This is a genomic window from Erwinia aphidicola (genome assembly GCF_014773485.1).
Taxonomy (GTDB): Bacteria; Pseudomonadota; Gammaproteobacteria; order Enterobacterales; family Enterobacteriaceae; genus Erwinia; species Erwinia aphidicola.
This window is the reverse complement of record NZ_JACXBP010000009.1, coordinates 57672-115342: the sequence shown is the minus strand read 5'-3', so window position 1 is coordinate 115342 and position 57671 is coordinate 57672. Positions and strand designations below refer to the sequence as shown.

Here is a 57671-nt window from a genome sequence, read left to right as displayed (position 1 = left end):
TAGGTCGCGGCGAAGGCGGCCGGGATAATCGCAAAGTATTTCGCCACGTCGTTGGCGATACTGAAGGTGGTCAGCGAGCCGCGCGTCATCAGCATCTGTTTGCCGATGTGCACCACCTCCAGCAGCTTGGTCGGGTTAGAGTCGAGATCGACCATGTTGCCCGCCTCTTTCGCCGCCTGGGTACCCGAGTTCATCGCCACCGCCACGTCGGCCTGCGCCAGCGCCGGGGCATCGTTGGTGCCATCGCCGGTCATCGCGACCAGACGCCCTTCGGCCTGATACTGGCGGATCAGCGCCAGCTTAGCTTCCGGGGTCGCTTCCGAGAGGAAGTCATCCACCCCGGCTTCAGCGGCGATCGCGGCGGCGGTCAGCGGGTTGTCCCCAGTGATCATCACGGTTTTGATGCCCATTTTGCGCAGCTCGGCGAAGCGCTCTTTAATGCCGCCTTTCACGATGTCCTTCAGCTCGACCACGCCCAGCACGGTCGGCCCGTCGCACACCACCAGCGGCGTACCGCCCGCGCGCGCGACCTGCTCCACCAGGCCGTTCACTTCCGGCGGGAACTGGCCGCCGTTGCTGTCTATATGGCGGCGCACTGCGTCCACCGCCCCTTTGCGGATCGCCCGCTGCTGCACGTTGACGCCGCTCATGCGCGTCTGCGCCGAGAATGGAATAAAGGTGGCGTCCATGCTGGCGAGGTCGCGTTCGCGCAGGTTAAATTTCTGCTTCGCCAGCACCACGATGCTGCGCCCTTCCGGGGTTTCATCCGCCAGCGAGGCCAGCTGTGCCGCATCGGCCAGCCGTTCTTCACTGACTCCCGCCGCGGGCAGGAACTGCGTGGCCTGGCGGTTGCCGAGGGTGATGGTGCCGGTTTTGTCCAGCATCAGCACGTCGACATCGCCCGCCGCTTCCACCGCGCGCCCACTGGTGGCAATCACGTTGGCCCCCAGCATGCGGCTCATGCCCGCCACGCCAATCGCCGACAGCAGCCCGCCGATGGTGGTGGGGATCAGGCAGACCAGCAGCGCCACCAGTACCGTGACGCTCACCGCGCTGCCGCCCCAGGCGGAGAACGGATAGAGCGTGGCGGTCGCCAGCAGGAAGACGATAGTCAGCGCCACCAGCAGAATGGTCAGCGCGATCTCGTTGGGGGTTTTGCGCCGCGTAGCCCCTTCCACCATCGCGATCATGCGGTCGAGGAAGGTTTCGCCCGGGTTGGCGCTGCACTGGATAACCAGCCAGTCGGAGAGCACGCGCGTGCCGCCGGTCACCGAAGAGAAGTCGCCGCCGGACTCGCGGATCACCGGGGCAGACTCGCCGGTGATAGCGCTCTCATCCACCGATGCGCCCCCCTCCAGCACTTCGCCGTCGCAGGGGATAGTATCGCCCGCTTCCACCAGCAGCCAGTCGCCTTTGCGCAGGGATTCCGCTGCCACCGGCTGATGGCTGGCGCCATATTTCGCCTCCGCCAGCTTCTTGGCCATAATGGTTTTGGTCACGCCCTTCAGGCTGTTGGCCTGCGCCTTGCTGCGCCCTTCCGCCAGCGCTTCGGCGAAGTTGGCAAACAGCACGGTAAACCACAGCCAGACGGCAATCGCGCTGGTAAAACCGGTCTCGCCGGGGGTTTTGCCGCTGGCAATGGCGATCGCCAGCAGCGTGGTCACCACGCTGCCCAGCCACACCACAAACATCACCGGGTTGCGCCACTGGGTGCGCGGGTCGAGCTTTTTCAGCGCATCGACCAGTGCAGTGCGCAGCAGCGCGCCGTCAAACAGTGCCTGTTGATTACGACTCATGACTCATTCCGTCCTTACGACAATAACCAGGGGCGCGGCATGCCTCGCCCAATGGTCGCTAGCGGGTCGGGCATGCCCGACCCCCACGTTAACTCAGGTGTTCCGCCACCGGCCCTAAGGCCAGCGCCGGGATAAAGGTCAGCGCACCAACCAGCAGCACAGTGCCAATCAGCAGGGCAATAAACAGCACGCCGTGCGTTGGCAGCGTGCCCTGACCTGCGGGCTGAACCTTTTTCAGCGCGAGGGAACCCGCAATCGCCAGCACCGGAATGATGATGCCGAAGCGGCCAACCAGCATGCAGAACGCCAGCAGCAGGTTCCAGAACGGGGTGTTGGCACTCAGGCCCGCAAAGGCGCTGCCGTTGTTGTTCGCCGCTGACGACACCGCGTACAGCACCTCGGAGAAGCCGTGGGTGCCTGGGTTCGCCATGCCGCTGCGCCCGGCCTCGGTCATCATTGCCAGCGCGGTGCCGAGCAGCACCAGGCAAGGCGTGACGAGGATCGCCAGGGCGGTCATTTTCATCTCCCAGACGTCGATTTTTTTCCCGAGGTACTCCGGTGAGCGACCGATCATCAGCCCGGCGATAAACACCGCCAGCAGCACAAACAGCAGCATGCCGTACAGCCCGGCCCCGACGCCGCCGAATACCACCTCACCAATCTGCATCAGCCACATCGGTACCATGCCGCCAAGCGCGGTAAACGAGTCATGCATGGCGTTAACCGCCCCGCACGAGGCCGCGGTGGTGATCACTGCAAACAGGCTGGAGTTGAGAATGCCGAAGCGCGTCTCTTTACCTTCCATATTGATGGCGCTATCGGCGCCGAGCGTGAGGAAATGCGGGTTGCCATTTAGCTCGGCCCACATCACCACCACCACCGCCCCCAGGAACATCAGCGACATTGCCCACAGCAGCGTGTGCCCCTGACGGCGATCGCGCAACACGTCGCCAAAGGCAAAGCACAGCGCGGCTGGGATCAGGAAGATCGCCAGCATCTGCACAAAGTTGCTATACACGGTCGGGTTTTCAAACGGGTGCGCGGAGTTGGCGTTAAAGAAACCGCCGCCGTTGGTACCGATCATCTTGATCGCTTCCTGCGAGGCCACCGGCCCCATCGGCAGCGTCTGCTTGACCCCTTCCAGCGTGGTCAGGCTCAGGTAGCCGTCGGTGTTTTGCAGCACGCCCTGGCTGACGAGGAACAGCGCCATCAGCAGCGACAGCGGCAGCAGCACGTAGAGCGTGATGCGCGTGATATCGCGCCAGGCGTTACCGAGGTCGCCCACTGCGCGGTTAACGAAGCCGCGCATCAGCGCAAAGGCCACGGCGATCCCGGTGGCGGCAGAGAGGAAGTTCTGCACCGTCAGTCCAACCATCTGGCTGAAATAGCTCAGGGTGCTCTCCCCGGCGTACGCCTGCCAGTTGGTATTCGTGACAAAGCTAACGGCGGTATTCAGCGCCAGGTGCCAGCTGAGGTTGGGCAGCTGCTGCGGGTTAAGCGGCAGCGACGCCTGGTTCATCAGCAGGATAAACAGCAGCAGCAGGCCGCAGGCGTTGAACAGCAGGATAGCCACAAGGTAGCGCTGCCAGTTCATGCCCGCCGGGCGCACGCCGCTGACGCGCCATAGCACACGTTCAAACGCGCCAAGGCCCGCTAACGGGCGATCCTCCACCAGCCGCGCCAGCCCTTTGCCCAGCGGGCGGGCCAGCAGCATCAGCAGCGCCAGATAGCTGGCAATCAGTAAGAATGCAGGGGCAGCCATCAGAACGCCTCCGCATTGATCAGGGCATACACCAGGTACGCCAACAGCATAAAGACCAGCACAATTCCGCTTATTACGGCAACGCTCACAACACACCTCCAGAGGCGTTTCAGGTTGCAGCTATTGTTGCGAGCGGCGTGCAAAGTTGATGTAAAAATAGGGGGGCGAGGTGTAAAAAAAGTATAAAAATGCGCAGGATCAGTACGAATTTTAATCTGACTGCAACAGGGAGTTCAGGCGCAATGACAACACCAACGACACCACCAGGATTTGACACATGCCCACCATTCCTTTCCGCATTGATGATGAGACGAAACGGCTGGCGATGCAGGCCGCTGGACAAGCCAGCCAGGGGGGCGGGCATGCCCGACCTGCGGCTTATTCAAAATCTGGCAGAAACCGCTTAACGTCGACTTCCTGAAACTGGCAGCGCTGGAAGCGATCTTTCAGCGCATAGGGCACGGTACAGTCGAAAATGGTTTTGCAGGAGATCCCCTTCGCGCCGATCGACGGGCTGAATTCCGGCACCTGCGACGGGTCCAGCGGGTGGCAGCGCACGCCGGGGATAAACAGGGTATCGACATCGCCCTGATAGCGGGTCTGCATCGCCCACAGCACGTCATTGCTGTCGAAAATATCCACGTCCTCGTCCACCAGCATCACGTGCTTCAGCTCGGGGAAGGCGGAGAATGCCAGCAGCGCCGCCTGCCGCTGTCGCCCCTCATCCATCGGTCCGGCTTTTTTAAACTGCATCACCGCGAGGAATTTCCCGCCGCCGGATGAGTGGGCAAACACGTTCAGCAAACGCCCCGGCATCGCCCGCTCCACCATGCCGAGTATGCTCGCCTCGGTTGGGATACCCGCCATATTGACATGCTCTTCGCTGCAACCGAGGGTGTGCTGCAGGATGGGGTGGCGGCGATGGGTGACCGCTTTCACCTTGATCAGCGGCAGGGAGGCGTTTGCCGCGCCGGTATAGCCCGGGAACTCCGGCATCGCCTTACCCGTATTCGTGTTCTGGTCCTCGCGCACGCGCACAGTGGGGAGCAGCTCGCCCTCAATCACCACCTCGGCATGGGCAATCGCCCGCGCATCCACCGACACCGCCTGCGCCAGCTCTACCGCTTGCCCGCGCAGCGCGCCGGCCACGCACAACTCGTCGAAGCCGAGCGGTGTGGTTGGCGGTTCGAAACAGGCACCGATATAAATCGCCGGATCGACGCCGATGCTGATGGTGATTGGCAGGGCTTTCCCGGCGGCTTCGGCCTTCTGGCGAAACGCATCAATATGACGGCCGGGAACAAAATAGATCGACAGTTCATCGCGCCCCTGTATACACAGGCGGTGAATGGTGATGTCCGATTCGCCGGTTTGCGGGTCGCTGGCGTAGCACAACCCCATGGTAAAGTAGGGGCCGGCGTCCTCTTCAGTATTAGTGGGCGCAGGCAGCAGCGTGCGGATGTCAAAACCTTTATCGCTGGCGAGATGTATCACCTGCTGGCAGGGGATGTCGGTGGCTTTGGTCAGCACTGGCGGGATCGGGTTGTTCACCGAATTAATCAATAAATGCCCGAGCCGCGCAGGCTCGCAGCCGAGCAGTTGCCCGACGCGGCGGCGTGATGCCAGCACTCCGGTGACGACGCGAAAATCGTCAAAACCTCTGACTTTGTTAAATAACATTGCCGGCCCCGCGCGCGTCGGGCGCCGCGTGGTGCCGCCTGCCCCGACATAGCGATAGACGCCGGAAAGCTCGGCGTGCGGGTTCACTTCAGTATCGGTGCTGACCAGCTCACCCGGCGTCTGCGCCAGCAGCGCCAGCGCGGATCGCAGGTCATTAACGCTATTTGCCATTTTCCCCTCCTGGGCAGGCCGGGAGTCGCTGCCGAGAGACCAGCTTTTACTCCCCTGTGACTGAGAAACTCAGTCAACATACCCTTTCACTCCCGCTTTAGCCCTTCAGTAAATGCGGTGACCTGCGCCTTGGGTTTTGCACCACCGGTCACCAGCCACACCGCGACGATAATCACCAGCGCCCCGGCGATAAAGCCTTCCGAGAGGGTTTCACCGAGGAAAAGATAGCCCCACAGTACGCCAAACGGCGGGATCAGGAAGGTGACCGTCAGGGTGCGCAGCGGGCCAATATCGGCAATCAGGCGGAAGAACAGAATATAAGCCCAGGCGGTACACACCAGCCCGAGCGCCAGCACGCACAGCCAGACGCCAGGGTGGTTCCACTGCACTGGCGGCTGGGTCGCCACCGAGCCGATAAACACCGGCAGCATAAACAGCGTTGCACCGATCTGGCTGCCGAGCGCCACCAGTTTGGCATCCATTCCGCCGCGGTCGCCAATCCACTTTTTCGTCAGGAACCCGGCCATCGCATAGCAGGCGGTAGCCACCAGGCAGGCGGCAATGCCCATGAGCACCAGATGCGACAGCGCCAGGCTGCCGGTGGTCGTCAGCAGCACAATCCCCACCAGCCCGATTAACACGCCCAGCACTTTGCGCACGGTAAAAGTTTCAGAGAACAGCAGCCCACCAATCAGCACGCCCATCAGTGGCGTGGTGGCATTCAGGATCGCCGAGTAACCCGCCGGCAGCCACTTGGCCGCCAGGCAGTACATGACAAAGGGCACCGCTGAATTGATCACTCCCAGCAGCATCGCCGGCAGCGCTTTACCGCTAAAATTTATCCTGACGCGCAGTACCAGCAGCAGGGCCAGCAGGCCAAGGCAGCCGAACAGCACGCGCAGAAATGCGGTATTCAGCGAGCCGAAAACCGGCGTGGCCACACGCATAAATAAAAAGCTGGCGCCCCAAATGGCCGCCAGCAGTAAGAGTCGCCCAATATCCTGTTGCTTCACCCTGCTCTCCTGCCCGTATAGTTAAGCATCATTTATAGGCGGACCCGCCGGTCGAAACAAGCCGTTATCGGTCATTGAAATCGCTTATACCCTAAATAATTCGAGGTGCAGGAAGAATGACGGGTAGACATTTATTTGCGAGCTGCGTCGTGGTATCAAGATAACAGGCGCTGCAGGGGTTCTCATCCGCCGCCCCCGGTGTTTAAATCCGCTAATCATCATCGACCGGAGGTTTTTAATGCTGTCCTCACACACCCTTAGCCTTGCCATTCATCGTAACTGGGTCGATCTCTATGAAACGATCTGGAAACCCGAATTCTTCCCGAAGTGGGCATCCGGCCTTAGCCAGGGTCCGCTGGAGCAGGAAGGCAGCGTCTGGAAAGGCCGTGGACCACAGGGCCCGGTCAAGGTGCGCTTCACCGATCACAACCCGTTTTGCATCATGGACCACTACATCGACAGCGGTTACAGCAAGGAAATTTTTGTGCCGATGCGTATCGTCGCCAATGAAGAAGGGGCGCAGGTACTGATTACCCTGTTCCGCCAGCCGCTGCTGTCGGACGAAAAGTTTGCCCAGGAACTGGAATGGGTGAAAAACGATCTCCAGGCGCTGCATAATCTGCTGACCCGCTGATGTTCAGGCAGGGATGCGCGCTCAACGGATAAGGAGCTTCTGATGGAAAAAGTGATCTTTGATACCGATATTGGCGTCGATGACGCCTTTGCGCTGGCGTATGCGGCGCAAAGCGTAGATATCCTCGGCATTACCACCGTTTTTGGCAATGTTCCCGTCGCGCAGGCGGTCAGCAATGCCCGGCTGTTCAGCCAGAAAATCAACCTCGACGTGCCAATCTATCGCGGCTGCTCGCGCCCGCTGGCGCATCAACCCACCGAGCCAGCCTGGGCCGTACACGGTAACGACGGCCTCGGCGGGGTGTTTGATAACCCGTGGAGCGGAGCGGCGGAAAATGCCATTGAATTTATTATCCGCAGCGTGCGCGCGCATCCTGACGCGCTGACGATTGTCGCCATCGGTCCGCTGACCAATATCGCCACGGCGATTAACCAGGCACCGGATATTATCCCGCAGATTAAACAGCTGGTGATGATGGGCGGCGCGTTTGGCAGCCACGGCCACGCCGGCAACGTCACGCCGTTTGCGGAATTTAATATCTGGAAGGACCCGCACGCCGCCGATCAGGTGCTGTGCAGCGGTATTCCGGTAGTGATGCTGCCGCTGGATGTGACGCTGGAGGTGCAGCTCAGCAGCGATGAGATCCGCTCCCTCAACCATCCGGTACTCAGCGCAATCTCGCAGGGCTATATGGAGTACGCCCTGCAAAAAGAGGGCATCGCGGGCATGGCGCTGCACGATACCCTGACCATCGCTTACCTTAATCACCCGGAGTGGTTTGGCGTGACCGAATCCCCGGTGCGCGTGGTCACCGACCGCGTTTCCCGGGGCCAGACGCTGCGCCAGCTGCAAAGCCCGGCGTCCATGGACGATCCCTTTGCTGGCTGCCCGCGCCAGAAGCTGTGCCTGACGGTAGCAGCAGAGAAAGTGAAAGCACATTTCCTCACTACGCTGCGGCGTTAATTCAGGTTCCGATTGGGCTGGCCAAATGTCACAAACTGTCTAGTGTGTCAGGCCAGCTTTTTAAGCGTAAAACAGCGTCAATTGTTGAACAATAATTTTGAACAACTTCTGCAAAACCCTCCGCTATCAGATTTCCTTCAGCAGGCGTAACATTGTTTTCAACGGGGCACACTGCCCCAGCCAATCAAACTTAATGAAGGAATTATCCGATGAAATCTATCAAAACTTTTGCTGCTGTTATCGTACTCTCTACCGTCTCTTTCGCCAGCTTCGCGCAGAGCGTGAGCGCTACCGGTTCAACGCTGGACAGCGCTGAAGCAAAAATTGCCGCACAGGCAGAGCAGGCTGGTGCTTCTTCATACAAAATCACCGGTGCTAACTCTAACAACGGTGTTTACATGACCGCTGAACTGATTAAGTAATTCTGCACCACCGGCAATGCCCGAACTCTGGCTCCCAGGGGGCGGGCATGCCCGTTTTCCCCCTGCTTCCCCACTTCACCTCACACCATCACCGGCACAAAATAATCAATGTGGGCCTGCTTGCCCGCCGCAGCGGCAAAACTTTGCGCATCAATGCGTTCAATGTCGTAGCCGTCACGGCGCACCGCACCGGCGGTCGGCAGGGCATGTTCATAAATCAGCTTAATAAAATCCGCGTAGTGACGCACATCGCCACGAAAGGTGAAGTGCAGGTAAGGCTGCCTGACGATCTCAAGCATAAGCGGAGCGGCCGCTGAGGGCGCGTCATCCTCCAGGCAGGTCAGATACTGCAAGGTGCCACAATCCTCTTCGCGCGGGCCGCCCTTAACCACGTTAATCATGCCGTACAGCGTGCCGGAGTTTGCGGCCCTGCCCGCCAGCCGCGCCTGCCAGAACCGCTCACGCGCTGACCAGCCAAAGTCACCGATGGTCGCCAGCGTAAAGGCATACTCGTTTAGCGCGCCCGTCAGCTGCAACCCATACAGCTCCACCTGCTCTCCCTGCGGTATGGATTGCGCGCTAAGGTTGATTGGCGGGCACAGCCCCTTGCACGACCAGTGCAGCGCATCGCGATACTGCGCGGGCGTGACGTTGAAGTGGCGCTTAAAGGTTTTGTGATAGACATTGTGGCTGGAGAAGCCGTGTTCGCTGCCCACTGAATCGATCTGCCGGTCAAACAGCCGCAGCATAAAGGCGCTGGAGGTCAGCCGCCGCTGACGACAGTAGGACGCCAGCTTCTGCCCGGTCACTTCTTTAAAAATGCGCTGCAAATGCCATTTCGAGTAGCCCGACTTTTCCACAAAATCATTTATCGTCAGCGGCGTATGGATATTCCCTTCCAGCCAGTGCAGCAGTTGATGAACAACTTCCTGTTTGAAGGTCGATTTCACGATGGTTCACTCTCTCGGGTCAGGGCCAGTAAATGGTTTTTCAGGATCTGCGCATCGCGCACGGCGCTGTGCACTTCCAGCGAGCCGGACAGCCAGGCGCCGTCCGTCGCCAGCCGCGCCACCTCATGCAGCGGATGACTGTCGGTCAGCTGGTGCTGCTGCAGACGCCCCGCCAGCCACTCATTCCAGCGCTGGCACAGGGCGGGGGATGCCATCATCGACAGTGAGAGGGGAATGTGAATATTCTCTCCGCGCTGGGACATCTCCTCAAACGCCGTGGTGATATACGCCCGCGTAAAGCGGCCGCCAGGATGGGGGTCGGCAGCTATCAGCGCGTCTATCTCCTGCTCGCGCTCGGCCATAAAGGCATCAAACACCGCATCCAGCAGCGCCTGCTTGTGGGGAAAATGGTGAAAAAATCCGCCTTTTGTCACGCCAGCGGCGTCAGAGACGGCCTGAACGGTCACGCCGGTCAGACCCTGGCGGGCGGCCAGCTCGGCCGCACACTGAATAAGCGCGGCACGCACCTGCTCTGGCTGCTTTTTACGATGCCAGCCGCGCTGACAGGTGGGCGTTTCGCCAGCTGAGCTGCCGGGTTGGTGTGATTTCATCAACATTCTCTTTACAAAAGATACCGGGCGGTATGTTTGCACAAGATAGCATAAAATTTGTGCTTTACGCACCCTGCCCTCACGGCAAAATGAAACGTTCAGACCTTTGTGCTGATTGAGTACGATAACGGCGCGGTGGGATCGCTGTGGTGCTCGGCGCTGAACGGTGGATCGATGCACGGGCAGAAGATCCGGTGATCGCGCTCTGACAGAACGTCACCTTTTCTCAGCATGAAGTCGTGATGAATTTTTTGTGGTGCGCGGAGGCAGCAGTGGAGGTGATAAGCCCCGGTCAATCCGTGACCGAAGTTATCGAGGGTTTTCGATTGCTGCCGGGCTCAGAGTACTGCGCCTGGCGGTACGTGTTTGAAGGTATCGACATAGATGCGAAACACGTATTTAAAGAATTTTTTCATGGGGTCCGCTTGTAACTTTTGTTGAATTACGCAAAAAAATTATACAACCAGCGCGTTTTTCAGGCAATGAATTTTGAAGCAGATCACACTTTCGACTTTTAGTATGTCAGGAAAAAGTTAAACCTTCCCTAAACGAGCCGCTGCGCTTAGCGATTTCTCCGCTGATTAGCGGAGCAGTTTACTGCCCGCCTGCGCAATATTTTCCAATATTTACCTCTCAGCGCGGGTGATAATCTGCTTCTTTTTCATGCTGGATCGGACGCCAATGCCCTTCTCTAACGGTTTTTTACTCAGTCTTTCTCTCTGCCTCGACATTGGCATCGCCAATATCGCGATGATCACACTGGCGATGCAGCGCGGTTTTTTTCACGGCCTGTGGCTGGGGATCGGCACCTGCATTGGCGATCTGATCTACGCGATCCTCGCAATGGCCGGAATGGCGGTGCTGTTGCAGTTCACCCCGGTGCGCTGGGTGCTGTGGATTGGCGGTTCGCTGATCCTGCTGTGGTTTGCCTGGAAGATGGTGCAGAGCGCGCTCAAGCCTGCTACCTCACTTAGCGTCGGTGATATTGGCGAAGCGCTGAGCATCCGCCAGAACTTTTTTCGCGGCATCTTCCTGGCGATGTCATCACCAACGGCGATCCTGTGGTTTGCCGCCGTGGGCGGCGCGCTGATTTCGCGCATGGGCAGCGGCAGCACGGCGGATTCCGGCTGGTTTTTAGGCGGCTTCTTTCTGGCGGGCGTCAGCTGGTCAGTGATGCTGTGCGCGGTCGGCAGCATTGGCGGGCGCATGCTCGGGGCGAAAATGCTGCGCTGGTCGTATATCGCTTCGGCAGCGATCTTCTGCTACTTCGCGGGATATGTGATTGTTTCCGGCTATCACGAGTTTATCGGCGGATAAGGCGCAGGTATTGATGCGGCGTGATGCCCATCATTTTACGGAAGCTGTTAATAAAGTGGCTCTGATCGTAGAAGCCCAGCCGGTGCGCCACCTCCAGCGTGCCGTGCTGATGGCGCAGCAGATTGCGCGCCGCCAGCAAGCGCAGCTGCATATGGTACTGCAGCGGCGCAATGCCCATCTGCTGACGAAACTGACGCACGAAGTGGAATTTGCTCAGCCCGGCAGCGGCGGCCAGCTGGTCCAGCGTCAGTTTGCTGGTCAGGTTATCGCGCATACACTCCAGCGCCTGGCCCAGCGACTCCGGGGCCGATGACAGTGCTTCATCCCGGCTATATTTCAGCAGCTGGCTGGTCAGCCACAGCAGGTTTTGCTGCTGCACCTCCTGCTCCTGCGGCGACTGCGCAAAGCCACAGATTGCGGCAAACAGCTGGGGATCGCGCAGCACCCCTTCCCGCAGGATCGGCGGCGCACGATCGGCGAGATCGGCAAACACCTGCTGCGGCAGGTGCACGCTGAAAAACTCGACCGGACGATCGCCAAACTGCGAGGCCTGTAAAGTTTCGGGGTTATAGAGGGTGATTTCCCCGGCGTGGACCGACAGGGTTTGCTGATGCAGGCTGAGCTGTTCAACGCCGCTGAGATTGGCACTGATTACATACTCTTCGTGCGTGTGCAGCGGGAAAGCCGCATTGCGGGCGGTGAGGTGCGCGCACTCAATCTGATTGTGGCTGTTCCAGTTAACGACCGATAACGCCATATCCGCTCCGCTGCGCGCTGAAAGGGCGGAGGATTAACTCATCAGCCCAAGGTGTTCAACCAGAATACTCGAACCGATACCAATCAGCACCACGCCGCCGAAAATTTCTGCCCATTTGCCCATCACCGGGCCAAGGAAGCGGCCGAGAAGGATACCCGCGGTCGCCATAATCATGGTCGAGGCGCCAATCGCCAGCGCGGTAGTGACGATATTGACCTGCAGGAACGCCAGGCCAACCCCCACCGCCATCGCATCAAGACTGGTGGCGACTGCGGTACAGACCAGCAGCCAGAAACCGTGACGGGTTGGCGCTTCTTCCGGCTCCTGTTCTTTTTTACGCAAGCCTTCAACGATCATACGGCTGCCTAAAATAAACAGCAGGCCGAATGCGACCCAGTGATCCCACGCCATCACGTATTGACTGGCGGCAAGGCCAATAGCCCAGCCAATCAGCGGCGTCAGCGCTTCAATCACGCCGAAAATCAGACCGGTGCGCAGTGCTTCTTTCAGGGTCGGACGATGCAGGCTGGCACCTTTGCCAATTGCCGCTGCGAAAGCGTCCATCGACATGCCGAAAGCGAGAATCAGGGTGGCGTATAGGTTCATTGTATTTATCCCGGTCTGAAGCGACGGGTGCGTTCCAAATCGTTAAAACATCAGCTTATGTCGGAAAAATAACCACAAGCCAGCTCAAGTGAAACGCATCCTAGCACGCAAATGGTCAGAAAAAAAGACAGTAAAATCAGGGATTTGAGTATAGCCTCGGCTATACTTTTTAACAGCGGCTATTTTAGACAGGAATTTTAAAGCGGAAACTGTAAAAGAATTACCGTCTTACAAAAAGAGTAGGGATATACACCCCTGAAGGCGTTGGGGGATATTTCGCCCGTTTAAGACGCCAGTATCCCCTCAAATATATGGCCTAAAGAGTTGGCGCTGAATCAAGGCGGCAAATAAGCCCATCCCGATGAGCTTACCTAAGTAAGTGATTCGGGTAAGTGCATGCAGCCAACGCAGAGACAGCGTCAAGGTTGACGGGCATTACCAGACGCGGTAAACGCGCCCCGTCTCATTGCCATCGACGCTGCGGCGATAGGCTAACGCCACGCGGCTGGCCGGGGCACTTTCAAATCCGGGGAAGAACGGACCGTAGCTCTCCAGCGATTCGGTTAATACCGTCGGGCTGACGGCGTTGATGCGCAGGCCGTTTAGCTCATTGGCCGCTGCCAGCACGAAGCCTTCCAGCGCCGCATTGACCGCGGTGGCATTGACGCCGGTACGGATCGGCTGCTGCGCCAGGATGCCGCTGGTCAGGGTAAAGGAGCCGCCCGGGTTAACGAACGCTTTGCCGATCAGCACCAGGCGCACCTGGCCCATCAGCTTATCCTGCAGCCCGCTGTCGAACTGCGCGCTGGTCATTTCGCCCAGCGGACCGAAGTGCACGCCGCCGGTGGCGGAAATCACCGCATCGACCTTCCCCGTCCTGGCAAACAGCGCTTTCACACTCTCTTCACGGGTCAGGTCGACCTGGAAATCGCCCTGGGTTTTTCCCACGCGGATCACCTGATGGTCACGGCTCAGTTCGTTCACGATGCTCTGGCCGACGGTACCGGATGCGCCAATCACTAAAATTTTCATCTGTTCTCTCCTCATAGGTGCGGTTGAGGGATTGTCGCGCAGTGCAGAGCCGGGATAAATGCGCGATACTTTCGGGAACTCCTAACCCAGGGTTTGTAATCATGGATAAATTACGCAGTATTGAAGCCTTTATCTGCGCGGTCGACAGCGGCAACTTCAGCGAGGCAGCGCGGCGGCTGGATATCACCGCCGTGATGGTCGGCAAGCATGTGCGCCAGCTGGAGAGCGCGCTCGATACCCGCCTGCTGCAGCGCAATACCCGGCGCCAGAACCTGACGGAAGCGGGCGAGAGCTACTACCGGCAGTGCAAACAGGCGCTGCTGCAGCTGCGAGTGGCGGAAGAGAGCGTGGAGAATATGAAGCGCACGCCGTCCGGGCTGCTGCGCATCAGCGCGCCGCTCAACCTTGGGGCCAGTGCGGTGGCTGCAGTGGTCGCCCGCTACCAGGCGCGTTACCCGCAGGTGAAGATCGAGCTGGATCTCAACGACAACTTCGTCGATCTGATCGCCGAAGGGTTTGATTTCGCCCTGCGCGTGGGCAGCCTGAAAAATGCCGAACCGCTGGTTGCCCAGAAGCTCGGGGATTATCAGATGGTGGTGTGCGCCGCGCCGGAATATCTGGCGCAGCACGGTACGCCGCAAACGCCAGAGGCGCTTTATCAGCACCGCTGCCTGTGCAATATGGCGTGGAATAAGGGCAATGCCTGGCGGCTGGGTGAGGTGCAGTGGCCGACCGACGGCAGCTTTATCTGTAACGATGGCCAGGCGCTGCGCCAGGCAGCGCTGGCCGGGGCCGGATTGATTCTGCAGCCGCATATTCTGCTGGCGGAAGATATTGCAGCGGGCCGGCTGGTGCCGCTGCTGCGCGAGTGGCAGCAGAGCAGCCGCCCAATCCATCTGCTGTGGCGCCAGGATCTCAGCCCGTCAGAGAAGCGCAGCAGCTTTGTCAGCTGGATGCGCGAACAGCTGCCGCTGGCGCTGGCCGTTTAAAGGTTGAACCGCGGGCATCGATGGCTGAAAATAGCCGCAACTCGCTGACACGGAACCGTGATGAAAAATCCATTTTTAACCTTTTTGATGCCGATGAGTACGCTGATGCTCGGCTTTCTTTCGGCGCTGCTGCTGCCTGCACCGGCATTTGGCCTGACGCTGACGCGTAAACTGGTGGAGATGTTCCATCTGGCGGATATCAGCCAGCTGTATACGCTGGTGTACTGCCTGTGGTTTTTACTGCTGGGCGCGCTGGAGTATTATGTGATTCGTTTTATTTATCTGCGGTTTATCCGCCCTTAACGTCAAGGGTCGGGCATGCCCGCCCCCGACGCTTAGGTTCACTGGATTGCTGTAGGGGCGGACCTTATTTTCGGTCCGCCCGCTCGGGCGACTCAGCCGCTAAAAATCATCGCCAACCCGCTGGAAAAAATCAGCAGGCCGACAAAAAACAGCACGATAGCGGTGACTGCATTGTCTTTTTTCACCATTATTTCCCCCTCAGAACCACTGGCCGAAACGGCGGATATACAGGCGCTTCATGCCCTGCGTCAGCAGGCAGTAGCCGAGCAGCGTGGCCAGCAGCCATGGGAAGTAGTTCCACGGTAATGGCACCAGCCCAACGGCGTGACCCAGCGGTGAGAACGGGATCATGATGCCGAGAATCATCACCAGCCCGGTGGCCAGCATCACCGGCAGCGCAGCGCGGCTCTGGATAAACGGGATCTTCTGGGTGCGCAACATATGCACCACCAGCGTCTGCGACAGCAGCCCTTCAACAAACCAGCCGGACTGGAACAGCGCCTGCATTTCAACGCTGTTTGCCGCAAACACATACCACATCAGGCAGAAAGTCGAGATATCGAAGATCGACGACGTCGGTCCCATCCACAGCATAAAGCGCCCGATGTTCTTCGCATCCCACTTACGCGGCTTGCGCAGGAACTCTTTGTCCATTTTGTCCCACGGCAGCGCCAGCTGTGACAGGTCGTACATCAGGTTCTGCAGCAGCAGATGGATTGCCAGCATCGGCAGGAACGGAATAAACGCGCTGGCAACCAGCACCGAGAACACGTTGCCGAAGTTAGAGCTGGCGGTCATGTTCAGATACTTGATGATATTACCGAAGGTCTCGCGCCCCTTAATCACCCCCTGTTCCAGCACCATCAGGCTTTTTTCCAGCAGGATGATATCCGCTGACTCTTTGGCGATATCGGTGGCGCTGTCAACGGAGATCCCGATGTCCGCCGCACGCAGCGCGGGCGCATCGTTGATGCCGTCACCGAGGAAGCCGACGGTGTGGCCATTGCTCTGCAAAGCCTGCAGAACGCGGGTTTTCTGCTGCGGGCTGAGGCGGCAGAACAGCGTTCTCTGCTCCACCAGCCGCGCCAGCTCGGCATCGCTGATGCGTGAGATTTCACTGCCGCACAGCGGGTCGCCCGGCTCCAGCCCGACTTCCCGGCAGATCTTACTGGTGATAATCGCGTTATCTCCGGTCAGAATCTTCACCGTGACGCCATTTTCATGCAGCGCAGCAATCGCCGCGGCCGCACTCTCTTTCGGCGGGTCGAGGAACGTCAGCAGGCCAGTGATGACCAGATCACGTTCATCGGCCGCGCACAGCGGCTGAGTTAGTGCATGCTCACTTACATTGCGCGACGCGACCAGCAGCACGCGGAAGCCCTGCTGGTTATACTCTTCCGCCAGCAGCTGCACCTTAAGACGCGCGGCATCATCCAGCGGACGCACTTCCCCCGCATCCAGCCAGAAAGAGGAGACTGCCAGCATCTCATCCACTGCACCTTTGCAGATCAGCAGCTGCTTTTGCTCGTCGGCCACCAGCACCGACAGGCGGCGGCGTTCGAAATCAAACGGCAGCTCGTCGATTTTGCGATAGCGCCACAGCCCGCTAACCGACTGATTTCCCTGACTGAAGCCGAGAATCGCCTTATCCATCAGATTTTTAACACCGGTCTGATGGCGGCTGTTAAGCCACGCCTGTTGCAGCACGCGCTCATCGCGCTGCCCCTGCAGGTTAAGGTGCTGAGCCAGAATAATCCGGTCCTGAGTCAGGGTGCCGGTTTTATCGCTGCATAGCACGTCCATCGCCCCAAAGTTCTGGATAGCATTCAGTCGCTTAACCACCACTTTACGTTTTGACAGCGCAATCGCCCCCTTCGCCAGGTTTGAACTGACGATCATCGGCAGCATTTCCGGCGTCAGGCCGACCGCCACCGCCAGTGCAAACAGCAGCGCATCGCTCCAGTCGCCTTTGGTGTAGCCGTTAATCAGCAGAACAATTGGCACCATTACCAGCATAAAGCGGATCAGCAGCCAGCTGACACTGTTGACGCCTCTGTCGAAGGAGGTTTGTGGGCGCTCACCTACTAATGACTTCGCCAGCGAACCAAACCAGGTCTGGCTGCCGGTCGCAACCACCACCGCCGTGGCGCTGCCGCTGGCGACGTTGGTGCCCATCAGGCAGATCCCCGGCTGGCTCAGCAGCTCCTGCTCGTCAATCTCTGCCGCCTGATTGGCCGCCAGCGACTGGCTGTGGGTGTCGTACTTTTCAATCGGGAGGGCTTCGCCGCTCAGCGCCGCCTGGCTGACGAACAGATCGCGGGAGGCCAGCAGCCGCACATCAGCGGGGATCATATCCCCGGCGGAGAGCATCACGATATCGCCCGGTACTACCTGCTGTAGCGGCACTTCCATGCTGACCGCTTCGCTGTCGGCGTGGCTGCGGCGCAGCACCGTGGCGGTGGTGCTGACCAGCGATTTCAGCGCTTCCGCCGCTTTGTTGGTGCGGTACTCCTGCCAGAAACGCAGCAGCCCGCTCAGGCTGACCATGATCAGCATGATGATCACGCCGGTCAGGTCAGTCTCTTCCCCTTTACGCGCGGGTAGCAGGTAGTCGGTAAAGAAGCTGATGGCAGCCAGCACCATCAGAACCCAGATAAATGGGTTGTTAAACGCCTGCAGCAGCTGCACCAGCGCCGCCGGAGCCTTATCGCTGGCAACCTGGTTCGGGCCATAATGTTGCAGACGGGCTTCTGCATCTTCCTGGGTCAGTCCCTGACGCTGGGTATTAAGACGAGCCAGGGTGTTATCCAGGCTCTGGGTGGCCGCGCTGGCAATAGCCAGGTCACGCGCCATTTTCAGGTTGGCTTTATGCATTTTCATAGGCCAGCTCCCTTGAATGAGGTGTTTTTTACGCGCAGGAAACCGCTCCTGCGAACGAGGATTTTTTTCATTATTCAGAGGGGGCGGAGCTGACAGGTGGGAGGGAACGAGCCTTAGTTGCCGTTATGCCTCCTCAGTTGCCACCGCCGCCTTTCTCGGGATGGAGGTTCTTTCATCGTGATGCTCCTTTAGTTAAGCCGTGATGGCCGGGGCGATTTGCCAGTGCACCGCACTGACGCTCTTTTCCAGGCTGATGCGGCAGACGATATTTTCGATTTCCCGCTGTGCGGCGGGGAATGCCATCACTTCGGCGCTCACTTCCAGGTGCCCGGGCCGGGCAATATCTGCGCTGTACAGCGACTGCAGGCGCAGCGCCATGCCGTTCAGTGCCTGGAGGATCAGCGTGCGCACCATAATTTCATCTTCGCTGCCGCAGACAATCTGAATGCGGTAGCGCTGTTCGGTTTCGTTATCCACCGCGCGCGGCTGCTTATTGATGCGCTGGGCCGCCTCGCGCAGCAGGATATTGGCGCACAGCAGCACCAGCGTGGCGGCCACCGCGTTGGTGAACTGACCGAGCCCGCACAGTACGCCGACCGCAGCGGAGCACCACAGCGTGGCGGCGGTATTAAGGCCGGAGATATTCACGCCCTGGCGCATAATCACCCCGGCACCGAGAAAGCCGATGCCGGAGACAATCTGTGCGGCAATACGCCCCGGGCTGTCCGGGGAAGTGCTGATTGAACTCAGAATAAAAATTGCTGCACCGGTCGCCACCAGCGCATTGGTGCGCAGGCCGGCCATGCGCTGACGCCACTGGCGTTCAGCACCGATAATCGCGCCCAGCGTTACCGCCAGGGCCAGATGCAGGATAAAAGGGGTCCATGTCATTTTCTCGTCCTCATTATCGTCTCACGACGGGAGTTGAGGTGCGCGCAGGCGCACCGGTTACGGGCTAATCAGCGCGTGAAACCGGGAGGAAACAGATGATGACGTTGTGGCGTAATCAGTAAACGGCGCATAAGCAATCCCTGTCCGGCAGTAAGCCTGGACGATGTTCAGTATCAGATTACGGGATGCAACAGCTCTGGGGAGAGGTGGAACATGGCCCGCCGGTAAACGGCAGGCGCACAATAGGAGTGGGCCTGCCTTTATAACGTGTCAGTTACAGGGTGACTGTCCAATTGTGTGCTCCTGAGAAGAAAGTGGGCGAATTCTAAACCGCACAAGCAAAGTTGTAAACCTTGATAACTGTTTCCTGTCTAAACCTTTTATCAACAAGCGATGAATCTTCCCGGGCGGCCTGGCGAAATATCCCGTCATATCAGGCTACATCCTGATAATAAAATGGCGAAATAGCGGAATATGGGAAAACTCAGCCTGAAAACCAGTTGAAAATCGCGACCTCTGGCGATAATTCGCGCAAAAGACAGCATTTATCGCTGGGGGCTAACTTTTATTTAGCCTTTTTGCAGTGATTCCCGCCAGAAATAGTCGATTTCACCCTGCCATCTACGTGCAATTATCGCGTATTGAAAATTATCCACTTTTTGCCCGCCAGGCCCGGCGCGGCGGGGTTTTTTCACCATTGAATGCACCTTATGCTGTGCGTAAGATTCTGTGTTCACTTCTACTTATAAGAAACAATTATGCCAGCCTCAATCGCACCCGCTATCGCCACCGATCCCGACACCACGCCCGTAAACTCACGCGGAAAAGTAGTGATTGCGTCGCTGGTCGGTACGGCTATCGAATTCTTCGATTTCTATATTTATGCCACTGCGGCAGTGATCGTCTTCCCGCATATCTTCTTCCCACAGGGCGATGCCACCGTGGCGACGCTACAGTCGCTGGCCACCTTTGCTATTGCCTTTGTTGCCCGCCCGATTGGCTCGGCGCTGTTTGGCCACTTTGGTGACCGCGTCGGGCGCAAAGTGACGCTGGTCGCATCCCTGCTGACCATGGGTATCTCCACCGTGGTGATCGGCCTGCTGCCGGGCTACGAGACGATTGGCGTCTTTGCCCCGCTGCTGCTGGCGCTGGCGCGCTTTGGTCAGGGTCTCGGACTTGGTGGTGAATGGGGCGGCGCGGCGCTGCTGGCGACGGAAAATGCCCCGGCGAAAAAGCGTGCGCTGTATGGCTCGTTCCCCCAGCTCGGTGCACCGATTGGCTTCTTCTTCGCCAACGGTACTTTCCTGCTGCTCTCCTGGCTGCTGACCGACGAGCAGTTTATGACCTGGGGCTGGCGCGTGCCGTTTATCCTTTCTGCGGTGCTGGTGCTGATTGGCCTGTATGTGCGCGTCTCGCTGCATGAGTCGCCGGTATTTGCCAAAGCGCAAAAAGAGAAGAAGCAGGTAAAAGTCCCGATCGGCACCCTGCTGACCAAACATCTGGGCACCACGGTGATCGGCACGTTTATCATGCTGGCAACCTATACGCTGTTCTACATTATGACAGTATACTCAATGACCTACGGCACCACGCCAGCGCCGAACGGGCTGGGGATCCCACGGAATTCCTTCCTGTGGATGCTGATGGTGGCGGTGATTGGCTTTGGCGTGATGGTGCCGATTGCCGGGATGCTGGCGGACCGCTTTGGCCGTCGCAAAACCATGATCGTGATTACGCTGCTGATTATCGCCTTCTCGCTGATCTTCCCGTCGATGCTGGGTTCTGGTAACCAGGCGCTGATTATGGCCTTCCTGCTGTGCGGGCTGAGCATTATGGGGCTGACCTTCGGCCCGATGGGCGCGCTGCTGCCGGAGCTGTTCCCGACCGAAGTGCGATATACCGGGGCGTCGTTCTCTTACAATCTGTCGTCGATTCTCGGGGCGTCAGTCGCGCCTTATATTGCCACCTGGCTGGCGCACACTTACGGCCTGTTTTACGTCGGCATTTACCTGGCCGCCATGGCCTGCCTGACGCTGATTGCGCTGATCCTGTGCAAAGAGACGCGCCACGAATCGCTGTTTGATTGATCCTGCCCCACGCACGGGTCGACCGGAAAAAATGGTCGACCCCTACAAAACTGTAAATACGGGTCGACCGGAAAAATGGTCGACCCGTACAAAATCATCAGACTGCTGTCGGGGCTGACCCTCTTTTGCGGTCAGCCCGCTTCCCGGGTTATTTCCCTTTCATCTGCTGCAACACGCGCGTGCACTGATTATCATCGTTATCGCTCGGTGAGATCAGCGCCAGCAGCGCGGCGGCCGGCGCCACCACGGCACCCAGCGCCACGGCGGCGGCACCACGGGCGATCAGCGGGCCAGCTTTTACCCCGGCATCCGGGTTTTTAAAGGTGCCGCGCACGTACAGCGGCGAGCGCAGGGTAATAATCCTGATGCCCTTGCTGTCCGGGTTGATCGACAGATCCAGCCGCTCGTTGGCGAAGTTAGTGGTACCGGTAATATTGATAATCGCGTTTTCGGTATCAAAGATAAACAGCCGTGAGGACGCCAGGCCGTTATTCACCTGCAGGTTAGCGGCGGCGCAGTTGATTTTCACCTCATCGTCGCCAAATAGCTTGCCGACCACGTAGTTCCCGACGTTCAGGCCGACAATCTCCATCAGGCTGCGGCTGATCAGGCCATCGTTCATCAGCAGCTTGAGCTCGCCGTTGCTGGTTGCCAGCAGGTCGGCCACCGAGTTACCCCGCCCGCTCAGCGTAGCGTCACCGTTCATCTGGCCGAGGGCGCTCTGCATCGCCTCGACGTCCGGGAACAGCTGGCGCAGCTTCAGATTGCGCGCGTGCAGATCGATGCGCCCGCGCATCGGCGATTTATCCCCTTCCAGATGCAGCGTGGCATTGAGATTACCACCCGCCATGCCGAAGCGCAGCGGGTCGAGCAGCAGGTCACCGTTTTTCAGAGTGAGATGAGTGGAAAGATCGCTGATCGGCAGCGAACTGCTGTGTTCTATGCGCTTGCCGCTGAACTTCACGTCGGCATCCATCACGTCCCAGCTTTTGGTATCAAACTTGTCGTGCGGCAGTACGCGGTCGGCAGGCTGGCTGGTAGCCTCGCCGCGCTTCGCCTTGGCCTGTTCGGTTTTCTCGCTGCCCTTGCCTGATTTGACGCCAATCAGCGGACCAAGGTCAGCCATGCGCAGCTGGCGGGATTCCAGCGCCCCTGCCAGTTTCGGGCGCGGTTTGCCCTGGGTGTAAGTGAGCGAGCCGTGAATATCGCTGTCGCCGATATGACCGTTAAAGTTCTGATAGCGGAACACCGGGCCGCCCTTCTGCTGGAAGCGCGCCGTCAGATGGCCGTCGGTCTCATACGGTGGCGTATCGGGCAGCAGAATGCCGGTCAGCCCATACAGGTTGGCCAGCGTATCGCCGGAGAAGCGCAGGCGGATATCCACGCCGCCGAGATTCATCGGATCCTGAATGGTGCCCGCGACGCGCACGCGGGTAGTGCCGTTACGCAGGTCGGCCTGGATCGGGAACGGCGTGGTCTGGCTGCGCAGCGACAGCATGCCGCCAATCTTGCCGTCTCCATTCAGCTTCTCGTTGTTATAGGTGCCGCTGGCGTGCCAGCCAAAGACGAAATCGGCGGCGCCCTGCTGCTTATCATCGCCGCCTGCCAGCTGCGCATACGGCACCGGTTTGCCCAGTGGGTCCAACGTCACCTGCACATCAGCTTTGTTGATCGCATCGCGATAGCCAATCTGCCCCTGGTCAAACGCGATATTATCGAGGCGGAAGGACCACGCTGACGGCGCGGCATCATCCTGCTTCTGGTCACTGCCAGCGAGGTTAAAGGTCCAGTTGTTTTTCTTATCGGCGGTCTGCACCAGCTTCGCTACCGGCTGCTGCAGCTTGATCCACGGCAGGTAAACCTGCTTGCCGAGCAGGGCCAGCGGGGAGATAGTGGCATCCACGCGCTGCAGATGCACCATCGTCACATCGGGGATTTCCGGCGGGTTGCCCAGCATAATATCCTGAGCATGAATGTGCGGCCACGGCACCCAGGAGCGCCAGCCCGGCTCGCTGCGGTTACGCTCCCACGCCACGCCAAGGTCGCCGCGAATGGCGAATGGGCGGTTGATCTCCGCCGACACTTTCTGGTTGATGGTCGGCTTCAGGCGATTCCAGTCAAAGGTGGCTATCACCACCACAATCACCACCACCAGCAACAACAAAATTCCGGCTATCCAGCTAATTATTTTCCCCGTACGCGACATTCGTCGTCTCCTTGTCGGCTTCCGTCTCCTGTAAAGATAGTCCAGACGACGGCAGAAGGCATCAGACAAGGTTTAGCGGCAGGCTCTCCAGCTGGTCAAACGGCAGCGGGCGGGCGAAGAAATAGCCTTGTGCGGCGCTGGCCGGGGAGTTACGCACCTGCTCCCACTCCTCTTCGGTCTCCACCCCTTCAACAATCACCCCTTTGCAGTAGCGATTGATCAGCGCCAGCAGCATGCCGAACAGGTTGCGCCCCTCTTCGCTCGCGCGCAGCAGGATAAACAGCTCGCGAGCCAGCTTAATGTAGTCGTACTTCAGCTCGGTCAGCGCCGAGAAGTTCGCCATGCCGCAGCCGAAATCGTCCAGCCACAGCGGGCCAAGCTCCGGCATCTGCGCGAAGATCGCATCCTGCGGCAGCACGTGGTGCTCGACCAGCTCAAAGCGCACCCACGGACAGCGCGCAATCAGCTGGCGAATCGTGCGGTTGTGCTGGATCTCCAGCAGCGTCGGGCCGTCGATATTGACCGAGGCCACAATCCTGGCGCTGACAAACTTATCTTCCCATTGCGCCAGCAGGTCGAGCTGCTCGGCGACGATTTGCAGGCGCTGGCTGATTTCCAGCGTGGCAAAATAAAGCTCCGGCGACACTCTCTGGCTCGGCGCGGTGGGGTGAAACACCGCAGTGAGCAACTCAATTGCCATCAGGCTGCCGTCAACCCGGTAAATCGGTTGGAAGTTATAGGAACGCTGACACTGCTGCCAGTACCCCGGTTCTTTAAGCTGCTCTTGAACAACAATTGCGTTTGGTAGCCGGTGACTGAGGCTATTCAGCACCATTATTGTGACCCTTTATCTGTGAGACCGCCTTCATATGGCATCCCGTGTTGCAAGTATCGGCCACGGCCCTGAGAACTTTATCGGCATTACGGTCACGCCTCAGCGTTAAGTGTCACCGATATTCTGCCGCTTCAATCGCCAAAACAGGTACCTTTTGGGGCGTTTTATCAGCAGTTGGTCACGGCTAAACCGCCATCACAATAAAAATAAAACGACGTTTTAAATCATTGACTGTTGCCCCGCGCCCGGCGAGACTGTGAGCAGATTTTTTATCGGGCGAAGACTATGACGCAGCAGAAACTGGCCGTGATCGGCGAATGTATGATTGAACTCTCCCAGCAGGGCCGCGAGATGAGCCGGGGTTTTGGCGGGGATACGCTTAATACGGCGGTGTATGTTGCCCGCCAGGTGGCCCGGCAGGCGCTGCGGGTGGATTACGTCACCGCACTCGGCACCGACAGCTTCAGCCGCGAGATGATCGCCGCCTGGCAGGCGGAAGCGCTGCACACCGGGCTTATCCAGCAGATGGACAACAAGCTACCGGGCCTGTACGTGATTGAAACCGATGCCCGCGGCGAGCGCACCTTTTACTACTGGCGCAATGACGCCGCCGCCCGCTACTGGCTGGACGGCGAACGGGCAGACGCCATCTGCCAGCAGCTGGCGCATTACGACTACCTCTACCTCAGCGGCATTAGCCTGGCTATCCTCAGCCCGTCAGCGCGCGAAAAACTGTTCGTGCTGCTCGCCGATTGCCGCGCCAACGGCGGGAAAATCATCTTCGACAATAACTATCGTCCGCGCCTGTGGCCGAGCCGGGAAGAGGCGCAGGCCGCCTACCGGGCGATGCTGACCGTTACCGATATTGCCTTCCTGACGCTGGATGATGAAACCCTGCTGTGGGGCGATGCGCCAGCATCCGCCGTGATTGCACGCACGCAGCAGGCCGGCGTGAGCGAAGTGGTGATCAAACGTGGAGCCGATGCCTGCCTGGTGGCCGTGGATGATGAGCCGCTGCTGGAGGTGCCGGCGGTGCGCCTGCCGCCGCAGGCGGTGGTGGATACCACGGCCGCCGGTGACTCCTTCAGCGCCGGCTATCTGGCGCTGCGCCTGACCGGCGGCAGCGCTGCCGATGCGGCCAAACGCGGTCACCTGACCGCCAGCACCGTGATCCAGCATCGCGGCGCCATCATTCCGCGCGCGGCGATGCCGGAATAATATTGTCAGGCGGCACACTCTGCCGCCTGACTTATTTACGCTGATTAACTCAAATTAATACTCCTTACAAACTCCTCTTCAACGCCTATTATTTACAACATTTATTTATGGCTAAATAAACAGTTTGAGTTTAGAGAAATCTTGCAAAAAAACTAATGTAAGCGCGCGCTGAACCCAGGCGCGCTGCTGCCTGAGCGCCTGTAGCCCTGAAAATTGAGCATATTCTGAAACTGCCTGAAACGTGCGCGAAATAGTGGACGAAAGCGACTGCAATCGGCAATGCTTCTGCTAATTAGGCCGTGACGGATATCCCGTTTATTTCTATTACGGCATCTACACTCTTATTTAAATGATAACAATAATCAGGAGCGCCCATGAAAGCTGAAATATTTAATCTCTGGCCCAACGGCGATGCGCCGGGGGCCAGCGACTCACGGGCGGAGCCAAAAATTATCGATCTGGCCACACAGTATGAACCATTTGATCGCGCCGCCAGCGGCGTGCGCTGCCCGGAGCTGGCAATCTGGTATCCCGAACAGTCGAACGGTGTAACCCTGCTGGTGGCGCCCGGCGGTGGCTATGAGCGCATTATGATCGACAAAGAGGGCAGCGCGCTGGCGATGTTCTTTAATGCGATGGGCTACACGCTGGCAGTGATGACCTATCGCCTGCCCGCGGACGGCCACCATGAAGGTGCCGATGCGCCGCTGGCCGATGCCCAGCGCGCCGTGCGCGTGCTGCGTGAGCGCGCGCTGCGCGGGCGCAACGGCGAGCGGATCGTGATGATGGGCTTCTCCGCCGGGGGCCACGTTGCCGCCAGCGCGGGGACGCGCTTTAACGAGAAGCTCTACCCGGTGCAGGATGCCGCCGATGCGCGCTCGCCGCGCCCGGATGCGCTGGTACTGATCTATCCGGTGATCAGCATGCGCGATGGCCTGGCGCACCGCGGCTCACGCCAGCAGCTGCTGGGGGAAAATCCGGGGCAGCAGGAGATTGATGCATACTCGATGGAGACGCGGGTCAGCGACAGGACGCCGCAAACGCTGCTGATCCACGCAGTGGATGATGAGTCGGTGCCGGTGAATAACAGCATGGTGATGTTCAGCGCGCTGCGCGAGCACAAGGTGCCGTGCGAGCTGCATTTCTATGAGAAAGGCGGCCACGGCTTCGGCATCCGCAACGTCGCCGACCTGCCGCTCGCCAGCTGGCCCATGCTGGTCAACGAATGGCTGCGCGCCCGTATCTGGTGATACAAACGGCAGAGCAACAGGTGCGGGTCGACCCGTGGCGGTGATTCGCAATAACGGGCTGACCGAAAAAGAGGGTCAGCCCCTACAAATACGAGGTTGCCCCTGCCGATACAACGCATGGCTGGGCGCCCGGATTGGATAATACAGACGGCAGAGTAACAGGCAGGTAGGGGTCGACCCTTTTTTTCGGTCGACCCATGGCGGTGATTCACAATAACGGGCTGACCGAAAAAGAGGGTCAGCCCCACAGGGTATTGGCCCGCGATGATTACTGCGGTGGCGTGGTGCTGTCGCCGGACGGAGCGGCTGCGGCATCGGATGCTGCAGCGGGCGCAGGCTCTGGCGTCATAATCTTCTGCCAGCTCTCCTGCAGCGCCTTGACGTTAGTTTCCGGCTCGCCCGGCGGCTGCATCAGCACCATCGTCATATCCTGCGTCAGCTGCTGGCGCAGCTCCTGGTTCAGCATATCCAGCGTCAGACCTGACAGGAACTGCTGACGCAGCTTCTGATACTGCTCCGGCGCGATATCCACCACCGCATTCTGCTGAGAACGCAGACGCTGGCTCATCAGGACATCGGTATCGGTGCGCGCGTAGGTGGCGAACAGCTTGTTCAGCTCGCTGTTCTTCTGCCCAATCAGCGCATCAAACTCCTGCTGAGACAGACCCTTATCACGAATGTTGACCATCTCTTTGGCAATCAGCGTCAGGTTACTGTTCAGCGAGGCATTGTCGGCATCCAGGTTGATGGCGCACTGCGCACGCTGGTACAGCACGCGGCAGTCAAAGCCCACCTGCATGCCCTGGGTTTTGTTATCGCTCAGCACCTTCTGCACATGCCAGAACAGCGCCTCACGCGCCAGATCGCTCTGCCAGTAACGCAGCAGGTTTTGCGACTCGCGGATCGGCTGCCATGGCGTATCCCACACCAGCGACAGGCGGTCCTGGCTGAGGGTGCTGTTTGCCAGGTTAATCGGCTGCGGCAGCAGCGGGGAGAGCGTTGGCATCGCGGAAGGCTGTTCGCGCTTGCCTTCCAGCGGCGAAAACACTTTGTTGATCTGTTCAGACAGGCTGCGGCTGTCGACGTTGCCGACGACAAACAGCGTCATGGCATCCGGGGTGTACCACTGCTTATAGAAGGCATTGAGCGCGGCGAGATCCACCGGCACTTTTACCGGGGAAGCGGGGTCGTGGGCCAGCATGGAGGAGCCTTTCAGCCGGTAGCGCCACCAGGTATCCTGCGGATTGCCCGGCCAGGTGGCAATCGGATCATCCGCATTATTGGCGGTATTGACCACTTCTTCATTAATGGTCATTTTACCCGCCGTTGCCGCCAGCCAGGTCAGCGCTTCTTTCACTAATTCCGGGCGGTTGTTCGGCAGGCTGAGGTTGTAGAGCGTGTAGTCGTAGGAGGTGATGGCCGGCGGCATCGGGTGCTGCGGGTCCATACTCTGCTGCCACAGCGAGCGCTGCTGCGCGGGATCGAGCGCGGCATTATGCACCAGCGCAAGGCGCGGCAGTAAATGGCTGTAGCCAGCCTGCTGGGCGCTCTCCACCAGCGAGCCGGTGTTAACCATCAGGCGAATCTCAACGCGATCGCTTGGGCGCTGAGGGGTTGTGAGTAGCTGCCAGCTGAAACCGTTATCCAGCTTGCCCTGCTGCCAGGCAGGATCGGGTTGGAGAGTTTCGGCCTGCACAGTCAGGCTGGCCGCAGCCAGCAATATTCCACCAACTAATAAACGAATTCTGGTGCCCTGCATGTGAACCCCTACTCAATCACAAACCAAAAAATTATCACTGGCGATCTACTACCTGCTGTTAGCGCGCGTACGCACGTTCAGGAAGCGACTGTTCTTAATATAAATTGCGAATGGAACAGTTTGTTAGACCACACATCGGCGGGGATGTCACACCGCAGAATGAAAAATCATAAAAATAGCTTGGGGGTTATTATGCAAATGCCCGTCGTGAGGGCAAGTCACGACGGGCATTTGGGGCAATATTTAATGAATTAAGCACTTATGCCGTGAAATCAGGCCGTTTTTTCAGCTTTTTTTCCCGCGTTCAACGTCTCTTTCATCTGCGTCTCATCCAGCTGGCCAACCCATTTCGCCACAAACACCGTCGCCACACCGTTACCGATCAGGTTAGTCAGCGCACGCGCTTCGGACATAAAGCGGTCGATACCGAGGATCAGCGCCAGCCCGGCCACCGGCAGGTGCCCGACCGCGGACAGCGTAGCCGCCAGGACGATAAAGCCACTCCCCGTCACGCCCGCGGCGCCTTTAGAGGAGAGCAGCAGCACCACCAGCAGGGTGATCTGATGCCAGATATCCATATGGCTGTTGGTCGCCTGGGCGATAAACACCGCCGCCATGGTCAGATAAATCGAGGTGCCATCAAGGTTGAATGAGTAGCCGGTAGGAATAACCAGCCCCACCACCGATTTTTTACAGCCGAGCTTTTCCATCTTATCCAGCATGCGCGGCAGCGCAGATTCGGAAGAGGAAGTCCCCAGCACAATCAGCAGCTCTTCTTTGATGTAGGCGATAAATTTGAAGATGTTAAAGCCGACCATGCGGGCAATCAGCCCCAGCACCACCACCACAAACAGCGCGCAGGTAATATAGAAGCAGATAATCAGCTGGCCGAGCTGCACCAGCGAGCCAACGCCATATTTACCGATGGTGAAAGCCATGGCACCAAATGCCCCGATTGGCGCCAGGCGCATGATCATGTTGATGATACCGAAAATCACCTTGGAGAAACTGTCGATAAAGTTAAACACCAGCGTGCCTTTATCGCCCAGGCGGTGCAGCGCGAAGCCGAACATGATGGCGAACAGCAGCACCTGCAGGATGTTGCCGCTGGCGAAGGCGCCAATCACGCTGCTGGGAATAACATCCAGCAGGAAGGCGATCACGCCCTGCTGCTCTGCCTGCTGGGCATACATCGCCACCGCTTTGGCATCCAGCGTCGCCGGGTCAACGTTCATCCCCACGCCCGGCTGCAGCACGTTAACCACCACCAGACCGATAATCAGGGCAATGGTGCTGACGATTTCAAAGTAGAGCAGCGCGACCGCACCGGTACGGCCGACCGCTTTCATGCTCTCCATTCCGGCGATGCCGGTCACCACGGTACAGAAGATCACCGGGGCAATAATCATTTTGATCAGCTTGACGAAGGCATCGCCCAGCGGCTTCATCTGCGCGCCCAGCTCAGGATAGAAATGGCCCAGAAGCACGCCAATGGCGATGGCAGTCAGCACCTGGAAATAGAGACTTTTGAACAGGGATTTTTTCATAAGGTATCCGTTAACGGCTGAATTGCTGTTGTTATAATCAGTGACAGCGCGAAAGTAACATCCAGTTAACAGGATTAATATAGCCCGACCAGGCCCGGCGGCTTCCATAACCTGGTTTTATGAGCTGAATCACTTCAGCCCCGACTTGTATAACTAAAGAAAGTGAAATAGCGCCTAATCAATTCAATATGACGCTTTTAGCAACTAACTGGCGTTTTCATCGCTGGAGTCCAGGTTATGACGAACCCATTCACGCTGCTTTTTCTTGTTCTGCGGTGTCTTCTGACCCATGGGCAAAAACATCAGGTCGTGATAGATCAACGCTTCTATAACTGCCCGTTCATATCTTTGCTGGACGACGATCATGCCCTGAAATGTCACGATCACCAACGGATCGACTTCACCCGTTTTGAGTAAGCGAGCATGGTACAGGCCCGTATAGTCGGGGGATGAGCCAGCGACAGAATTACTGTCTTTAGCCAGAGGGTAGTGAGCGGAATAGCCGTGCGAGGATGGGTCGTAGATTTCAATATAGCCCTGCTGCTCCCAGATATCCTGGAGATCGAGCAAAGCATCTTCATAATATTGTTGGTCTTCTGCGTCATAACCGAACTTCGCACTGGTCGACGCAAATTTTACCGCAATCTCGAGACGTGCAAAATAAAAGCGCTTAGGATGATGTTTGCCCAATGCGATATCCTTCCTGGATAAAATCTTTACGGCGCATCTCACGAAGCTGCTCGCGGCGCTCTTCCCTTGTTCCTGTCAGCTGAACAGATCCAGCTTTTTGTGCATCAGACAGAGCTTGAATAATCTCTTTCTGAGTCAGATTTTTTGCAGGCATATCACCTCCTGATGCAAGTTGCTGAATAATTGTACACCAGCCATCCTCGCGTTGTCATTGGCGTTGCATCTTTTATATGCAAAATCAGTGAGTGAAATAGCAGGATTTTACAGGTACTGCTGTTGGAACTGCGCCAGCGGCAGCGCTTCGGAGTAGAGGTAACCCTGGCCGATATGGATGCCGCGTGCCAGCAGCCAGTCGCGCTGCGCTTCGGTTTCCACACCTTCGGCCACCACGTCGAGCGTGATGATCTCGGCAATAGCAGCGACGATGCGCACCATGGTGTCATCTTCGGGCAGCGCTACCACAAAGCTGCGGTCCATCTTCAGCTTGGCGATTGGCAGGGCTTTGAACTGGTTCAGCCAGTTGAGATTGGCGTAGCCCATGCCGAAATCGTCGAGCGCTACCGACACGCCCACCTGGCGCAGCTGCTGCAACAGGCTGAGCGCCTGCTGCGGCTCACCAATCTGCGCGGTTTCGGTGATCTCCAGCACCAGGCTGCCAGGGCAGATCTGATGCTGGGTGATCAGGTTCTGTAGATGGCTGACCATTGACGGGTCGCTGAGCTGCACGGCGGAGAGATTCACGCTCAGCGGTAGCGTAATGCCCTGCTGCTGCCAGCCCGCCAGCACCCGGCAGGATTCTTCAAACACCCAGCGGCCCAGCGCGGTAATCACCCCTTTTTCCTCCGCGCACGGGATCAAATCGTCCGGCAGCGACCAGCTGCCGTCGGCCTGGCGCATGCGCAGCAGCGCTTCGGCCCCCACCAGCTGACCATTGCGCATATCGATCTGCGGCTGCAGCCACAGGGCAAACTGCTGCTGCTGCAGCGCGCACACAATATCCTGCTCGCACACCGTGCGCGGCTTTGCCGCGCTGCTCTGGTCAGCAGGGCGCTCGGCATACAGCGCCGCCTGCGCCAGCTGGTTGCGATTGTAGTTGCGGATAAGCATGCCTATTTCATCGTTACGATGGTATTTTGGCAGCGGCAGCTGATGGCCGATACTCTGCTGCGGGCTAAGGTCCTGCAGCTCGGCAGCGATGGTGCGCAGCGGCCTGACCATCAGGCGGTTGATACACCAGCTGATCGACACCGAGAGGATCAGCGCCAGCAGCAGATAGGTGGTCACCATGGTGGAAACCGCGCTGAGGATAAACTGATATACGCGCCATGAATCGGCCTGCAGCACCAGCAGCGCCAGCGGTTTCGGGTTGGCCGGCTCTACCGAATAGAGCGGCACGGTGATCTGCACCGGCAGTTCAAACAGCCGGGCGATAAACTGCGGCACCGGCTTTTCGGGTTCAAAATCGGTATGCAGCGCCTGCAAGCCGTTGGGCAGCACCACTTCCGCCCGCGCCAGAATACCGGCCGGGCGCAGCGAGTTGAGGATAAATTCAGCCTGAGGAATGTCCGCCTTCAGCACCGCCTGCGACAGCGGCTGACGCACGGTATGCGCCACGTTCTCCATCTGCTGGGCGTAGTCAATCCTGCGCTGCTGCACAAAATGGAAAAGCTGTATGACGATAAAAATACAAATCGTGACCACCGCAACGCTGGAAATGGTCGCCATCTGCTTGATCGTTAATGAACGACTGACTCGCAAGCCTGCTCTCCGAAGAACTCTGCTGAAAGGACTAAAATCGCCCTGAGTATATCCTATGACTGCGGGTTGTTAAGCTATCACGCTTTGCAGGGCGAGGTTTAGGTGTTTTCCTGGGAGAACAGTCACGCAGCTTACTTCAGGCTGGCGTACGGCGCCAGCGGCTGCGGCGGCATATCAAGGTCGCCCTGCCAGCCCGCCATCGAGTAGCGCAGAAAGAGTAATCCGTGGCTCGGGGTGTAATCTTTGGCCTGCTGGATATCCACGCCGAGGCCCAGCGTCCAGTTTGAGGTTAAGCGGCGCTCGACCAGCGCCTGCAAGGTATAGCCAAAGCCGGAGCCGCCGCCGTCACTGCCCGGGGCGTTATCAGCGGTGATGGCGCCGAAATTCAGTGGATAGCGCGGCGTGGCGTCGCTATGGGCGTGCGACAGCGAAACCGAGCCGCCAAGGTCAAACGACCAGTTGGCCGTGCGCTGGCGATAGGTGACCGGCAGCGACAGCGAAGCATAGCGCTGCGGGCTGTAGTAGCCGCCCTGGCCGAGGGAATAGTCGCTCAGATCCTGCGCGTAGTGCCACAGCATGCCGTTAATACCAACGGTTGCCCGGCGGTTATCGTCGTTGATGAGCTTGTAGTAGTAACCGCTCATCAGGCGCTCGCGGGAGTTATCCGCCACGTTTTTACCCGTTAGCTGATGTGCACTGAGATCGGCCCATACGCCGTGCGCGCCGCCGCGATCCCAGCTCAGACCGACTGCGCCACCGGTCGCCACCACGCCGCCCCAGCGTTTGCCGCTAGCCTGATTGGGGTCGCGCGCGCCGGCAAACGCCAGCAGCGAGCTGGCAATCGGGCGGCGCGAGGCGCTCAGCGTCACGCCGAGATCGTCAATATCGCTGTTCCAGCTCAGGCCGCCGACCCAGTTGGTGACCTCAAAGCCGAGCGGCGTGGTGCCGAGGTCGGCAGACCAGCGCTCGCTGCGGAAGCCCGCGCCAATGCTGGTGCCGTTCTGATGCTGGCGGAAGTCGCGGTTGCACAGCGCATCCGCGCTGGCGCAGGTGCCAAAATTCTCACTGATAGTGCCATTGGCGCTGCGGGCAAAGCTGCCTGCCGAGACGTCTACATTATCCAGCTGCAGCCAGCCACGCCCGTCAGACAGCGGAGTCTCCGCCTGCATCATGGTGGTGTGCGCGCTAAAATCGGAAACGCCGCCGCTGCCTTTATTACGCGAATAGTCCTCGGCCAGCGTCAGCTGCGTATCCTGCTGGCGATACAGGCTGGCGCTGTCGCGGCGGATGCCGCGCTGCTGCCAGTCGTCCTGCGCGTCGCTGCGCATCAGGCGGGTAAAGGTATCGTTGTCGCCGGGTGCGGTGGCGCTAATCCCCACCGCCTGCATTGCCTGGCGATAGTCGCTCAGCGCCGTGGCATACTCCTGCTTCGCCACCCTGCGGTCGATGCGCGCCAGCAGCTCGCTGCGCTCCAGGCGCTGCGCCAGCGCCCGCATTTCCCCCGTCCATCGGCTGCGTGGCAGGGTGTTGAGACGCGCCAGCGCGGCCGCGTCGTCACCGTTGCCGGAGAGCCACAGCCCGTAAGCATAAACCTGCGCCGGCTGCTGCGGCTGGCGCGCCGCCATCGCTGCCATCAGCCTGTCGCCCGCCGCGCGCTGACCGCTCTCACGCAGCGCGCGCGCGCTGTGATAGTTGAGCCAGACATCATCCGGCGCCTCGCGCTGCGCCAGGCGATACTTCTCTGCCGCCTGCGCCCATCTGCCCTGCGCCGCCAGCTGCTCTGCTTCAGCAGTCAGCGCGTCCAGCCGCAGCGTCACCAGCCGACGTGCGGCGGTGCGGTTTTTCGGCTCAAGCCGCAGCGCCTGGCGGTAGTATTGCTCCGCCCCGGCGCGATCTTTACCGGCCAGCGCCACATCGCCAAAGCCGATACGGGCCCAGGCATCACGCGGATCGAAACCCGCGGCCTGCTGATAGTGGCTCTGCGCCGCGCTGAGTTCGCCTGCCGCCAGCGCCTTATCGCCCTGCTCAATGCTGAGCCAGTAGTGGTTCGAGCGCAGCAAACTACGCCATTTATTGACGTCGTCACCGCCTGGATCGGCGGCAATCGCCTGGCGGAACAGCGCAATAGCGGCCGCCCGGTGGTTGGCCGCTGCCAGCGCCTGCCCGCGAGCGCCCAGCGCGGCGGCCTGGCTATCGGCTTTGACCCGCTGCACATTCTGCTGCATCAGCCGCAGCGACTGCTGCAGTTCGGCATTACCCGGCGTGATGCGGTCCAGCGCCTGCATCTGCGCCAGCGCGCGCGCCTGCTGGCCGGGCAGCCGGCCCACCAGCCGCCAGTACTCCAGCGCCATGTCAGCGGAGGGAAACGCGCCGTGGAACAGGCGATCCCACGCGGCCTGCGCCTCCACCAGCCGCCCGGAAGCGCCGAGCAGCCGCGCCTGCTGCAGCTGCTGCCGGCCTTCCGGCGTAATGAGCAGCATATTGGCCGCCGCCTCTCGCGTGGCCTGCGCATCCGGTGCGCTGCGCCGCAGCTGCGCCATCAGCTGTGCGGCGCGGGCCTGGTCGCCCTGGCGCAGCGCCAGCCGCAGTTTGGCCGCGACAAACTGCGGATTATCCGGGTCGATTTTATCCAGCCGGTAGAGCGACTGCGTCACCAGTTCGTATTTATGGTTGGCTTCGCCGACCCGCACCTGCTGGAGCAGCCAGTCAATCGGCGCCACCTGCGCCCGCACGCCGGGACTGCCGGGCAGCAGCAGCAGCGGCAGTAACAGCCCGGTCAGCCGCCGCATCACGCGTCGTCATCCTCGTCATCCAGGCGGCGACGGCTGACGCCGCGCATCAGGCGCCACACCAGCACCGCAAACAGGATTACCACCACCCCGGCCAGCAGCGCCAGCCACAGCGGATGATTCGCCAGCGCATTCCACAGGCGCTCCCACCACGGCAGGTGGCCGACGTAATAGGTTTCGCCGACGCGCAGGCTGCTGACGCCGGACTCGCGAATAATCGAGGCGGAGCCAAACATGGCGGCGCGTTTGCCGCTGTCGTTCATCGCCTCATTCAGCAGCTGCCAGCCGCGCGCGCTGTCGGCTAACAGTGCCACCACGCTGCGCTGCGGGTCATACGGCGACTGGAAGCCGACCACCGCCGCCATTGGCCCGTCTGACGTTATCGTGGTCTGGCTCTGCGCCTGACGGTCGCTGGCCGGGCCGTCCACGCTGCTCAGCGCTGGCTGGCGCAGCGGCTTGTTGATGCGGCTTTTCGCCGCATCGACCAGCAGGCTGATATTGCTGTCCTGCTTCAGCCCGGCGGGCAGGCTGCCAATGGTCAGAATATCGGCGTTGCTGCTCTGCGCCTGCGCCCAGCTGTCGGCAATCTGCACCTTGAGCGCCGGATAGCCGGTCTGCGCGCTGACGTTCGCCAGCACATTGAGCATGGCGCTGATGTTCTCCGGCTGCGGCTGCGGGTCCATCAGGACCAGAGTTTGCGCCAGATCGGCCTGGCGGCTGAACGGGAAGCCGGAGGTGGCGAAGGCGCGCAGCGACGGCATCTCGATAAAGTGGCGATAGCCGGAGAAGTCGACGGTGGAGTTGCCGTCGATCACCACGTGATTGCTGACCGGCACCACGGTTTCGCAGCGGTCGCTGGTACCGCCGATAAAGGTCAGCGCATAGTCGAAGCTAAAGCGCAGCTGGTTCACCACGTCGAGGCGCAGCGCCGGGATGGTCAGGCTGGTGCTACCATCCTGCAGCCCCTGCAGCAGCGGAATACGCAGCAGCTGTTTGCTGCGATCCTGCTTCACGGTCAGCGGGTAATCCTGCACAAACTGGTCGTTAAGGTGTATTGCCAGCCGCGAACCATCCTCCTGCAGCGGCGAGGTGTAGCGGTAGCGCAGATCCATGTCGATGCCGCGTGCGCGGATCAAAAACAGGTCCGGCGGCAGGTTGAGGGTAAACGCCAGCGGCGCAGGCTGCAGCCCATCCGACTGCAGCTGGCCCGCATACTGCTGCAGCTCGGCAAAGGTGGTCGGGCGGTCGGTGCGCACCCAGTTCGGCGCGTCGTAGGGCTGGCGGTCGGCGAGGGTTTTCACCGCTTCCACCTGGGCGGTCTGACCGCGCAGCAGCAGCTCGCCCTGCGCGATACCCTGCACCGCCGCGATCAGATCGTTGTCGTCACGCCCGAGCACCAGCAGCATTTTCTGGTACGAATTGCCCGGCTGATCGACGATCTCCACCGTCGGCTTATCCACCGGGGGCAGCGCTTTGAGGAAGTCAGGCCGCTGGGCATTGGTAGCGAACACCACCGCGTGCTGCTGCGCGGGCAGCTGGTTCAACAGCACCGGGAAGTTTTGCCCACGCCACTGGGCTTTGCTGCCAAACCACGACGCGAGTATGGCAGCGGCGCGCTGCTGGCCCAGATCCGGCGTGGCGGCAAACACCACCGGCAGGCTCATCGGGCGGCCGTCGCGCGCGTCAAAGAACGGTTCCGGGAAGTGCGAAAGGTCGTTTTTCAGCGGCAGCTTTTGCAGCGTCAGCTGCAGCCCGCTCTGCTTACCGACATCCAGCCAGATCGCGCTGTTAGCCGGGTTTTCGCAGATATTGGTGTAATGCCCGATCAGTTCGAGGCGGATGCGGTTGAAATCGCCGATAAAGCGCGGGTCGATCGCCACCTGCGTCTGGTTCTCTTTCCCCAGCTGATCCGCCGTGATGGTTACCAGCCCGACCAGCTCGTCGTTGAGGGTGATTTTCAGCTGCGACAGCGTGGGGATCAGCGCCGGGGACGGGCGATAGCTGAGGTTGAGCAGCGCGTTAGTCACCACTTCGTCACTGCGCACCCCGAACTCAATCTGCCCCTGCGGCTGGGTGCCGCGCAGCGCAAAGTTGCCCGGCGGCGGTGCCAGCTGGGCAAAGTTGAGCGCCGACTGACGTACCGGGGCGGCGGGCGGCACCTGCGCCTCTGCTGCCGGGGTTTCTGCGGGGGCGGCGTGGGTGACGAATGCCAGCAGGAGTGCGGCCAGGCCGCGGCGTGTTTTTCTCATGATTCTGCGATTACCGAGCGGGCACCGGGCCGTGGCCCGCGCGCTTTAGGGAAAAATGAAGCTAGCCACGCCATCAGCGCGGTTAAGCCAATAAACAGCTGGCGCAGGCGCGGCGGCCCGTACTCCGCCAGGCGCAGGTAGCCTTTAAAGCCGAGGATGACGATATCCACCAGGCTGTAGATCGGTTTGTCTTCCGGGAAACTGTCCTGCCACAGCGCCCAGGTATCGGCGCGGGCGAAGGTGCACTGAATAAACTCGACGTGCTGTTCGGTGCTGAGGTTGTGCAGGCGAATGCCCGCCCGGCGGCCAAAGGTGCGCTGCACCACGCAGGGGAAGCTGAACTCCTGCTGGCCGCGCTTGAGCAGCAGCCAGACCTCTTCGTCTGCGTTGAGCGCGTGCGCTTCACGCAGCTCCAGCCCGACGCCGCCGTCCGAATAGTCGCGCAGGGTGCAGGGCAGCAGATGGCCGTCGGCGCGCGCGATGGCCGCAGGCATAGCGATCTCCACGCGGTGCGCTTCGCGGATCTGGCGCGCCTCCACTGATACCGCCACCGCGCCGCCGAGAATAATCATGTTGTAAAACACCCACAGCAGGCTGACCAGCACCGTCAGGATCTCGTGCGTCGGGCCGCTGTACAGGCGCCAGATGGCCGCTGCCACTCCCGCCAGGTTGAGCAGCACCAGGAAGATATAGGGCTTGGTGATCACCCAGTCGAGATGCTCCTCCTGCACCAGCCCGCCCTTAGCGGTGACGTTAAACTTGCCCTTATGCGGGTTGAACAGCGCTACCGTGGTCGGCCGGGCGATATACCAGGCGAGCACGGTTTCATACACTTCGCTCCAGAACGAGTGGCGCCAGCGCCCCTGAATTTTCGAGTTAGTCAGGCTGGTGTGCAGCATATGCGGCAGTACATAGATGGCGATGGCCAGCGCCGGGGCGTAGATGATAAAGGCGTGGCAAAGCAGGAACGCCAGCGGGGCCAGCAGGAAGATCAGCCGGGGAATACCCGCCAGGAAGTGCAGCATGGCGTTGGCGTAGCACAACCGCTGCACCAGCCTTAGCCCTTTACCGAGCAGCGGATTGTCGAGGCGGAAAATCTGCACCATGCCGCGCGCCCAGCGGATGCGCTGCCCGATATGCCCCGCCAGGCTCTCGGTGGCCAGCCCGGCGGCCTGCGGGATGCGGATATAGGCCGAGGTCCAGCCAGCGCGGTGCAGGCGCAGCGAGGTGTGCGCATCTTCGGTAACGGTTTCCACCGCAATACCGCCGATCTCCTCCAGGGCGCTGCGCCGCAGCACCGCGCACGAGCCGCAGAAGAAGGTGGCATCCCAGACGTCATTACCATCCTGCACCAGCCCGTAAAACAGCGTGCCTTCGTTCGGCGTGCGGCGAAAACGCCCGAGGTTGCGCTCAAACGGGTCCGGCGAGAAGAAGTGGTGCGGGGTCTGTAACATCGCCAGCCGGGGGTCTTTAATAAACCAGCCGAGGGTCATCTGCAGGAAAGAGCGCGTCGGCACGTGGTCGCAGTCAAAAATCGCCACAAACTCGCCGCGGCAGGTGGTGCGCAGCGCGTGGTTAATGTTGCCCGCCTTGGCGTGCTGGTGACTGGGGCGGGCGAGGTAGTGGATGCCCACGCTCTCGGCAAAGGCGCGAAACTCCGGCCGCCGGCCGTCATCCAGCAGATAAATATTGAGCTTTTCACGCGGCCAGTCGAGGCCAAGCGCAGCGTAGATCGTCGGCTTCACCACGCTGAGCGGCTCGTTCCAGGTTGGCACCAGCAGATCGATCGCGGGCCAGCTGCTGACATCTTCCGGCATTGATAGCGGCTTGCGCTGCAGCGGCCACAGGCTCTGAAAATAACCCAGCAGCAGGACCACCCATGAGTAGGTTTCAGCGGCGATCAACAGCACGCCAAAGGTCAGGCTGAGCGGATCGTTCCAGTTTAGCGTGGCCGTATAGCGCCACCACAGATAGCGGCAGGAGATGGTCAGCGACAGCACGATCATCATCATGATTGGCAGCCTGCCGGGGATGCGCCGTACCACCATCGCCACCGCCCACAGCACCATCACGAAGATAAATTGCGTCCAGATATCGAACGGCTGCGAGATGCACAGCAACGCCAGCGCCGTCGCCAGCAGCACCGCCACCGTGAACAGCGCGCGGCGCAGCAAAGGGGGAAGCTGGCTTAACCAGCGCTCGCCGCGTTTTTCCAGCTTCGCCTGCGCGGCGCGCTGCGGCAGGCGGTTGAGCCAGCGGTAAAAACCCCGGCGCCAGCGGGCCAGCGCGCTAAAGGCATTCAGCCGCTGGCGTTCGCTGCGCGCCGAGGCATCCAGCGGCAGCACCAGCAGCAGCCACAGGCTCTGGATCAGGTAGCGCAGCGCATCGGCCGGGCGCGGGCGCTCGGGGGAGATATGCGGGTAAAGCTGGCGCTGGCGGGCGCTGACCTGCTGCCACTGCGCACTTTCAAAGCGCAGCAGCGCCCAGCCGAGCGCCACCAGCAGGCAGTGCAGTGCCGCCGTCAGGGGCGGCGTGCGCTGGCGGCGATAGCCGCGGTAACGCTGGCTCAGCGCCTTTAGGGCGGCGGGCATCAGCAGCGCGCGCAGCGGGTTCATGCTGGCGCGCCCGTCAGGTTGATCAGGCACCAGCTCGCCAGCGTGGCAATCTCCTCCGCCGCCAGGCTCAGCGGGCGATACTCACCGAGAGGCTGCTTGTTCAGCAGCGCTTCAGCCAGCGCCTCGTCGCGATGCACCAGCAGCGGCAGGCGCTGATTGAGCGAGCCGCTCCACAGCTGGTGCAGATCCTGCTGTGCCTTGCTCACCGGATTAAACTGGTTAATAAGGTACCGGGTATTTTCTGCGACCTCTGCCTGATGCAGGCGCAGATGGCAGTTGCCGTCGGGGACAATCACCCCGATCTGGTGGTCCGCCTGCGGCAACAGCTGCCGCGCCAGCTGCGGCATATCCGCCGGGATATCCAGCAGCACCCAGCGATAGTCGCCCCGCAGCGCGTGCAGCCGCCCGGCCCACGGCGCCAGCAGCGCTTCAGGATTGCGCAGATACGCTTCGCTTTCAGCCGCTTGCAGCTGGCCGAAGGGAATAAAATCGAGCAATGGCGTGTAGCGCATGGCGCTCTGCTGCCAGGGCTGCTGCCGTAGCGCGCTGTGCGCCCAGCCGCGCGGCTGTTGGTAAGGGGTGTTGAAATGCATCCGCAGCTGGTTAAACGGGGAAAAATCGATGGCGAGCGTACGTTCGCCAAGGCTATTCAGTGCCCAGGCCAGCGCCGCTGTTATGGAAGTGGTGCCCACTCCCCCGCGTAAACCGCAAAATGCCACCACCGGCATAACTACCCCTTTTTTTGCAATGCGCCCAATTCGGTCAGTAATGGCCAGCGCTGATAAATTGCGGCCAGCCTTTCCTGACGGGCAATATCGATATAGCGAAACGCGGTTAACGCAAAAGCCTCACCCAGTGCGCTAATGTCATCGGGCGTTTCGTGGCCAGGGGTTTTCCCAGATTGCTGATTTTTATTCGGCATGGCGGTCATTATGTCGGATTATCCGCACGGATTAATAGGATTTCATCACATAACGATTCCATCAATGATTCACTGGAATGGTTTACGATGTAATGTATATTTACGGGATTAGAATTGGTACGGAAATCTTTATCCGACCTGCCATTATGCTGGATTACCCCTGGTGCGAAAAATCTTATGACGATTTCATTTAGCTTAGGGCTGGGTCAGGTCCAAAATGAATTAGTGCTGATGCAACCGCCAGGCTGCTACTGGGTAACGGTAAACCGTCAGGAAGATGCACGCACTCTGGCACGTCAGACTATCGCGACTCAGACGGCCGTGACGCTGATCGCGACCCCTGAGAAACCCCAGTCTCTGCTGGTTCCAGACCCTGCCAGCGGCCCGAACAAGATCCCGCTGTTTTCCCTGCCCGCTACTCCGCAAGCTCTGCTTAATTTGAGCGAAGATTTATCGCGCGCTTTAGCCAACAAGCCACGATTCTTGTTATTTTTTACCGCATTTAGCAGCTGGGAAAAAATAGCACCTGAAGAATTAAACAGCTGGCTGAAGGGAATGCAAAAGTGGTTAGCCTCGCGACAGTCAACAATGTTGATTATCACTTACGGTTCCGGCGTTAATCACCTGCGAAATGATTTACAAACCCGCTATCGTCATTTAGACGGACTTTCACATCTGGAATGGCAGCAGGATAGCTGGAATTACCGAATTAACTGGTGGTGTAATAAAAGTGGCATGCTGGCCGACCGCGCATTACGCCTTGAATTACAGCAGGATTGCTTCACTCAGATTAGCGAATCGGAGCAAAATAGCCCGTTAACCTTAAATGATGAGCATCTGTACCTGGCCGAAAAAGGGGTGCTGGAGGGCGCGCCGCCGCTCTCCAGCGCCTGGACGCTGTTCGACGATAACACCCAGCTGGCCAGCCGCGCTCAGCAGGCCAGCGCCGCCACGGTGATCTTTAACCTGCACCACAGTGACCAGATCGCCCAGCTTGCCGCAGACATTCATAACCTGCGGCGCACGCGCGGCAGCGGGCTGAAAATCGTGGTGCGCGAGATGCACACCGCGCTGCGCAACAGCGATGAGCGCCTGCTGCTGGCCTGCGGCGTAAACGCGATTGTGCCGCTAAACGCCGCGATGTCGCGCTTTCTCACCACGCTGGAAGGCTTGCAGGGGCAGCGCTATAACCGCCACGTGCCGGCCGACCTGAGCGTACTGCTGAAATCGATGCAGCCATTGCAGGAGAAAGGCTACCTGCCGCTGGAGCACTTCTGCCGCTCGGTAACGCGCCTGATCGGCAACACCGTGCTGCCGCAGGACGGCAAAGGGCTACTGGTGGCGCTGCGCCCGGTGCCGGAGCTGAACCCGGAGCAGGCGCTGACGCTGTGCAAGCCGCGCCGCTTCGGTGACCTGGTGACGCGCATCGGCGACCGCCTGTACCTGTTCCTCTCTTCGTGCCGCTACAACGACCTGGATACCGCGCTGAAATTTATCTTCCGCCTGCCGCCCGACGAGATCTTCACCAATCGCCTGGTGTGGTTTGAAGATCTGCAGATCCTGTCGGAAGTGCGGCAGATGGCGGGCACCACGCCCGGCGCCTGGCGCGATACCCCTGCTGTGCAAGCCCCCTCTTCTGCTGCGGAACCGCAGGCCGCACCGCTGCGCCTGGTGCCGGAAGAGGTGACGCTTAACACCCCGGTGGACAAGGGCGATGCGCCATGACGCTGATGGACTGGGTGCAGATTGTCACTCTGCTGCTGCTGATCCTGCTGCTGCTCAAACCGCTATACAGCCGCTGGCTGCCGAAAAAATGGCGCGGGCTGCGGCACCGCGTGCTGCCGCCGCGCGCGTTGAAATATGAAGGCACGTGGCGGCGTAAAACTTCCGGGACGGACAGTAAAAAATCATGACCCTGCGTGACCCTTCTGCTGAGACTTCCCCTGGCCTGTGGCGCAACTGGCGCGGGCTGGGCGGCTGGAACCTCTATTTCCTGCTGAAATTTGCCCTGCTGTGGTTTGGCTACCTCAACTTCCACGCGCTGGCTAATCTGGTGTTTCTGGCGTGGCTGCTGCTGCCGCTGCCCTCGCCGAAGCTGCACCGTCTGCGCCACTGGGTCTCCGTGCCCCTCGGCATCGCGCTGCTGTGGCACGACACCTGGCTGCCGGGGCTTTCCAGCCTGCTCAGCCAGGGCAGCCAGCTGGCGGGCTTCTCCCCGGCTTATCTGCTCGACCTGCTGCAGCGCTTTATCAACTGGCAGATGATCGGCAGCGGCTTCGTGCTGATGGTGCTCTACCTGTTTGTTGCCCAGTGGCTGCGGGTGACGGTGCTGGTGTCACTGGCGCTGGTGTGGCTCAACGTGGTGAACCTGGCCGGGCCATCCTTCGCCCTGCTGCCGGATAAAGCGGCTGCGCCGGCTGCCGTCGCAAGCAGTACGCCGGGGAATAATACCGTGGCCGCCAGCGGGCTGGATCAGTCCGCTGCCCCCACCAGCGCCAGCCTGACGGCGTACCTGAACAGGTTTTATGAAACAGAGAAGCAGCGCGTCACCGCCTTCCCGGCGGCGCTGCCTGCCGATGCCGCGCCGTTCGATATTCTGGTGATCAACATTTGCTCGCTGGCCTGGTCGGATATTGATTACGCCCGGCTGCGTAATCACCCGCTGTGGAAACATTTCGACCTGCTGCTGGATAACTACAATTCTGCCACCGGCTACAGCGGCCCGGCGGGCATCCGTCTGCTGCGCGCCAGCTGCGGGCAAAGCTCGCACAGCGATCTGTACAAGCCGGTAGATGCCCGCTGCTACCTGTTTGATAACCTGGCGCAGCTCGGGTTTAAGCCGCAGCTGATGCTGGACCATCAGGGGATTTTTGGCGGCTATTTACAGGAGCTGCGCGAAGAGGGCAATTTACAGGCACCGCTGATGCCGCAGGCCGGTATCACGCACGAACTGACCTCCTTCGACGGCTCGCCGGTGTTTAACGATGCGCAGCTGATGCAGCGCTGGCTCGACGAACGCCAGAAAAGCGCCGACGCCCGCAGCGCCACCTTCTATAACCTGATCCCGCTGCACGACGGCACGCGCACGCTGGGCAGCAGCAAAACCGCGCCGTGGCAGCCACGGGCCAACACGCTGTTTGACCAGCTGGACGGCTTCCTGACGAACCTCGACAAGTCTGGCCGCCGGGTGATGGTGATTGTGGTGCCGGAGCACGGCGCAGCGCTGGAGGGTGACCGCATGCAGATGTCCGGCCTGCGCGACATCCCAAGCAGCAGCATTACCCACGTGCCGGTCGGGATTAAGTTTGCCGGGATGAAAGCGCCGCACCAGGCGACGCTAAACGTCAGCACTCCCACCAGCCTGCAGGCGATCTCCGAACTGGTCTCCCGCGTGGTCGACGGCCAGGTGTTCAACGCGCCGAATGTGAATATGGCCGCGCTGAGCGATAACCTGCCGCAGACGCCGGTAGTCTCGGAAAATGATAACGCGGTGGTGGTGATGTATCAGGGCAAGCCGTGGATTAGGTTGAACGGCGGCGACTGGGTGGCGTATCCGCAGTGATCGGCGTGGGGTTTGTCGGGGTGGGTTCAGGGCCGACCGCAAAAGAAGGTCGGCCCCTACCCAGGCAGGTAGCCCGACCCGGGGTGAGCACGGAGCTCAGTACGGGCGAGGCATGCCTTCGCCCCCAGGCTTAGCCTGATGCCACGTCTTTAACTATCGTGCTACCAATAATCAGGCTTATCGGCTGGTTTTTTTCTTGTCGGTACGCGAGGAGGAAATTGATGGGCTATCAGCTCATCAATTTTTACATGCCGCCTTATCCAGTCACTGTGGTTTTTTAGAGAGCCAGGAACTCCACGATCTATACCTTCCCTGTGCGGCAGAATAATACCAACAGTAACCGCTGGGAAATCTTCTCTGATCGCTTTCAGTGCGGGTGTCATATCAGTATCCGCTGAGACAAGGACGATCTGTTCAATGCATTGTGCGACATTCTTATTTCTCTGACATGCGAGAAGTCGGTACATGCTTATGGCAATATTTACATCCGTTTCTTTCTCCTCAAGATCCCACACATCTACCTTATCGGTTCGGGATGCCTGAACGCCTTCTATATAGCGTGGAGCTTTACCGCGATTAAGTCTGTGCCTGCCCAGGTTGACTATCACACCCTGCGCTTTCAGGGCACGGATATAAATATCTTGTGCCTCGGCTGACTGCTTCCCCCTGCTTGCAAGAGGGGGCAAAACGGGAGAGGTAAAGTAATTCACCTGCTGGGTTACAGAGGCTGGATTTTGTATCTTGCAGATATGAGCCAGCAGAGCGGGCAAATCTAGCCACTTGTAGGGTGTTCCGGCCAGCAGACCGTAGAAGAGGTTGTATCCATCAACAAAAAAGGAGGTGCGCATTTTTTCTTATCCTTAAGAAACGAAAAAACCGGCGCGATGGCCGGTTCCTTCACCCCAACGGCCAGTGAACTTAATCGCTGCGTTCAGGGTTGAGTGGAATTTATTCTACTCAAATATGGACCACAGTCAATGACAGTACATCATCGTCTTCGAAGATCTAACCATGCGGGCACGGCCTGCCGTGGCCCCTACAATAACCAGGTAACCTGAATCGTAGGGGTCGGGCATGCCCGACCCGAGGTGAGCACGGAGCTCAGTACGGGCGAGGCATGCCTTCGCCCCTACGAAAACCCGATCTACCGGTCTTTCAGCGCCAGCCAGGTGAGCAGGTGCAGGCTGGAGGAGTAGTAATCTTCGCTGCTGTTAAGCTGGTCGTTAAGATAGCCGGTATCATCCAGCGTCAAATCACGCACTGCCAGCAGGCCGCCGGCCATATTGTACGGCGCTTTTTCGTTGCTCATCACATCAATCCACGCCGGGGTTTGCAGGCGCTGGAAGCTCATCCAGAAACGCTGGAACGGCACCAGCTGCAGCGACTGGGGATCGTACCAGTGCAGATAGAGCGGAATGCGGATGGCATCGTAACTGAAGCGCGGCGGCCAGGCGGTGGCCGGAGCCATGCTGCCGTCGGCGTTCAGCGCCACCCAGTCGAGCGGCAGGCCGCTGTCGCCAAAGCGCATCTCGGACAGCAGCTGCTGCCCGTCGCTGATGAGCTTGTTCCATACCTGCAGATGACTGCGCGCGGCAAAATCACGCCACGCCGGGAAGATAAAGTAGGACGGATTGAGGATCACATAGCTGGTCTTGTTAAAGCCCTGCGCCCCCGGCAGCATAATGGTGCGCCCGGCATAGACGATCACATTACGTTTAATAATCGCTTTTTGCAGGCGGTCGGAAGCCTGTAAATAGCCGTTATCGCCCCACTTATTGCCCGCCTTCAGCAGCGCCCAGGCGATCAGCACATCGCCATCGGAGGCGTTGTTGCGGTCGCTGACCGGGTCGCTGGCGCCGGGGATGTACTTCCAGTAGAACAGGCCGTTAGCCGGGTTGCTAAGGTTGTTCTGCGTCCAGCGCCACAGGCTGTCGAAGCCGCTGCGGTCGTTGTACCAGACGGCCATCAGCATCGCGAAACCCTGGCCCTCGGTGTGGCTGACGTTTTTGTTACCGGTGTCCTGAATGCGGCCATCGGCGGTCATAAAACGGGTTTTAAAGGTGCTCCAGCCGTCCGCTGCACCGGCCTGGGATACGCCCAGCGCCAGTGCCAGCAGCAGCACGCTGGCCCTGAATATGGCAATCATAGTCATCCTCATGCCTGATAGCGGAAGCGCAGCGAGCTGTCGCCCGTCTCTTCCACACTCAGCGATACGCTATCGCTGCCACCCTGCCCGCGCAGCCAGCGGGCATACAGCCCCACCAGCACCGCGCCGAGCGCCAGCCGCCACTGGCGGTCGCTCATCACGCCATCGCCCGGCGGCAGCGCCAGATGATCGATGACGATCGCGCTGTCGCTCGGTTGCAGATCGACAAAGCCCCAGTTGAACTGCGCCAGCACGCGGTTGATCTGGTTTTCCAGATCGGCCACGGTCGCCACCTCGCCCAGCGGGTAGCGGCTGGCAAGGTTGTCGCCCATCTGGCGCAGAAACGCCTGGCTCTCCTGCTCGCCCGCATTGTTCAACATGCCGTTGATCATCACGCTCAGCAGATCAAACCAGCCGGGCTGATACTGCTGCTGACGATAATATTGCAGGGTACGATTCTGTAACTGACTCATGCTTATTTGCCCCCCAGCATGTAGCGGAAGTAGAGTTGCGCAGTACTTTCGTTGTAGTCACCGAAGGTATCGTAGCCCACCTGGCCGCCGATGGTGACATCCTTGTTGATCTTGTAATCCGCACCCGCGTGCAGGTTGTAACCGATACCGCTCTTACTGCCGCCGCTGAAGTACGCTTCTTTGGCGTAGCCGGCGGTGACCGCATCTTCCAGCAGGGACTGATAGTCCGGGTTGTTCGGGAAGTAGGCGCTCTTGTCCTGGGTATAAGACTGGTAACCGGCCGAACCGCCCACTTTCACACTCAGGTCATCATAGGTCTGCGAGAAGTCCACCGGGAACGACACGCTGATGTAGTTCTGCGGGCTGAAGTAGCCGCCCTGACCGTAGGTGAAGTTGCTGAGGTTCTTCGAGAAGTCCATCCAGCTGATGTTGATGCCGGTTTTCAGCTCGCGGTCACTGTAGTGGAACGGGCGCACGTAGGCTCCCGCACTTCCCATCAGCGCGGTGTTGCTGGCAACGTTTTCGCCGATATAGCTGTAGCCGCCACCGCCGAAGTAGAAGCCCGCATCGCCATCATCGTAGCTTAACAGCGCGTTACCGCCGTTCTTGGTCACCTGGCCCCAGCTCTTGCCGGAGTAGCTGTCTTTCACGCCCACGTAGGAGAGCAGGCTGTCGGTGACGGCGCGGCGCTCCCCGGTGAGGATCAGCGTCAGGTAGTCGGTCAGCTTCGGTGCCCACTTCACACCACCCACCATGGTACTGAGATCCTGCCCCAGCGGAGTGCTGCCGAGGTCAATTTTGTAACTGTCGCCGCTTAACGCCAGGTTCAACTCAACGCCGTTGGCGGTCTGCGAATCGGACGCGCTGTCGCTGGCGGTATCAACGTTAACCTTACGCGAGGAGGCCGCAAGGTATTTCGCCAGCGTGCTGTTGTTGTTCAGGGTTTGCAGATTGCTCTGGCCGCCGTTGGTAAACGGGTTGTAGTCCGCGCTGTCGATGCCGCTGAGGTTGGTCAGCGCGGCGCCGACGCCCGGGTTGGCGGCATCAAACACGGTTTTTTCCGCGGCGGTTAAGCCACTGTAGTAAGCCTGCTCGTTCTTGATGTTCTGGATCAGGTTGCTGGTCGCCACGCTGGCCGCGCCGGTGCCAAGGCGGCGGAAGGCGTCGCCGCTGGCGCTGCCCGCGCTGAGCGTCATTGGCGTGACGGTGAAATCAAAGCGCGCATCGCCAAGCGGTGAGCTTGACCAGGTCAGCGGCGCTTTGGCTTCGGTCAGCTTGCTCAGGCCGTTCTCGCCATCGCGACCGCGGATCTGGATCCCGCCCTGCACCCAGGTGCCGGTATCCTTTTGCAGTTCGTCCATCATGGTGTCGATCTGGTGCAGCGTCTGGCTCTGCTGGGTCGCGACCTGCGTGCCGCCGCCCACCACGCTAACGCCGTCGATATCACGGTAGTCGCGCGCATCCGGCGACTGCTGCCACGGCATGGTATTGCCATACACCGATGGCGATTTACGTACCGACAGCGTGGTGCGGTTGATAAACGGGTTGTCGGCCAGCGTCAGGCCACCAATGCCCGCGCTGCTGCCCACCGTGCTGCCGTCGAGGCCAATCATCTTGCCCTTGGCGGTGCGCAGGTAGCTTAGCGCCTGGTTGTGGTCGCCTTCTGCTTCCGCGACGCGCGCCAGTAACAGCAGGCGTTGCGGGGAAGGTTCGCCCTGCAGACCGCTGGCGAGCGCACGCGCTTTTGGCACGTCGTTCAGCGCCAGCGCGCTGTTGATCGCCCCTTCGCGCGCATCCTGGGTCGGCGTGTCGCGCGTCATCAGGTAGTCGTAGACCACCGCCGCTTCTTTGTTCATTTTTCCGGACTGATAGAGGCGCGCCATGGCGAACATCAGGTCGCTATTCTGCGGGTCTTTCTGCAATGCGCCGATCAGCTTGTCGTAGGCCGCCGCATACTGCTTACGCTCGCGCAGGTCGTCGACTTCGTTGATCAGGCCGCCGTTGCGGATCCCCGCCAGCTGGGTGCTGGTGCTGCGCGCCTGCAGTTCCGGGTTGCTGAGGAAGGTTTGCGCCTCGGCATTCAGTCCGGCCTGGTTAAGCACCGCGACCTGGGCAGCGTAGTCGCCCGCGTTGCCCTGCACGCCGCGCTGCATATTGTTACGCACCACGGCTACCGCGCTGGTCATGTCACCCGCCTGCGCCAGCCCTTTCGCCAGGTTACCGGCATCGGCCGGGTTCGCTGGCGGATTAACCGCCAGCGCCTTCAGGGTATTCGCCGCGGCGGCATTGGCGCCCTGCGCCAGATACTGCTGGGCTACCGACATCTGCTGATTGAAATTAACGCGCTGGGCGAGGGTGCGCATCTCCGCGTTCTGGCTGCGTGGCGGAATGCGCGACAGCAGGCTCTGCGCCTGCCCCCAAGCCCCGCTTTCGCTGGCAAACAGCGCCGCAGCGTAGACTTCGTTGCTGCTGGCGCCGTTGCGGAAGGCGGGCTGCATCACGCCAGCGGCCGCCGCGGTATCGCCCTGCTGCTGATAGATACGCGCGAGGTCGAGGCGCAGCCAGCCATCGTTCGGGAAGCGCTGCATGCCCTGCTGCAGAATGCTGATGGCGCGCTGCGGATTGCCCGCCGCCAGCGCCTGTTTGGCATCACGACGCACGGGATCGCTGTTCGCCACCGGGCGCGGCGTCACCGCTTCGCGCACGCTGGCTGGCAGGGAGGCCAACAGCGTATTGGCTTCGGCGGTGTTGCCCTTCTGGCGCAGCACGTAGAACAGCCCCTCTTTCGCCGGGCGGTTTTTGGCGTCGCTCGCCAGCACGTCGCGGTAGGTCTGTTCAGCCTGATCGAGCTGGTTATTGCGGCGCAGCACGTCGGCACGGAACAGCTTCGCCGCCACGCCTTTCTCGCCTGCGGCCTGGGTTAGCGGCGCGCTGAGGCTCAGCGCCTGAGCGCTGTCACCGGATTTCAGTGCCTGCTGGGCAGACGCCAGCTGGCCGTAGAAGCGCGCATCGGCGGCCTGCTGCTGGCGCTGCTGGCTGTCGCTGCCGCCCAGCTTAGCGGCACGATCGAGGTAGTCCGCCGCTTTCGCGTAGTCGCCGCTGCGCAGCGATACATAACCGAGCCCGGCCAGCGCATCCGCATCTTCCGGGTTGGTTTGCAGCACCTGGTCGAAGGCGCTCTGCGCACCGGAGACATCACCGCTGTTGAGGGCGGTAAAGCCCTGGCCTTTCGCGGCACCGCCCACGTTCTTACGGTAATAGTCCAGCACCGTTTTGTCCTGCGGATGGCGCTGCTGGTAGTTCTGATACAGCGGCGCATCCCCCGGCTGTGGACCGAGCCACAGCAGCCCCTGGCGCAGGGAGCGGTCAGCATCGGCGTTACCGTCGGCCAGGCTCTCCAGGGTTTGCAGCCCTTCGCGGCGCGTCGACTCCTGATACGTCAGCGCTTTGCCGAGCGCCAGCTTCGCGCCGGTATCCTGCGGATGCTGTGCCGCGAACTGGCGCAGGTTATCCACCGCCTGCGGCAGCAGCGCGCGGTCGCCGGCCATGGTCAGGTAGTATTCTGCCGCCACGCTGGCCGGCGGCTCATTACCGCTAAAGGTGTTGCGCCAGGTTTGCAGCGCGGCGGCGGTGTTGCCGCTGCGCGCCTGCTGGCGGGCCAGCGACAGCTGCGCGGCCGGAATGGTTTGCAGCTGGCGCGCGTTATCCAGCTCCACCAGGCGCGAGTCCTGCGGAGAGACCTGGCTTAAGCGCGCGCGCCATTTGGCGGCAGCAGTGCCGTCGCCGCTCTGCTGCGACCACAGCGCCATCAGGTACAGCGCCTGGGTGTTATTGCCATCAACCATCAGCACTTTGTTCAGCGCATCACGCGCCAGCTCGTCGTGAGCCTTCTGGTGCCAGTAGTTGGCCTGGTCAAACAGCGCCTGAATCGCCGGGTTGCTCTCCGCCGCCATTAGCGGGCTGGCGAGCATCGACAGGGCAAAGCCGCCGGCGATCGCCCAGCGCTGGCGAATTCTGGCGGTAATCGGGGTAAGCCTGGTTTTCATCATTCTTTCTTCTCGCCAGAGGTACGGGGATCGCTTTTCGGGTGCAGACGACGCCATGAGTGGCGCTTCAGCAGCACATACACGCTCAGGCCAACCACGGTGGAACAGAACAGCGCCAGCAGGGCCAGCAGCACCGCATGCTGGTTGGCATACCACACCACCATCCTGTACCACGGCATCTGCCCGCTCGGGAACATCGCGCCGACGCGGAAGCTGCGGATACCGTTCTCATCGGTGATGATGGCGGTATCGCCGCGGATCCCCGCGTTAATCCGTGCCGAGGTCATGTCACCGTGCAGGCGCGACAGCTGGTTATCGTCAGTGCCGACGGTCATCACCACCAGGCGACTGCTGTTCCACGGCGAGCGATAGCTGACAAAACCGCGCCAGTCTTCGTTGGAGGAGAAGTAACGGTCGGCGTCCAGCGTCTGACGATACCAGTCGCCGGTCAGCCAGCCGCGCAGGTTATCCAGCGTGTTTGGCACTTTGACGCCGAGCGTGCGGTTGTTCACCTTATAAGGGGAAGCCGCCAGCATCTCGCGGTTAAAATGGGTTTGCGCCAGGGTGGAGACCGACAGCACGTCGCTGTTTTCCAGACGCTCGCGCAGCGAACCGCTGGCCGGAATACCAAACATCACGCTGTTATGGCTCAGCGCCACGCCGGTGGCATTACCCGAGCGGCCAGCCATATCCAGCAGGGTGCTGATCTCCGCGTTACTCGGCTGCTCTGGCAGCATTAGCACGGTCTGCGAGTAGTCGGCCAGGCGCGAGAACGGGAACGAGGCGCCGACGAAGTAAGAGAGGTTCGGCAGCAGCGTAAAGTGACGGGTATGGCTCAGATCGATAAACGAATCATCCTCAATCCGGCTCTTGATGTTGTTGTTGGTCAGCACGCTGCACGGCGCGCTGGCCTTCGGCTTGATGTTGAAATAGAGCTGCATCTGGTTGTCGCCGTAAATCAGGTACGGGTCCAGCTTCAGCGTGTATTTCTCCTGGCGCGCATCGCCGCCCAGACGGTGCCAGATGTTCTCCAGCAGACCGACTTTATTGACGGTCAGGTTGCGCAGGAAGGTGCCGTTCAGCGTCACGTTGAGCAGCGAGTTATCTTCATCAATCCAGCTTTCCGACGGGAAGCGATAGTTGAGCTGCACCGGAATCGTGTCGCCGTCCCACAGGAACAGGTCCGGCGCGGCGCGGAAATTGACGCGCAGCGCATCATGCCAGATGCCGGTGGTGGTCAGGCTCTGGTCTTTGCGCAGCAGCTCGCTCAGGCGGACCGGGCGATCGGTGTTGATCCAGCGCGGCGCGTCGTATGGCTTGCTTAATGGCATAGTCTGGTTGGCGACGTTCAGCGCAGCGTCGTCGAGGTTGAGCGGCTGCAGCAGGCGCCAGCTGGCCTGACGCAGCTGGTCGTCATCTTTCCCGACCACCAGCAGCAGCTTGTACACCGGATTATCCGGATTGTCGACGATCTGCAAGGACGGGCCTGCGCTATCCGGTAAGGTCAGGCTGCCAATCTTCTCGCCGGGATGGCCGAAAACCACGCCGTTTTTCTCCGGCAGCTGGCCGCGCAGCACCGGGAAGCTGATGCCGCGATAGTCGGCCTGAATCCCCAGCCAGGAAGCGAGGATCGCCGCCGCGCTAACTTCACCCGGGGAAACGTTGTCGCCGAACACCATCGCCACGGTCGCCGGGCTCATGCGCAGCGGATCAATAAACGGACGCGGGAAGTTGCGCAGGCTGGTACCGATATTCAGCTGCTGGCCTTCCAGCGCCAGCGAGGTTTTCGGCAGAATGGTGACCTGGTACTGCTGGGCGCTGTCGCGCTCGCACAGCAGCCGATCGGCATCGTTAATTTTAAAGCTCAGGTTGTTGCTGGAGACCACCATCGCCGCCGGAATATCCAGCTGGTAATCTTCGCTGGCACGATCGGAAGCGCTAAGCGGCAGCGTGCCCAGCGGCTGGCCGTTCAGCATCAGCTGCAGGGAAGTATTGCGCGCCGCCAGCGCCTGCGACACTTTCAGCGACAGGTTAAGACGGGCGTTGGTGACCACTTCATCCGTTGGCAGGGTGAAGACAATACCGGACTGCAGCTGACCGCCTGTCAGGGTGATGCCCTGCTTCTGCCCCATCTGCGCCACGCTGACGGTGCTGGTCAGCGGCTGATTGAGCACCGCAACCGCCGCGGGAGGGGTTTCATCGCTTATGGCAGGCAGCGGCGGTAAACCGGCAGGCATCGCGCTGGTGCCGGGCGGCAGTGCCGCTTCATCACCAGCCGGTAAGTTCTCTTCGGCCGCAGCCGCAGGCCGATCGTTCTCCACCGCCGGGGCGGTCATGGTCGACATCTCCGGGCTGCTGCTCTGCGCTGGGGTTGCCGCGCCGACGTCCGCCGGCGGCGGGATATCGGACAGCGCGCTGCTGTCCTGCGTCACGCTGGTCGGGTCGGCCTGCACGCTGCTCAGGGTCAGCATGCTACTCAGGCAGAGTGCTCGCAGTAATAATGGCTTCATACTGCGCTATCCTCTTCCACGTGCGCCTGCTGTTTCTTTCTGGCGCGGCTGTCTTTCCAGCTCAGCCAGAACAGTTCAAATACGGTACGGATGATATTCAGCAGCGAGCGCAGCGGATTATCTTTCGGGCCTTCCGGCTGGATCCACGCATCGGCGCGCGCCAGCACCACGCGCACCAGTTCACGGCGGCGCGACAGCGGCATTTCGTGGAACTGCAGGCGGATAACGCCATCTTCTGCGCCAATGATCTGCACAGGAATGGAGATGGTGCCGGACTCCAGCATCACGTCAATCGCTTCGATTTCATCATTTTCATGGCGCTGGTCCGGCGCGCTTATCTGCGCGCCGCCCATCGACAGGTTGATGGTGCTGCTGCGTGACGAAATGCCGCTGGCGTAGTGGATCACCACCGGCAGGTGGACATCGATACGGATGGTTTTACGCACCTGCTTAGTTTCACGCGCCACGGCAATGGCCGCCATCAGGATGATCAGGCTGAAGGTCGCCCAGCCGACGTTGAGCGCAATCACATACGGGTCAACGCCAAAATAGTTATGGCCGACGGCGCGAACCACGCCGCTCACCACGCCAATCAGCAGCAGCAGGGCGCAGATCACGTGCGGGCGCACGATGTTAAAGTCGAAGAAGCCGACATCCAGCAGGCCGCCCTTATCCGTCACGTTGAACTTGCCGTGCTTGGGCGAAATCATCGTCAGGATGGTCGGGATCACCAGGTGGAACGCCATCACCGTTTCGTAAATCTCGCCCCAGAAGGTGGCGCGGAAGCGGCCATTCATACGCGAGTTGACGTACAGCGACATCACCAGGTGCGGCAGCACGTAGGCGAAGATCAGGCTGGCGGACGAGTGAATGATATTCAGGTTAAACAGCAGGTAGGCCAGCGGCGCGGTCAGGAAGATGACGCGCGGCAGGCCGAACTGGAAGTGCAGCATGGCGTTGAGGTAGCACAGGCGCTGCTGCCACTTCAGACCGCGGCCAAACAGCGGATTATCCACGCGGAAGATCTGCGTCATACCGCGCGCCCAACGGGTACGCTGTACGATATGCAGACCCAGGCGTTCGGTCGCGAGGCCCGCCGCCAGCGGGATCGCCAGGAAGGCTGAACCCCAGCCGAGGCGCTGCATCTTCAGCGCGGTGTGCGCATCTTCGGTCACGGTTTCCACCGCGAAGCCGCCAATCTCTTCCAGCGCTGAGCGACGGATAACGGCACAGGAGCCGCAGAAAAAGGTGGCGTTCCAGTTGTCGTTACCCTGCTGGACCGGGCCGTAGAACAGTGCGCCCTCGTTCGGGATTTCTCGCGCCGCTTTCAGGTTGCGCTCAAACGGATCCGGCGAGTAGAAGTAGTGCGGGGTCTGCAACAGCGCCAGCTTCTTATCCTTCAGGAAGGCACCCACGGTGGCCTGCAGGAAGGTGCGGGTGGCGACGTGGTCGCAGTCAAATACGCAGATCAGCTCACCCTTGGTGATTTTCATTGCGTGGTTGAGGTTACCGGCTTTGGCGTGGCGGTTGTCATCACGGGTGATATAGCCGACGCCAACGTCTGCGGCGAAGCGGGCGAATTCGCTGCGCTTGCCATCGTCCAGCAGGTAGATCTTGATCTTGTCGCGCGGGTAGTCGATGCACTGCGCGGCCAGAACGGTGTCGCGCACCACGTCGAGGCTTTCGTTGTAGCTCGGTACGTAGACATCGACGGTCGGCCACAGGCTGACATCGTCCGGCAGCGGCTCAATGGTTCGCTTAAGCGGCCATGAAGTTTGCAGGTAGCCGAGGATTAAAATAAGCCAGACATAGAGCTCGGCAATAAATAAGCCGATGCCGAGGATCGCTTCCACCTCGGAATTAAAATGCAGCGTTTCGGTTGCGCGCCAAAAAATATAACGCGTCGACATCATTGCCGAGAGAACCACCATCACCAGCGAGACTTTTTTGCTCTTGCTAAAGCCCAATAAAAACACGATAGCAATAGAGATTAAGCCAAAGATATATTGCTTCTGGCTGTCCATTGGGGTGATAACGATGACCGCAGCGATGGGGAATAATATCAGCAGCAGCAGATAGAACAGGACTTTGTTCATAAGTCATCCTGAATACGTATAGTTATAATCGTGGCGCTGGCGCCACGCGTCTTCAGACTTCCGTGCCCGGCGTTATACTCTTCATACTTCAAGCTGCATGCGCGTTGGCTGCAACTCGAGTTATTTTGGGTACAGGCCTAAAGTTAACGAGAGTTCAGCGGGGCGTGCATTTCGCCGTCACCGACTTTGATGTTAAGCAGCGCCGCAAGACGCTTGCCGACCAGCTCAATATCAAAGGCCGCGGCTGAGACCGGGCTAAAATCAAAAATCGACTGCTGGGAAGCGTTGGCCTCCGCCACGCTCTCATCGCGGTTGACCACGCCCAGCAGCCTGTCGCCAAGGCGCTGCTGCATAAAGGCGGTCACATCGCGGCTGATATTGCGGCGGTTGTCGCTTTGGTTGAGCACAAAATAGTGACCGCTGCGATGGTTAAGCGCGCCGCCGATCATTTTTTCGTTCTCAATCTGCGGCAGCAGCGACAGAGAGGCGGTATCCGCCAGCATCACCACTAAATGCATATCGGCAAGTGCGGTCATAGCTTTAAGCGCCGGGCCTGGGCCTGGCGGGAAATCCGCGATAATCGCCAGGCCAGGATAGTTGAGGACGCTGTGCAGCCCGCGCGCAAGGAAGTTGGGGTCACGTGTCAGATTGTTTTCAAACTCAACGCGTTGCTCTTCGCTGACCTCCCCGTAAGGCAGGACAAAAATATTGCCGCCGGTGGTGAGGATCGACTGACTCCAGTCGGAAGATTCCGCTGATTTCGCCACAAAGCCACGTCCGTCGGCCAGCGGCACGCCAAAGTGCAGGCGCAGGGCGTTCTGCACGTCAAAATCGATAGCCAGCACCTTGCTGCCGCCGCGTGCGAGGGCATGAGCAAGGTTGGCCGCCATGGTGGTTTTACCCACACCGCCTTTAGGGGAGCAGACGCAAACTAACGGCATGAGGCAATTTTCTCCAGCAGGGGTTGTAACAACACATCCTTCGACAGCGCCTGAGGAGCAGGGGCCGCAGCCGGACTAAACAACTGTTTGAAGCTCGCGTTAACCGGGGCCGCAGCCGCCATAACGGGCTGTGGGGCGGCCGCGGCCGCAACGGGCTGAGGCGCCTGAGCCACAGGGGCCGGGGCGCTTTGCACGACCGGTTTAACCGGCGTGCTGGCTGACAGCTGTTCGAGCAGGGAAGAGCCAGCCATGGCAGTCTGGCGGGCAAGCGGCATGGCGCGCAGCGGCGCAGCATCCGCTACCGGTGTCGCCGCAGCGACGGGCTGCGCTGTTGCGACTTCAGGCGGTCCCGCCTGCAGCGAGGCGGAAATACTGTCGAGCAGCGAGGCGCCGATCTTATCGTTAGCCAATGGCGCGGCCGCAACATAAGAGTGGACCGGTAAATGTGGTGCCACCGCAGGCATTTCCGCTGGCGGGGGGCTAAAGGCAGCGGAATCGATCGGCTGCGGTGACGCCAGATCGATACGCTGACGGTTATCCAGCACCGACCCTGCGCCCTCATTCAGCAACTGTTTGATTATCGCCCAGTTGGTGCTGTCAGAATTGATCGCCTGCTCAGACATGTCTTTGAATTCAATATGGTTTGTTTGCGTTTTTTCTTTAAAACGCTGCAGGTCATCATAGCTTTTCATGAGAATGATCGCGCAAGGTGGATGTTTTCGCGGCAATATAACATATAAAGTTTAAATCACTCAGACTAATCTCATATCACAGATAGAAGGTTTTGAAAGAATAAATAACGTGAAATAAGTAAAATAATTAATTGCAGGGGTTATATATCAGCACAGTGATTATTTGCCTTAGGTGATTATTTCGCGTATTTCCTGGCGGCCATTTCATTTAAATGAAATACCTTCCTCATATTTACGCTTTCCCGATGCGACGTTTTCCTTTTAATTATTAAGGCTATCCCATAATCCTCTGCCACCTAAAGAAAATTTGACATAAGTCACTACGAAAGCCCTGTCCAACCTCCTGTTTCTTCGACCTGCCCTGATTGGGCTTAGGGAGGATAGATTAGGATGGTTTTTTATACAGCATAGCAGCGGATGCAGAACCATGGGTTTGGCTGAAGAATTTTGTGCGATAGGGAAGAGAGGGCCGGCCGGAAAAAAGGGTCGGCCCCTACAAACGT

The 57671-nt window shown here is 59.9% G+C and carries 44 protein-coding genes (1 of these 44 only partly in view); 12 read left to right on the top strand and 32 right to left on the bottom strand.

Annotated elements, in window-relative coordinates; all coding sequences use genetic code 11:
• The 5 genes from kdpB to ID864_RS18995 all read right to left on the bottom strand — a co-directional run.
• Positions 1–1796, bottom strand: the 5' portion of a protein-coding gene (gene kdpB / locus ID864_RS19015; protein ID WP_048917803.1) for a potassium-transporting ATPase subunit KdpB. The gene continues 253 nt to the left of window position 1, outside the view; the window shows 1796 of its 2049 coding nt (coding positions 1–1796); it begins with the start codon at positions 1794–1796; its stop codon lies off the left edge, out of view.
• An 88-nt stretch (positions 1797–1884) separates the two neighbouring features.
• The gene (kdpA, locus tag ID864_RS19010; protein ID WP_048917804.1) at positions 1885–3558 is read right to left on the bottom strand and encodes a potassium-transporting ATPase subunit KdpA; all 1674 of its coding nucleotides are present in this window, start codon (positions 3556–3558) and stop codon (positions 1885–1887) included.
• A complete protein-coding gene (gene kdpF, locus ID864_RS23900; RefSeq protein ID WP_099754023.1) occupies positions 3558–3647 on the bottom strand; it encodes a K(+)-transporting ATPase subunit F in 90 nt (29 codons plus the stop codon). Before kdpF ends, kdpA begins: the two co-directional genes overlap by 1 nt.
• Positions 3648–3936: 289 nt before the next feature.
• On the bottom strand, positions 3937–5409 hold the full coding sequence (locus tag ID864_RS19000) for a UbiD family decarboxylase (protein ID WP_191150220.1): 1473 nt from the start codon (positions 5407–5409) through the stop codon (positions 3937–3939).
• An 86-nt stretch (positions 5410–5495) separates the two neighbouring features.
• Entirely contained in the window at positions 5496–6422 is a 927-nt protein-coding gene (locus tag ID864_RS18995; RefSeq protein ID WP_099754021.1) for a DMT family transporter, read from the bottom strand.
• Between the two features lie 238 nt (positions 6423–6660).
• Between ID864_RS18995 and ID864_RS18990 the strand changes: the two genes are divergently transcribed.
• From ID864_RS18990 to ID864_RS18980, 3 genes are all read left to right on the top strand, one after another.
• The gene (locus ID864_RS18990) at positions 6661–7056 is read left to right on the top strand and encodes a hypothetical protein (protein WP_048917807.1); all 396 of its coding nucleotides are present in this window, start codon (positions 6661–6663) and stop codon (positions 7054–7056) included.
• A 42-nt stretch (positions 7057–7098) separates the two neighbouring features.
• The gene (locus ID864_RS18985) at positions 7099–8019 is read left to right on the top strand and encodes a nucleoside hydrolase (protein ID WP_048917808.1); all 921 of its coding nucleotides are present in this window, start codon (positions 7099–7101) and stop codon (positions 8017–8019) included.
• A 209-nt stretch (positions 8020–8228) separates the two neighbouring features.
• Complete coding sequence (locus ID864_RS18980; protein WP_048917809.1) at positions 8229–8441, top strand: YdgH/BhsA/McbA family protein; 213 nt, start codon at positions 8229–8231, stop codon at positions 8439–8441.
• Between the two features lie 80 nt (positions 8442–8521).
• Here the strand turns inward: ID864_RS18980 and ID864_RS18975 are convergent, their stop codons facing one another.
• Positions 8522–9391, bottom strand: coding sequence for a helix-turn-helix domain-containing protein (locus ID864_RS18975; protein ID WP_191150219.1), 870 nt, complete (start codon positions 9389–9391; stop codon positions 8522–8524).
• Positions 9388–10002, bottom strand: coding sequence for a TetR/AcrR family transcriptional regulator (locus tag ID864_RS18970; protein ID WP_053110453.1), 615 nt, complete (start codon positions 10000–10002; stop codon positions 9388–9390). Before ID864_RS18970 ends, ID864_RS18975 begins: the two co-directional genes overlap by 4 nt.
• A 681-nt stretch (positions 10003–10683) precedes the next feature.
• Here ID864_RS18970 and ID864_RS18965 point away from each other — a divergent pair.
• Positions 10684–11319, top strand: a complete 636-nt coding sequence (locus tag ID864_RS18965) for a LysE family translocator (RefSeq protein WP_191150218.1) — start codon at positions 10684–10686, stop codon at positions 11317–11319.
• Here the strand turns inward: ID864_RS18965 and ID864_RS18960 are convergent.
• From ID864_RS18960 to ID864_RS18950, 3 genes are all read right to left on the bottom strand, one after another.
• On the bottom strand, positions 11306–12076 hold the full coding sequence (locus ID864_RS18960; RefSeq protein WP_048917818.1) for a helix-turn-helix transcriptional regulator: 771 nt from the start codon (positions 12074–12076) through the stop codon (positions 11306–11308). The two genes, ID864_RS18965 and ID864_RS18960, sit on opposite strands and share 14 nt — an antisense overlap.
• A gap of 33 nt (positions 12077–12109) precedes the next feature.
• A complete protein-coding gene (mntP, locus tag ID864_RS18955) occupies positions 12110–12682 on the bottom strand; it encodes a manganese efflux pump MntP (RefSeq protein ID WP_048917819.1) in 573 nt (190 codons plus the stop codon).
• 435 nt (positions 12683–13117) lie between these two features.
• Positions 13118–13714, bottom strand: a complete 597-nt coding sequence (locus ID864_RS18950; RefSeq protein ID WP_187497581.1) for a short chain dehydrogenase — start codon at positions 13712–13714, stop codon at positions 13118–13120.
• A 101-nt stretch (positions 13715–13815) separates the two neighbouring features.
• Here ID864_RS18950 and ID864_RS18945 point away from each other — a divergent pair, with 101 nt between their 5' ends.
• Complete coding sequence (locus tag ID864_RS18945) at positions 13816–14703, top strand: LysR family transcriptional regulator (RefSeq protein WP_048917821.1); 888 nt, start codon at positions 13816–13818, stop codon at positions 14701–14703.
• A gap of 60 nt (positions 14704–14763) precedes the next feature.
• Positions 14764–15006, top strand: a complete 243-nt coding sequence (locus ID864_RS18940) for a DUF1158 family protein (RefSeq protein ID WP_048917822.1) — start codon at positions 14764–14766, stop codon at positions 15004–15006.
• Positions 15007–15204: 198 nt separating this feature from the next.
• Here the strand turns inward: ID864_RS18940 and mgtA are convergent, their stop codons facing one another.
• Both mgtA and ID864_RS18930 read right to left on the bottom strand, forming a co-directional pair.
• Entirely contained in the window at positions 15205–17886 is a 2682-nt protein-coding gene (gene mgtA / locus ID864_RS18935; protein ID WP_048917823.1) for a magnesium-translocating P-type ATPase, read from the bottom strand.
• A 192-nt stretch (positions 17887–18078) separates the two neighbouring features.
• Entirely contained in the window at positions 18079–18777 is a 699-nt protein-coding gene (locus ID864_RS18930; RefSeq protein ID WP_048917824.1) for an MgtC family protein, read from the bottom strand.
• Between the two features lie 758 nt (positions 18778–19535).
• Here ID864_RS18930 and ID864_RS18925 point away from each other — a divergent pair.
• On the top strand, positions 19536–20864 hold the full coding sequence (locus ID864_RS18925) for an MFS transporter (RefSeq protein WP_048917825.1): 1329 nt from the start codon (positions 19536–19538) through the stop codon (positions 20862–20864).
• 148 nt (positions 20865–21012) lie between these two features.
• On the opposite strand, the gene ID864_RS18920 is transcribed toward ID864_RS18925, so the two are convergent.
• Together ID864_RS18920 and pdeH are read right to left on the bottom strand one after the other, a co-directional pair.
• The gene (locus ID864_RS18920; RefSeq protein ID WP_191150217.1) at positions 21013–23070 is read right to left on the bottom strand and encodes an AsmA family protein; all 2058 of its coding nucleotides are present in this window, start codon (positions 23068–23070) and stop codon (positions 21013–21015) included.
• 61 nt (positions 23071–23131) lie between these two features.
• Entirely contained in the window at positions 23132–23905 is a 774-nt protein-coding gene (gene pdeH, locus ID864_RS18915; protein ID WP_133622433.1) for a cyclic-guanylate-specific phosphodiesterase, read from the bottom strand.
• Positions 23906–24190: 285 nt separating this feature from the next.
• Between pdeH and kdgK the strand changes: the two genes are divergently transcribed.
• Together kdgK and ID864_RS18905 are read left to right on the top strand one after the other, a co-directional pair.
• Complete coding sequence (gene kdgK / locus ID864_RS18910; protein WP_048917828.1) at positions 24191–25123, top strand: 2-dehydro-3-deoxygluconokinase; 933 nt, start codon at positions 24191–24193, stop codon at positions 25121–25123.
• Positions 25124–25497: 374 nt separating this feature from the next.
• Positions 25498–26373 (top strand): alpha/beta hydrolase, encoded by an 876-nt coding sequence (locus ID864_RS18905; RefSeq protein ID WP_048917829.1) that lies wholly within the window; start codon positions 25498–25500, stop codon positions 26371–26373.
• Between the two features lie 268 nt (positions 26374–26641).
• Here the strand turns inward: ID864_RS18905 and ID864_RS18900 are convergent, their stop codons facing one another.
• The 10 genes from ID864_RS18900 to bcsR all read right to left on the bottom strand — a co-directional run bounded on the left by ID864_RS18900 (position 26642) and on the right by bcsR (position 40711).
• Positions 26642–28132: a M16 family metallopeptidase gene (locus ID864_RS18900; RefSeq protein ID WP_048917830.1), complete on the bottom strand. Its 1491-nt coding sequence runs from the start codon at positions 28130–28132 to the stop codon at positions 26642–26644.
• A gap of 272 nt (positions 28133–28404) precedes the next feature.
• A complete protein-coding gene (locus ID864_RS18895; RefSeq protein ID WP_048917831.1) occupies positions 28405–29679 on the bottom strand; it encodes a dicarboxylate/amino acid:cation symporter in 1275 nt (424 codons plus the stop codon).
• 204 nt (positions 29680–29883) lie between these two features.
• The gene (locus ID864_RS18890) at positions 29884–30369 is read right to left on the bottom strand and encodes a hypothetical protein (RefSeq protein ID WP_224750555.1); all 486 of its coding nucleotides are present in this window, start codon (positions 30367–30369) and stop codon (positions 29884–29886) included.
• A complete protein-coding gene (locus tag ID864_RS18885) occupies positions 30350–30523 on the bottom strand; it encodes a hypothetical protein (protein ID WP_187498261.1) in 174 nt (57 codons plus the stop codon). Before ID864_RS18885 ends, ID864_RS18890 begins: the two co-directional genes overlap by 20 nt.
• Before the next feature lie 107 nt (positions 30524–30630).
• The gene (locus ID864_RS18880; RefSeq protein WP_099754017.1) at positions 30631–32127 is read right to left on the bottom strand and encodes an EAL domain-containing protein; all 1497 of its coding nucleotides are present in this window, start codon (positions 32125–32127) and stop codon (positions 30631–30633) included.
• 131 nt (positions 32128–32258) lie between these two features.
• On the bottom strand, positions 32259–34919 hold the full coding sequence (locus ID864_RS18875) for a cellulose synthase subunit BcsC-related outer membrane protein (protein WP_455709050.1): 2661 nt from the start codon (positions 34917–34919) through the stop codon (positions 32259–32261).
• A complete protein-coding gene (bcsB, locus tag ID864_RS18870; protein WP_191150216.1) occupies positions 34916–37165 on the bottom strand; it encodes a cellulose biosynthesis cyclic di-GMP-binding regulatory protein BcsB in 2250 nt (749 codons plus the stop codon). The genes ID864_RS18875 and bcsB (ID864_RS18870) overlap by 4 nt, the downstream gene beginning before the upstream one ends.
• Positions 37162–39780, bottom strand: coding sequence for a UDP-forming cellulose synthase catalytic subunit (gene bcsA / locus ID864_RS18865; RefSeq protein ID WP_191150264.1), 2619 nt, complete (start codon positions 39778–39780; stop codon positions 37162–37164). Before bcsA (ID864_RS18865) ends, bcsB (ID864_RS18870) begins: the two co-directional genes overlap by 4 nt.
• Complete coding sequence (gene bcsQ / locus ID864_RS18860) at positions 39777–40508, bottom strand: cellulose biosynthesis protein BcsQ (protein ID WP_048917837.1); 732 nt, start codon at positions 40506–40508, stop codon at positions 39777–39779. Before bcsQ (ID864_RS18860) ends, bcsA (ID864_RS18865) begins: the two co-directional genes overlap by 4 nt.
• 2 nt (positions 40509–40510) lie before the next feature.
• Positions 40511–40711 carry a cellulose biosynthesis protein BcsR gene (gene bcsR, locus ID864_RS18855; RefSeq protein WP_396018891.1) on the bottom strand — a complete coding sequence of 67 codons (201 nt, stop codon included), beginning with the start codon at positions 40709–40711 and terminating at the stop codon, positions 40511–40513.
• Positions 40712–40879: 168 nt separating this feature from the next.
• Between bcsR and bcsE the strand changes: the two genes are divergently transcribed.
• Genes bcsE through bcsG form a run of 3 tightly spaced genes read left to right on the top strand, consistent with a single transcriptional unit; the run spans position 40880 to position 44264 of the window.
• Positions 40880–42427 carry a cellulose biosynthesis protein BcsE gene (gene bcsE / locus ID864_RS18850; protein ID WP_191150215.1) on the top strand — a complete coding sequence of 516 codons (1548 nt, stop codon included), beginning with the start codon at positions 40880–40882 and terminating at the stop codon, positions 42425–42427.
• The gene (gene bcsF / locus ID864_RS18845; protein WP_048917839.1) at positions 42424–42615 is read left to right on the top strand and encodes a cellulose biosynthesis protein BcsF; all 192 of its coding nucleotides are present in this window, start codon (positions 42424–42426) and stop codon (positions 42613–42615) included. Before bcsE ends, bcsF begins: the two co-directional genes overlap by 4 nt.
• A complete protein-coding gene (bcsG, locus tag ID864_RS18840; protein WP_048917840.1) occupies positions 42612–44264 on the top strand; it encodes a cellulose biosynthesis protein BcsG in 1653 nt (550 codons plus the stop codon). Before bcsF ends, bcsG begins: the two co-directional genes overlap by 4 nt.
• Positions 44265–44425: 161 nt before the next feature.
• Here the strand turns inward: bcsG and ID864_RS18835 are convergent, their stop codons facing one another.
• The 8 genes from ID864_RS18835 to bcsO form a co-directional block, all read right to left on the bottom strand.
• A complete protein-coding gene (locus ID864_RS18835; RefSeq protein ID WP_048917841.1) occupies positions 44426–45112 on the bottom strand; it encodes an NYN domain-containing protein in 687 nt (228 codons plus the stop codon).
• A gap of 296 nt (positions 45113–45408) precedes the next feature.
• Complete coding sequence (locus ID864_RS18830; RefSeq protein WP_191150214.1) at positions 45409–46410, bottom strand: glycosyl hydrolase family 8; 1002 nt, start codon at positions 46408–46410, stop codon at positions 45409–45411.
• Positions 46411–46418: 8 nt separating this feature from the next.
• Positions 46419–46883 (bottom strand): cellulose biosynthesis protein BcsD, encoded by a 465-nt coding sequence (gene bcsD, locus ID864_RS18825; protein ID WP_048917842.1) that lies wholly within the window; start codon positions 46881–46883, stop codon positions 46419–46421.
• A 2-nt stretch (positions 46884–46885) separates the two neighbouring features.
• Complete coding sequence (locus ID864_RS18820) at positions 46886–50929, bottom strand: cellulose biosynthesis protein BcsC (protein ID WP_191150263.1); 4044 nt, start codon at positions 50927–50929, stop codon at positions 46886–46888.
• On the bottom strand, positions 50929–53439 hold the full coding sequence (gene bcsB, locus ID864_RS18815) for a cellulose biosynthesis cyclic di-GMP-binding regulatory protein BcsB (RefSeq protein WP_191150213.1): 2511 nt from the start codon (positions 53437–53439) through the stop codon (positions 50929–50931). Before bcsB (ID864_RS18815) ends, ID864_RS18820 begins: the two co-directional genes overlap by 1 nt.
• On the bottom strand, positions 53436–55535 hold the full coding sequence (gene bcsA / locus ID864_RS18810) for a UDP-forming cellulose synthase catalytic subunit (protein ID WP_053110454.1): 2100 nt from the start codon (positions 55533–55535) through the stop codon (positions 53436–53438). The genes bcsB (ID864_RS18815) and bcsA (ID864_RS18810) overlap by 4 nt, the downstream gene beginning before the upstream one ends.
• Before the next feature lie 143 nt (positions 55536–55678).
• The gene (gene bcsQ / locus ID864_RS18805; protein WP_048917845.1) at positions 55679–56476 is read right to left on the bottom strand and encodes a cellulose biosynthesis protein BcsQ; all 798 of its coding nucleotides are present in this window, start codon (positions 56474–56476) and stop codon (positions 55679–55681) included.
• A complete protein-coding gene (gene bcsO / locus ID864_RS18800; RefSeq protein WP_099754324.1) occupies positions 56467–57168 on the bottom strand; it encodes a cellulose biosynthesis protein BcsO in 702 nt (233 codons plus the stop codon). The genes bcsQ (ID864_RS18805) and bcsO overlap by 10 nt, the downstream gene beginning before the upstream one ends.
• Between the last annotated feature and the right edge of the window lie 503 nt (positions 57169–57671).

Excerpts from the sequence above, each read along its gene's own strand:
- kdpA (WP_048917804.1), bottom strand. The coding sequence starts at position 3,558 with ATGGCTGCCCCTGCATTCTTACTGATTGCCAGCTATCTGGCGCTGCTG.
- ID864_RS19000 (WP_191150220.1), bottom strand. The coding sequence starts at position 5,409 with ATGGCAAATAGCGTTAATGACCTGCGATCCGCGCTGGCGCTGCTGGCG.
- ID864_RS18990 (WP_048917807.1), top strand. The coding sequence starts at position 6,661 with ATGCTGTCCTCACACACCCTTAGCCTTGCCATTCATCGTAACTGGGTC.
- ID864_RS18985 (WP_048917808.1), top strand. The coding sequence starts at position 7,099 with ATGGAAAAAGTGATCTTTGATACCGATATTGGCGTCGATGACGCCTTT.
- ID864_RS18980 (WP_048917809.1), top strand. The coding sequence starts at position 8,229 with ATGAAATCTATCAAAACTTTTGCTGCTGTTATCGTACTCTCTACCGTC.
- ID864_RS18970 (WP_053110453.1), bottom strand. The coding sequence starts at position 10,002 with ATGAAATCACACCAACCCGGCAGCTCAGCTGGCGAAACGCCCACCTGT.
- ID864_RS18965 (WP_191150218.1), top strand. The coding sequence starts at position 10,684 with ATGCCCTTCTCTAACGGTTTTTTACTCAGTCTTTCTCTCTGCCTCGAC.
- ID864_RS18960 (WP_048917818.1), bottom strand. The coding sequence starts at position 12,076 with ATGGCGTTATCGGTCGTTAACTGGAACAGCCACAATCAGATTGAGTGC.
- mntP (WP_048917819.1), bottom strand. The coding sequence starts at position 12,682 with ATGAACCTATACGCCACCCTGATTCTCGCTTTCGGCATGTCGATGGAC.
- ID864_RS18950 (WP_187497581.1), bottom strand. The coding sequence starts at position 13,714 with ATGAAAATTTTAGTGATTGGCGCATCCGGTACCGTCGGCCAGAGCATC.
- ID864_RS18945 (WP_048917821.1), top strand. The coding sequence starts at position 13,816 with ATGGATAAATTACGCAGTATTGAAGCCTTTATCTGCGCGGTCGACAGC.
- ID864_RS18940 (WP_048917822.1), top strand. The coding sequence starts at position 14,764 with ATGAAAAATCCATTTTTAACCTTTTTGATGCCGATGAGTACGCTGATG.
- mgtA (WP_048917823.1), bottom strand. The coding sequence starts at position 17,886 with ATGAAAATGCATAAAGCCAACCTGAAAATGGCGCGTGACCTGGCTATT.
- ID864_RS18930 (WP_048917824.1), bottom strand. The coding sequence starts at position 18,777 with ATGACATGGACCCCTTTTATCCTGCATCTGGCCCTGGCGGTAACGCTG.
- ID864_RS18925 (WP_048917825.1), top strand. The coding sequence starts at position 19,536 with ATGCCAGCCTCAATCGCACCCGCTATCGCCACCGATCCCGACACCACG.
- ID864_RS18920 (WP_191150217.1), bottom strand. The coding sequence starts at position 23,070 with ATGTCGCGTACGGGGAAAATAATTAGCTGGATAGCCGGAATTTTGTTG.
- pdeH (WP_133622433.1), bottom strand. The coding sequence starts at position 23,905 with ATGGTGCTGAATAGCCTCAGTCACCGGCTACCAAACGCAATTGTTGTT.
- kdgK (WP_048917828.1), top strand. The coding sequence starts at position 24,191 with ATGACGCAGCAGAAACTGGCCGTGATCGGCGAATGTATGATTGAACTC.
- ID864_RS18905 (WP_048917829.1), top strand. The coding sequence starts at position 25,498 with ATGAAAGCTGAAATATTTAATCTCTGGCCCAACGGCGATGCGCCGGGG.
- ID864_RS18900 (WP_048917830.1), bottom strand. The coding sequence starts at position 28,132 with ATGCAGGGCACCAGAATTCGTTTATTAGTTGGTGGAATATTGCTGGCT.
- ID864_RS18895 (WP_048917831.1), bottom strand. The coding sequence starts at position 29,679 with ATGAAAAAATCCCTGTTCAAAAGTCTCTATTTCCAGGTGCTGACTGCC.
- ID864_RS18885 (WP_187498261.1), bottom strand. The coding sequence starts at position 30,523 with ATGCCTGCAAAAAATCTGACTCAGAAAGAGATTATTCAAGCTCTGTCT.
- bcsB (WP_191150216.1), bottom strand. The coding sequence starts at position 37,165 with ATGAGAAAAACACGCCGCGGCCTGGCCGCACTCCTGCTGGCATTCGTC.
- bcsA (WP_191150264.1), bottom strand. The coding sequence starts at position 39,780 with ATGAACCCGCTGCGCGCGCTGCTGATGCCCGCCGCCCTAAAGGCGCTG.
- bcsQ (WP_048917837.1), bottom strand. The coding sequence starts at position 40,508 with ATGCCGGTGGTGGCATTTTGCGGTTTACGCGGGGGAGTGGGCACCACT.
- bcsR (WP_396018891.1), bottom strand. The coding sequence starts at position 40,711 with ATGACCGCCATGCCGAATAAAAATCAGCAATCTGGGAAAACCCCTGGC.
- bcsE (WP_191150215.1), top strand. The coding sequence starts at position 40,880 with ATGACGATTTCATTTAGCTTAGGGCTGGGTCAGGTCCAAAATGAATTA.
- bcsF (WP_048917839.1), top strand. The coding sequence starts at position 42,424 with ATGACGCTGATGGACTGGGTGCAGATTGTCACTCTGCTGCTGCTGATC.
- bcsG (WP_048917840.1), top strand. The coding sequence starts at position 42,612 with ATGACCCTGCGTGACCCTTCTGCTGAGACTTCCCCTGGCCTGTGGCGC.
- ID864_RS18835 (WP_048917841.1), bottom strand. The coding sequence starts at position 45,112 with ATGCGCACCTCCTTTTTTGTTGATGGATACAACCTCTTCTACGGTCTG.
- ID864_RS18830 (WP_191150214.1), bottom strand. The coding sequence starts at position 46,410 with ATGATTGCCATATTCAGGGCCAGCGTGCTGCTGCTGGCACTGGCGCTG.
- bcsD (WP_048917842.1), bottom strand. The coding sequence starts at position 46,883 with ATGAGTCAGTTACAGAATCGTACCCTGCAATATTATCGTCAGCAGCAG.
- ID864_RS18820 (WP_191150263.1), bottom strand. The coding sequence starts at position 50,929 with ATGAAAACCAGGCTTACCCCGATTACCGCCAGAATTCGCCAGCGCTGG.
- bcsB (WP_191150213.1), bottom strand. The coding sequence starts at position 53,439 with ATGAAGCCATTATTACTGCGAGCACTCTGCCTGAGTAGCATGCTGACC.
- bcsA (WP_053110454.1), bottom strand. The coding sequence starts at position 55,535 with ATGAACAAAGTCCTGTTCTATCTGCTGCTGCTGATATTATTCCCCATC.
- bcsQ (WP_048917845.1), bottom strand. The coding sequence starts at position 56,476 with ATGCCGTTAGTTTGCGTCTGCTCCCCTAAAGGCGGTGTGGGTAAAACC.
- bcsO (WP_099754324.1), bottom strand. The coding sequence starts at position 57,168 with ATGAAAAGCTATGATGACCTGCAGCGTTTTAAAGAAAAAACGCAAACA.